The organism is Duganella sp. Root198D2 (assembly GCF_001428585.1).
Taxonomy (GTDB): Bacteria; Pseudomonadota; Gammaproteobacteria; order Burkholderiales; family Burkholderiaceae_D; genus Rugamonas.
Genome location: NZ_LMIC01000050.1, coordinates 223,112 through 279,785, shown reverse-complemented (window position 1 = coordinate 279,785; position 56,674 = coordinate 223,112). Strand labels below are relative to the sequence as shown.

Below are 56,674 nucleotides of genomic sequence, written 5' to 3'. Positions count from 1 at the left end.
TTCGATCGCGTCACCTGGCGCAGGCGCGGCAGCCGGCGGGGCGCCATCACCGCCGCCAGCCAAGGACTTCTTCAACCGGCCGCTGTTTGGCGGGGCTGTCATTTCCCCCAGTGGCAAATACCTTGCCGCCCGCATTGCCCAGGCCGGAGGGCGTACGCAACTGGCCGTCATCGACCTGGCTTCACGCTCGGCCAAGGTAGTCGCCAACTTCAAGGATGCCGATGTGGTGTCGGTGCAATGGGTCAACGACCAGCGCCTGGTGTTCGAGTCATTCAATCTTGGCAGCGTGGCTTCCGGCGGCAAGTTCGCGGCTTCCATGTTCGCCATCGACCGCGACGGCGGCCGGCCGCTGCTGCTGGCAAGCGATGCCCCCAACAAACAACTGAGCGGCGCCGCCTCCCCTTACCTGATGCTCGCCAGCCGCATCACGCTGATCGACTACGATGGCGAGCGGGATTCCGACCTGGTATATGCCATCGAGCCGCGCCAGGACGGGCCAAAAGAGAACGCCTACGCGAACTTGTGGCGCGTGAATACCATCGACGGCAGCCACGAGCGCTTGAAAGGGCCGGCGCAAGCCACGGGCTGGGTGCTCGACCGGCACGGCGAGCCGCGCCTGGCCACCACCTTCGAACAAGGCAAGACAGTCTTTCATCTGCTCGGCAACGACAAGCAATGGCGCAAGCTGTCCAGCGTAGCCCAGCAAATCGGGCCTGGCTACACCATCGCGCCGCTCGGCTTTGGAGAAGGCAATACCCTCTACGTCACGAGCAACGGCGGTGCCGACAAATCAGCGGTGTACCGCTATGACATGGCCGGCAATACCCTGGATGCCGCTCCGTTGCTGGCCCTGGATGGCTACGACTTCAAAGGCAGGCTGGTGATCCGCAACGGCAAGCTGCTCGGTGTGCAATACCAGCGCGATGGCGAGGGCGTGCAATGGTTCGATCCGGCGTTGCAGCAGATGCAGGACGCTATCGACAAGCTGTTGACCGGCACCGTCAACGTGGTCCAGTTGCCGCAGGAGGAGACTGCGCCATACGTCCTGGTGCGCTCGTATTCCGATGTCCAGCCGGAGCGCTACTACAGCTATGAGCGCGCAACGGGCAAGCTGGCGCGCGTGGGTGAATCGCACCCCGAGATCAAGCCCGGGCAGATGGGCATGCAGGAAGAGGTGCGCTATGCAGCGCGCGATGGCCTGGAGATTCCGGCCATGCTGACCCTGCCTGCCGGCAAGCGCAAGAACCTGCCTATGGTGGTACTGGTGCATGGCGGTCCCTGGGTGCGTGGCAGCGCCTGGGGCTGGCGTGCGGACGTGCAGTTCCTCGCCTCGCGCGGCTACGCGGTGCTGCAGCCGGAGTTCCGCGGCAGTACCGGCTTTGGCCGCAAGCATTACCTGCTGGGGTGGAAACAATGGGGACTGAAGATGCAGGACGATGTGGCCGACGGCATGAAATGGGCGGTGGCCCAGGGCATCGCCGACCCGGCCCGGGTCTGCATCGCCGGCGCCAGCTACGGTGGCTACGCGACCCTGATGGGACTGGTCAAAGACCACGACCTGTACCAATGCGGCATCGAATGGGTCGGCGTCACCGACATCGACCTGCTGTTCAGCCCGGCGTGGAGCTATCCCGACGATATTTCCGCTGACCACAAGCGCTACACCATGCCGGATACGATCGGCGACCCGGTCAAGGATGCAGCGCAGTTCAAGGCTACTTCGCCGTTGGCGCAGGCGCACCGCATCAAGCGCCCGCTGCTGCTGGCCTATGGCGGCAAGGACCAGCGTGTTCCGATCGTCCATGGCACGCGCCTGCGCGACGCCGTGCGCGATTCGAACCCGGATGTGGAATGGATCGAATACCCCAACGAAGGCCACGGCTGGTACGAGCCGCGCAACAACATCGATTTCTGGACGCGCGTGGAGCGCTTCCTCGATCGCCATATCGGGGCCGGACGATAAATCCACACTGAAGCACGCATGCTCACCATGAAGAAAACCCAGCACCTGATCCACTCTGCCCTGCTCGGCCTGGCCATTACGGCGGCCTGGCTTCCTGCGCGCGCGGCCGGCTCCGTCCCGCCTGCCGAGTCTTTTTTCAACTACCCGGCCTTTACCGGTGCCACCCTTTCGCCGACCGGGCGCTACCTCGCGGTGCGCGTGCCGCATGAGCAGAACGGCCGCTATATGCTGGCTGTTTATGATTCGGTCCAGCACAAGATCAACGTCGTGGCCAAGTTCGGCACGCGCGACGTCGCCGATATCCAGTGGGTCAACGACGAGCGCATCCTGTTCAACACCGCCGACAAGCAGGTCGGCCAGGGAGAAACCGTCAACGGCCCGGGCCTGTGGGCAGTGAACGCGGACGGCAGCGGCATGCGCCAGCTGGTGACCACGAATTCGCTGGACAGCTCCGGGCCGCGCATGCTGGCATGGAATTATTTCATGGGGCCGGTTGGCGCCCAGGATTCCGAGTGGGTATACGTGCTGAGTGGCGTCTCGAACGACCTGCAAGGCAAGCTCGACTACGTGAACATGCTCAGGCTGAACACCCTGACCGGTCGTACCGAGGGCATCAAGCGGCCGGCCAACGCGCAGGCCTACACGCTGGACGACGCTGGCAAGCCACGACTGGTTTCCGCCCACACCGACGGCTCGCGCACCGTTTCCTTCCATATCCGCGAAGGCGACAGCGAAGAGTGGCGCCTGCTGACCACCTTTGATGCCTACAAGCCCAATTCGGGCTCCTTCATGCCGCTGTCCTATGCACGCGACGGTACGCTATATGTCAGCAGCAACAAGGATGGCGACAAGACTGCCTTGTACACCTATGACTTCAAGGCCAATAAGTTGGCCGAGAAGCCGCTGGTGCAACTGGAAAATCATGACTTCCGCGGCGACCTGCTGCTGCGCGAGGGCAAGCTGCTCGGCATCCACTATGAAGCCGACGCGGAAGGCACGCTGTGGTTCGATCCTGAATACAAGGCTCTGCAGGACGAAATCGACCAGCAGCTGCCGTCCACCATCAACAACCTGCGCATACCGCGCCGCACCGGCACGCCGAACGTGCTGGTGACGTCCTATCCCGACGTGCAGCCGGTGATTTACTTCCTGTACGACCGCAGTACCAGGAAGCTGCAGCCCGTCGGGCAGACCCGTCCACAGATCAAGCCTGGGCAGATGGGCACCCAGGACGTGGTACGCATCGCTGCGCGCGATGGCAGGCAGGTCCCGGTCCAGTTGACACTGCCGCCAGGCGGTGCCGGCAAGAAGTATCCGATGGTCGTCATGGTGCATGGCGGCCCTTACGTGCGCGGCGTGCATTACGGCTGGAACCGTGAAACCCAGTTCCTGGCTTCGCGCGGCTACGCGGTGCTGGAGCCGGAATTCCGCGGCAGTACCGGCTATGGCTACAAGCATTTCAAGGCCGGCTTGAAGCAATGGGGCCTGAAGATGCAGGACGATATCGCCGATGCCACCAGGTGGGCCATCGCCCAGGGTTATGCCGACCCTCAACGCATTTGCATTGCCGGCGCCAGCTATGGCGGCTATGCCACCCTGATGGGCCTGGTCAATGATCCCGAACTGTACCAATGCGGTATCGACTGGGTGGGTGTCACCGATATCAACCTGATGTACAACGGGCACTGGCGCTTCAGCGACGATATGAGCGAAAGCTGGAAGAAGTATGGCATGCCTGAAATGGTCGGCGACCAGGCCAAGGATGCCGCGCAGTTGAAAGCCACTTCGCCGCTGGAGCAGGCGGCGCGCATCAAGCGGCCGGTGCTGCTGGCTTATGGCGCGGACGACCGGCGCGTACCGCTGATCCACGGCCTGGCTTTCCGCGATGCGCTGGTGCAGACCAACAAGCAGGTCGAGTGGATCCAGTACGACGAGGAAGGCCATGGTTGGCAACTGCCGAAGAACAATATCGACTTCTGGACCCGGGTCGAGAAATTCCTCGGCAAGCATATCGGCGCAGGAGCAAAAACGGAGTAAGCTGGCGGCTCGTCCGTCACTCACTTCGAAGGAGGCAGCGCGATGCCGTCTGGCAAGATCCTGGTCGCACAAGGGGGCGGTCCCACCGCCGTGATCAACCAGTCGCTGGTCGGCGTCGTGCTCGAGGCACGGCGCTTCCGCAATGTGACACGCATCTACGGTGCCATGCACGGCGTGCGCGGCATCGTCAACGAGGACTTCGTCGACCTGACGCAGGAAACCAGCCATAACCTGGAACTGGTGGCCGCCACACCCTCCTCCGCCCTCGGCTCGACGCGCGACAAGCCGGACCTGAAGTACTGCGAAGAGATCTTCAAGGTGCTGAAGGCGCATGAGATCGAGCACTTCTTCTACATCGGCGGCAACGATTCATCGGACACGGTGCGCATCGTGGCCGAACAGGCGCAGGCTGCGGGCTATCCGCTGCGTGCCATCCACATTCCCAAGACCATCGACAACGACCTGGTGGGCAACGACCACACACCGGGCTTTCCTTCGGCGGCGCGCTTTGTCGCGCAAGCCTTTGCCGGCGCCAACCTGGATAACGCTTCGCTGCCGGGCGTATACGTGGGCGTGGTGATGGGACGCCATGCCGGCTTCCTGACTGCCGCATCGGCATTGGGCAAGAAATTCCCGGACGACGGACCGCACCTGATCTACCTGCCGGAACGCGTGTTTTCGATCGAACAGTTCCTGGCCGATGTGAAGGACACGTACGCGCGCTATGGGCGGTGCGTGGTGGCGGTGTCGGAAGGCATCCACGATGCATCCGGCGAGCCGATCGCCACCTTGCTGGCGAAGGAAGTGGAACGCGATGCGCACGGCAATGTGCAGCTGTCCGGCACCGGTGCGCTGGCCGACCTGCTGTGTGACGAGATCAAGGACAAGCTGGGGATCAAGCGCGTGCGCGGCGATACCTTCGGCTACCTGCAGCGCTCCTTCATCGGCTGCGTGTCGGACGTGGACCAGCGCGAGGCGCGCGAAGTAGGCGAGAAGGCCGTGCAGTTCGCCATGTGGGGCGAGCGCAATGGCTCGGTGGCGATCAAGCGCACCGGCTTCTATTCGGTCGACTATGAGCTGCTGCCGCTGGATGCCGTGGCAGGCAAGACGCGCACCATGGAAGATGAATTCATCGACGAGAAGGGTACCGGCGTGACCGATGCCTTCCGCATGTACCTGCGCCCCTTGCTCGGTTCCGGCATGCCGGACGCTTACCGCCTGCGCCCGGCGCCGGTGCCGAAGATCCTCAAGCGCTAGAACAGCGCCGGCAATTCCGCCGCCAGGAAGTCGGACAGGGCGCGCACCTTGGTCTGCAGGTGGCGGTTGCCGGGGTAGACGATGTAGGCGACACGCGGTTGCATCTGCCATGCCGGCAGCACGCGCTCCAGCGTGCCCTGCGCCAGCATGGGCCGCGCGATGAAGGAGGGCAGCGAGCCGATGCCCTGCCCGGCTGCCAGCATCTGTCCCAGCATCAGGCTGTTGTCCAGCCACATACGCACCGGCGGTTCGATTTCAGCCGTGCCGCCCTCCCCTTCCAGCCGCCACAGGCCGGGCGCCTCGGCCAGGCGGAAGGCCAGCGCGCGATGCGCCAGCAAGTCATGCGGCACCCGCGGTGCGCCGCGCTGGCGCAGGTAAGCCGGCGCGGCGCACAGCCACTGCTCCACCTTGCCGGCAGCGCGCACCACCAGCGATGAATCGGGCAGCGTGGTGCGTACGCGCAGCGACAGGTCGAAGCCTTCCGCCACGACGTCGAGCAAGCGGTCCGCCATGGTCAGCTCGACGTCGATCTCGGGGTATTGGTCCATGAAGCGCGTCAGCAGCTGCGGCAGCACCACCAGGCTTAACGACATCGGAGCGTTGATGCGCACGCGCCCTTTCATTGCAGCCTGCTCACCGCTGGTGCTGCGTTCAAGCTCCTCCAGTTCGTCGAGCAGGCGGCAGCACTCCTGGAAGTAGGCGCGGCCGGTATCGGTCAGGCTCATGGTGCGCGTAGTGCGCAGCAGCAGTGCCGCGTTCAGGCCCTGCTCCAGCGAGCGCACCTGCTTGCCGATGCCGGCCGGCGACAGGCCCAGCTCCTCTGCCGCCTTGCTGAAGCTGCCGCGCTCGACTACGCGGCGAAAGGCTTGCATGGCCGCCAGCTTGTCCATTCGATCCCCTGGGTAAAAAGTCTTTATCAAAATCGCCCGATTATCTTAGCAGCAGAATCAAATATGCTGGCTTCACTGATTTTCTTACAAAGGAGCCAAGATGAAACTCGCAACTACCCTCGCCGCCCTGCTGCTGTCCGCCAATGCCATGGCTGCCGAACCGGGCACCAGCCCGTGGGGGCCGCAGGATGAAATCGGCCGCCTGAACCTGGTGACCCAGGCGTCCAGCGCGGCCATCCTGGCGCGCCTCAGCGGCGGCCGCGCTTATGACCTGTCGGTGGATTATTTCGTCGGCATGCCAAGCTGGCAGGCGGCCGGCGATCCGCCTTACCTGATGTGGATGACACATACGCCGCATGGCAACGTATTGTCCGACCCGATGGAAACGGGCAAGGCGATGAACCAGCACGTCAGCTACACGGGCAGCGCGATTTCGATGTATGCGCATATGGGGACCCATATCGATGCGTTGAACCACTTCGGCCTGGACGGCAAGATCTGGAACGGCTTCAAGGCTTCCGAGCACCTGGGCGACCGCGGCTGGAAAGTGGCCGGTGCCGAGAAGCTGCCACCGATCGTGGCGCGCGGTGTGCTGATCGACGTGGCCGCGGCCAAGGGCGTCCCTATGCTGCCGGATAACTACCGCGTGACCGGCAAGGACCTGGCCGAGGCATTGGCCAAACAGAAGGTGGCGCTGCAGAAGGGCGACGTGGTGCTGATCCGCACCGGCCGCATGCAGCAGTTCGAGAAGGCGCAAGCCTTCATGCAGAATCCGCCGGGCATGGGCCTGGATGCGGCACGCTTCCTGGTGGAGCAGAACGGCGCGATGGTGGTGGGCGCGGACAACCTGAGCTTCGAATCCTTCCCTTCCGAAGCCAAGGACAACTACATTCCGGTCCACACCTACCTGCTGGCCGAACACGGCGTGCCGATCATGGAACTGGTCAACCTGGAAGAACTGGCGCGCGACAAGGTATACGAATTCGCCTTTATCGGCGCCTCGCTCAAGTTGCGCGGTGCGGATGCGGCGCCGATGCGGCCGATCGCCCTGCCGCTGCGTTAGGCCTTAATGTGCGGCGGCTGCCTGCCGCTTCCTGATCTCGGCCTGTGCAGCTTGCAGGGCGTCGGCGGCGGGCACCGCGATATCGGGCGCGATGCCCACGCCTTCCCAGTTGGTGCGGGTGACCGGGCTGATGCTGGTTTCCTGTGGAATCAGGATGGCGAAATTGCGGTCCAGCCAGAACAACTTGGCAGGGCTGGCGCCGCCCTTTGTGGTCTCGCCGATGATGACGGCACGCTTCAGGTTCTTGAGGGCGTAGATGAAATCTTCCGCCGCCGAATAAGTACCTTGGCTGGCCAGGATGTAGACCGGTTTGGTGCCGCCGAAGCGCTTGCCTGCGACTTCCTTGCTGGTCCAGTTTTCAATGGTCTTGTTGCCTTCGCGCGCGAACAGGTCATTCAGGCGCGCTGGCTTATCGAACAGATAGCTGGCCAGCAGCGGCACCGCATCGCGGGAGCCGCCGCCATTGTCGCGCAAGTCGATGATCAGGGCCTCGGTATCAGCCAGGCTGGTCATGGCCTTGGCGACTGCCGGCGCCGATGGCGTGCCCGGTGCAAACGATTTGGTCTTGAAGTAGCCGACGTTGCCTGGCAGGCGTTCAACGCGTTCGATGCCGTAACCGCTGGCGGCGACCTGCGCGTACATCTGGGCGCGTTCCTGGTCGCTCAAGGGACGTTCTTCGCGATCCATGCCGGGAAAGCCATCGGCGTCATGCATGATGCCAAGGTGGCGGTTCCGGACCAGCTCCCGCAGGCGCTCGGTCAGCGCGTCGGCAAACGCTTCTTCCGTCGTGGCCGTGTTGAAGTCTGTCGCTCGCAGTTTTTCGCCAACGCCCTGCAATTGCGCCGGGTAGACATAATGCGCGTCAAGTTCCTTGACGACTTTGTCAATCAAAGCGGTGCGCTGCTGATGGTTGATGTCTTGCGCCATAGCGGCGGTTGACGCGACAAGCAGGGCCAGGATGGCGGGACGGATCAGGCGCATGAGGTCTCCTCGATTTTGGAGAGTCTATTCTCGTGCCGCATTATCGTTTTGGCAAGCGCCTAAGGCCCTTGATGAACATCGCGGTAGGCCAGCATGTCCACCAGCTTTTCCTCCTTGGCAGGATCGAAGCCGCAACTGGCTTCAAACTTCTCCGGGTTTTCGTAGGTCCCGAACAGCATGTCCCACCACACGATGTCGCCGTAGTTGTTCTTGTGGCGGCCGTACTGGTGGTGGATGCGGTGCATCTCGGGGCGCTGGAAGAACCAGCCGATCCAGCGCGGCGTGGTGACGCTGGTGTGGTAGAAGAATTCTCCGAGCGCGGTGCACAGGGTGTAGGCCGCACCCGCCTCCGGCGACAGGCCGAGGAAGGCATATACCAGCAGGCTGCCGATGATCGAGTTGACGACCATTTCGCCGGGGTGCTTGTAGAAGGAGGTGATGACTTCGATGCGCTGCGGGCTATGGTGGATCTGGTGGAACAGGCGCCACAGCAGGTCCGATTCATGGCGTACGCGATGCCACCAATAGAAGACGAAGGTGGCGATGAAGTAGGCCAGCAGGCCTCCAGTCACGGGACCGACGTGATCGGAGAGGTGCAGCAGCGAGGCTTGCGAGGTCCAGCGTTCCCACGTTACGCCGGCCAGCAGGACCACGCCAAGCTGCACGGCATTGATCGCCAGCACGCGCAGCGGCCAGGTGCGGACGTGGGGCAGCTTCCATCCGGGCCGCAGGCGCTCCAGTACAAAGCAGGCGGCGAATACGATGAAGATGGTGGTGAGCATGGCGTGTCCTTTCGTTCGGCAAGGACGAATGATCGCGCCGGGGCCGGGTCCGGGCCTAAGAAAATCCTTTTTGGTATCGGAATTAGATACGCACGGCATATAGGGCGGGTTCTCGCCTGTTGGCCGCCTAGCATGGTGGCTCTTTCACACAGGAGACAACCATGAAGAAACTGATTGGGGCGCTGACCCTGGCGGCAAGCAGCGCGGCGGGAGCTGCGGGCGGAGCGCCATCAGCGGCCGACCTTGAGCGCGCGCGGCACGGCTTCGACTTCCTGCACGGCGACTGGACGGTGCAGAACCGGCGCCAATCCGATTATGCCAATCCGGACAGCCCATGGGAGAACTTCAGCGCCAGCAACCTGGTGCACGCGCTGCCGGCCGGCATCGGCAACTATGACGAATACCGGCCGCTCGGCAACTGGCGTCCCGGCTTCGTGGCGATGACGCTGCGCGTGTTCGATCCCGCCACCGGGCGCTGGAGCATCTACTGGCTGACCAACCGCGACGGCGGACTCGATCCCGCCACGGGCACTTTGCTGCCGCCCGTGGTGGGCCGTTTCGATGCCGACGGCGTGGGCCGCTTTGAAGGCGAGGAAGTCTACAAAGGCCGCACCGCCCGCGTGCGTTTTACCTGGACCCGCAGCAGCGAGCGCCAGGCACGCTGGGAGCAAGCCTATTCCTGGGACGATGGCACCAGCTGGCAGACCAACTGGATCATGGATTTCACGCGGAAATAGTCCACCATGGGGTCAGGAACGAAAGTGGACAAAAAAAACGGAGCCTGGCGAGGCTCCGTTCATGGACTTGGAAAATGGGGTACGTCCCCATTTTTTTAGACGACGATGGTCTGGTGTTCGCCTTCCGCGCGGGCGCGGATCTTGCCGATGCGGGACACGGTTTCGCCGGCTGCGGTCAGCTGGGCGACTGCTGCGTCGGCGTTTTCAGCGGACACGATCACGGTCATGCCGATGCCGCAGTTGAACACGCGGTGCATTTCCGCGTCGGCGACGCCGCCGTGCTGCTGCAGCCACTTGAACAGCGGTGGCATGGTCCAGGAGGAGCCATCCAGTTCCGCGGTCAGGTTGTCCGCCAGCACGCGCGGGATGTTTTCCACCAGGCCGCCACCGGTGATGTGCACCAGGCCTTTGACTTCCATCGATTCCATCAGCGCCAGCAGCGGCTTGACGTAGATGCGGGTTGGTTCCATCAGCACGTCGGCCAGCTTGCGGCCGTGGAAGTCGGCTTCCAGGTCCGGCTTGGCCACTTCAATGATCTTGCGCACCAGGGAATAACCGTTGGAGTGGGCGCCGGAGGAGGCCAGGCCCAGCACCACGTCGCCCGGCTTGATCTTGGAACCGTCGATCAGCTTGGATTTTTCAACCGCGCCGACTGCGAAACCGGCCAGGTCGTACTCGCCGTCCGGGTACATGGATGGCATTTCAGCGGTTTCGCCGCCGATCAGTGCGCAGCCGGAGTATTCGCAACCCTTGGCGATGCCCTTGATCACGTCGGTCGCGGTCGCCACGTTCAGCTTGCCGCAGGCGAAGTAGTCGAGGAAGAACAGCGGCTCGGCGCCCTGCACCAGGATGTCGTTCACGCTCATGGCCACCAGGTCGATGCCCACGGTGTCGTGGCGGTTCAGCTCGAACGCCAGTTTGAGCTTGGTGCCGACGCCGTCGGTACCGGAAACCAGCACCGGCTCCTTGTATTTCTTGCTGATCTCGAACAGCGCGCCGAAGCCGCCGATGCCGCCCATCACGCCTTCGCGCATGGTGCGCTTGGCGAATGGCTTGATCGCTTCAACTAGGGCGTCGCCGGCGTCAATATCGACACCTGCGTCACGGTAGGACAGGGAAACATTCGAAGGTTGGCTCATGGTGTTGTCGCAACTGAGGCGGAAGAATGGAAAAGCGGTGGCCGAATACGGCAAGTCCGCTATTTTAGCATTTTTACCCCCCGAACCTTCGATTTTCAGCCCCCGGAGCGGCAAACTTCCCCAAACCTGGAGCGGGCACCGAGCTTCAGCAGGCGAGCGGCCAGTTCTTCATTCTTCTTTTCCAGCGCCACGTCGTAGGGCGTCAGGCACTCGTTGTCAGGGTTGGCTTTGCCATTCGGGTCGGCGCCCTGTTCGATGGCGAAGCTGACGCGCGTCGTGACCGCGGAAACGCATTTCTGCCATTCCGCGTCGAAGCGGTCGGATGGCACCAGGTTGCGCGTCATGTCCTTGTCGCATTCGCTGACCAGGCGTACCAGCATGCTGCGCTTGCCCCAGGTGCTGCCGTTTGGATCGGCGCCAAGGGCGACCAGGCGCCTGGCGGCGTCGAACTGGTCCTTGCGGATGAAGCGGTTGAGCAGGGCCGAGTAGGTCGTCGACTGCACGTTCGGGTTGGCGCCGGCCTGGATCAGCAGCGCAAGGAATTCGTTGTCGGTCTCACAATGGTCGCAAGTGGACAGGTTGATGCCCCTGGCGCTGGCGCCGCGCTCGACCAGCAGGTGGGCCAGCGCCAGGCGGCGCGGCCAGCTTTCCTGCGGGGCATTGCGGGCGAAATAGGCCTGGTTCACGGTTTCCTGCAGCAGTACGGTGCCCAGCTCGCCGGCGATGTCGGACTTGTCGACCAGGTATTCAAGGACGGCGAAACGCTTGGCGTCCTTGGCCGGATCGGGCTTGGTCAGGTAGGTGTTGACCGCCACGCCCAGCATGTTTTCCGGGGCGAAGCTGGGATCCTTCCTGGGATCGAAGCGCTTGATGCGGGCCAGGTCGCCCTCATCCGTCGCGTCGACGACCTTGCTGGATGGCTTCTTGAAGTTCACCGCTTCGGCGACGCTGGCTGCGGCGTCGGCCACGCTGGCTGCGGCGGCAAGGGGCATGCACAGCAGGCGGTTGAAGCCTTCGCATTTTTCACCATCGTCCGCTGCCATGGCAGGGGTATGCGCGGCAAAGGCCAGGGACAGGGCCGCCAGGGCGGCTTGGGTACGGACAGACAGCATGACATCAGATCGGAGTTGACTTATAGAAATATTAAACTACTGATAGGCTTGGCGCATGGTGTTTTTAACAGCCGAGGCGTTAGAATAGCCCTTCCTTCGTCCCTACCACGCCCCAGAAGATGCCCCTTCCCCTCTCGGCAGAACAAAAACAAACGCTATTCTGGGTGTCTGTCTGGGCCGCCTTCTTTTTCCTCCTGTGGATCCTGGGTCCGGTGCTGACGCCCTTCCTGGCGGCTGCCATTTTCGCTTATGCGCTGAATCCCGCTGTCGACAAGCTGTGCCGCCTGCGCATGTTCCGGCGCTGGAAAATGCCGCGTGCGCTGGCCGTATCCGTCGTTATCACCCTGTTTGGCGCCGCCGTGCTGGCGCTGCTGCTGATTGTGGTGCCGGTGCTGCAAAAGGAGATCCCGCTGCTGCAGGCGGCGATTCCCGCATCGCTGGCCAAGCTGAATGACACGCTGGGCCCGCGCCTGCAGCAGCTGGGCGTGGAGTTCACCCTCGATGGCGCCAGTATCAAGGCCCTGGTGGCGGAAAAGATGGCCGAAAGCGGCAACCAGATCTGGACTGCGGTACTGAATTCCGCGCGCACCGGCGGCAGCGCCGTGCTGGGCTGGCTGGCGACGCTGGTGCTGATCCCGGTCGTGCTGTTCTACCTGTTGCTGGACTGGCACCAACTGCTGGCCCGCATCGCCGCTGCCGTGCCGCGCCGCTATATCGGCGCCACCATGGACATGGCGCGCGAGTCGGATGTCCTGCTGGCCCAGTACCTGCGCGGCCAGTTGATGGTGATGCTGGTGTTGTCGGTTTATTACTCCACGGCCCTGGCGGTGGCCGGTTTCGACGTCGCGCTGCCGGTCGGCATCCTGTCGGGCGTGCTGGTATTCATTCCCTATCTCGGCTTTGGTCTGGGCCTGCTGCTGGCGCTGATGGCGGCGGTGCTGCAATTTACCGACTGGAGCGGGCTGGTGGCCGTGGCCATCATCTATGGCCTGGGCCAGGTGATCGAGGGTTTCATCCTGACGCCGCGCCTGGTAGGCGAGCGTATCGGCCTCGATCCGCTGGCTGTGATTTTTGCCCTGTTGGCCTTCGGCCAGCTGTTCGGATTCGTCGGCGTATTGCTCGCTTTACCGGCTTCCGCCCTCTTAATGGTCGGTTTTAGGCACCTGCGCCGCCACTACATGCGCAGCAGCTTTTATAATGCGTAGTGTGAAGATCGATTACGTTAGCAAAAAATCCACGATGCCGGGACAAGTCCAATGAAACAGCTGGTGCTTGACCTGGGTGCGGAGCCGGTGTGCACCCTCGAGTCGTTCGAGGTGGGCCGCAATGCCGAGGTGGCGGCGCTGATGCGCCAGTTCGCCGAACGCAGCTCCCGCGAGCATTTCGCCTACCTGTGGGGGGAAACCGGCGCAGGCAAGTCGCACCTGCTGAAGGCGCTCGCCTCGAGCGAACGCGCGCGCTATATTTCGCCGTTTTCGATTGAAACCGAGTTCCTGTATTCGCCGGAGGTGGACCTGTACCTGCTGGACGACTGCGAAAAGCTGTCGCCGGTGGCCCAGATCGATGCCTTTGCCCTGTTCAACGAGATTCGCGCCAATAATGCCTTCATGGTGAGCGCGGGCTCGGTCGCCCCGGCCGTGCTGCCGGTGCGCGAGGACTTGCGCACGCGCATGGGCTGGGGCCTGGTGTACCAGATCCATGGCCTGACCGACGAGGAAAAGCTTGCAACGCTGACACAAATGGCGGAAGCGCGCGGCTTGATCCTCTCACCCGGTGTGCTACCTTACCTGCTGTCGCACTTCCAGCGCGACATGGTATCGCTGTCCTCGATGCTCGACTCGCTCGACCAGTATTCACTGGAAACCAAACGCCCGATCACCCTGCCCCTGCTGCGCGAATGGCTGCAGGAGGAAGCGAAAGAATGATGAAACTCGCCCTGTTCGACCTTGACCATACCCTGCTGCCGATCGATTCCGATTTCGAGTGGGGCCAGTTCCTGTGCCGCGTGGGCGCTGTCGATGCCGCTGAATTCAAGCGCCGCAACGAGGAATTCTTCGCGCAATACCAGGCGGGCACCCTGGACCCCGTGGAATACCTGGAATTTTCGCTCGGAACCCTGGCCACCTTTGAGCCCGGGCAATTGGCCGAACTGCAGCAGCAGTACATGACCGAAGTGGTGATGCCGAATATCCTGCCTTCCGCCCGCGCGCTGCTGCAAAAGCACCTCGACGCTGGCGACCTGGTGGCAATCGTGACGGCGACCAACCACTTTGTCGTCGCGCCGATTGCCAAGGCCTTCGGCGTGGAGCACCTGATTGCCGCGATGCCGGAGCGCGATGCCGCCGGCCGCATCACCGGCAAACTGGTCGGCACGCCAACCCAGGGCGAAGGCAAGATCGTGCACACCAAGGCATGGCTCGAAAAGATGGGGCATACGCTGGACAGCTTCGAAAGCGTCCACTTCTACAGCGATTCCCATAACGACCTGCCGCTGCTGTCGATCGTCAGCCATCCGATCGCGACCAACCCGAACGCCAAGCTGTCCGAGCACGCGAGCGCGCAAGGCTGGCCACTAATTCACCTGTTCAATGATTAAGAAATTCATCCGCAAGATCCTCGGCGTCAAGAGCGCGAGACCCAGCAACGAGCCTGTCGTACTAGGCGCCAAGGACCATGGCATCGACCCGCGCATGGTGTCGAACAACGCCATCCGCGTCACCAGTACGCTGCAGGAAGCCGGCTTTGAAGCCTTCGTGGTCGGCGGCGCCGTGCGCGACCTGCTGCTTGGCGTAAAGCCGAAAGACTTCGACGTCGCCACCAACGCCACGCCGGAGCAGGTCAAGCGCCTGTTCCGCCGCGCTTTCATCATCGGCCGCCGTTTCCAGATCGTGCACGTGATGTTCGGCCAGGACCTGCTGGAGGTGACCACCTTCCGCGGCACCGCCACCGACAATGCGCCGAAGGACGAGCATGGCCGCGTGCTGCGCGATAACACCTTCGGCTCTCAGGCGGAAGATGCGGAACGCCGCGACTTCACCATCAACGCCATGTACTACAACCCTGCCACGCAGGAAGTGCTGGACTACCACGGCGGTATCGAAGATATCCGCGCCAAGACGCTGCGCATCATCGGCCAGCCGGAGGCGCGCTACCGCGAAGACCCGGTGCGCATGCTGCGCGTGGTGCGCTTTGCCGCCAAGCTGAAATTCTCCATCGAGCGCTCGACCGCCGAACCGATCGGCGTGATGGCGCCGCTGATCGACAACGTGCCGGCGGCGCGCGTGTTCGACGAGATGCTCAAGCTGCTCACTTCCGGCCAGGCCCTGGCCTGCCTGCAGCAGCTGCGCAAGGAAGGCCTGCACCATGGCCTGCTGCCGATGCTGGACGTGGTGCTGGAACAGCCGATGGGCACCAAGTTCGTGACCCTGGCGCTGGATTCCACCGACAAGCGCGTGATGGCCGGCAAGACCGTGTCGCCGGGCTTCCTGTTCGCTTCCCTGCTGTGGCACCAGGTGCTGGAGAAGTGGCAGGCCTACCAGGCTGCGGGCGAGCTCCCGATTCCTGCGCTGCACCTGGCGGCGGACGAAGTGCTGGATTCGCAGACCGAGAAGCTGGCCATTCAGCGCAAGATCGGTTCCGACATGCGCGATATCTGGGCCATGCAGCCGCGCTTTGAGCGCCGCAATGGCAAGAACCCTTACAAGCTGCTGGAGCACCTGCGCTTCCGCGCCGGCTACGATTTCCTGCTGCTGCGCTGCGCGTCCGGCGAGATCGACCGCGAGCTGGGCGACTGGTGGACTGCCTTCTACGAGGCCGACGAGACCGTGCGCGCCGAGCTGGTGTCGGTTGCTTCGTCCGGCGGCAAGAAAAAGAAAGCAGCGCCGCGCCGCGGCAGCCGTGCGGCCGCGCAGGATGATGTTCCTGCCGACGCGCCAACTGATGCCGATGAAGGCGACGAGTCGGATGACGACGAATTCCTGAACCCTCCAGCCGAAGGCGAGGCGCCCGCCCGCAAGCGCCGCCGCCGTCCACGCCGCGGCCGTCGTAGTGGTGGCGGCAACGCCCCCGCCGGCGACGCTTGATGCCTGTTACTGCCTTCATCGGCATCGGCGCCAATCTCGGCGATGCCCGGGCCAATGTGCTGGATGCAGTGGAGCGCCTGGGCAAGCTGCCAGGCGCTACGCTGGAGGCGGTGTCTTCGCTGTACCGTACCGCGCCGATTGATTCTTCCGGCGACGACTATATCAATGCTGTTGCGCGTGTCAGCACCGCCCTGCCTGCCCAGGCTTTGCTGGAGGCGCTGTTCGATATCGAGCAGGCGCATGGGCGTGAACGGCCGTACTTCAATGCGCCGCGCACGCTGGACCTGGATCTGCTGCTGTATGGCGAGGAGCAGATTACGACGCCTACGCTGGTTGTGCCGCATCCGCGCATGCATTTGCGGGCGTTTGTCTTGATGCCGCTTCTTGAACTGGCGCCTGGTGTGGTGCTGCCGGGCCTGGGACGCGCGGCTGATTTCGCGCCGTCGGTTTCTGATCAAGGTATTATCCGCCTTTAAAACCGGTAAACCAGGGTCAGACCCTGGTTTACCGGTTCAAAAGCAAAAGTCCCCAACATCTTTTTGACTGTGGCGTGGTACGGACACCTGAAGAACTTCTCTAACAAGTCCTGGCTGGTCGCCGCGATGGGCGCTGTGTACTTTATTCTCCGCAGTTAGAATATCGATTTTCCGATTCTGAGGACATACCATGTCTGGCAACCTGCAAAACCCTTACCCGGCGCCTACCCGTGCCGTGCCGACCAAGGCAGTCACGATCCCCTCGATCAACGCGCTGAAGGCAGCCGGCGAAAAGATCACCATGCTGACCTGCTACGATGCCAGCTTCGCCTCCCTGATGGACGGCTGCGGCGTGGAGGTCCTGCTGATCGGTGATTCCCTGGGCATGGTGTGCAACGGCCACCAGTCCACCCTGCCGGTGACCGTGCAGGAAATCGCCTACCACACTGCCGCGGTAGCCCGCGGCGCGAAGAACGCGCTGATCCTGGCCGACATGCCGTTCGGCTCCTATGCCACGCCGGAGCAGGCGTTCCACAACGCCGTGCAATTGATCCAGGCCGGCGCGCATATGGTGAAGATCGAAGGCGGCGCCTGGGTTGCTGAAACCGTGCGCTTTCTGGTGGAGCGTTCGATCCCGGTTTGCGCGCACCTGGGCCTGACCCCGCAGTCCGTGCACACGCTGGGCGGCTACAAGGTGCAGGGCAAGACCATCGAAAGCGCCGAACTGCTGAAGCAGGATGCGCTCAAGCTGCAGGCTGCCGGTGCCGCCATGGTGGTGCTGGAAGCTATTCCTACCGCGCTGGGCAAGGAAGTGACCGACATGCTGTCGATGCCGACCATCGGCATCGGCGCAGGTCCGGATTGCTCGGGCCAGGTGCTGGTGATGCACGATATGCTGGGCGTATTCCCGGGCCGCAAAGCGCGCTTCGTGAAGAATTTCATGGAAGGCCAGGTGTCGATCCAGGCTGCGGTGACGGCCTACATTGACGCCGTCAAAGGCGGCACCTTCCCGGCAGTCGAACACTGCTTCTGAAACCATGAGCAACCCGCTTAACGACGACGAGTACGACCAACTCGACGACCTGCTGGCCGCAATCGGCCCGCAGAGCATGGACGTGGCCAAGCTGGAAGGCTTCCTGACCGCGCTGGTGATCGGCCCGGCCAACGTGGCGCAAGAAACCTGGCTGTCCGTCGTCTGGGGCGGCGCCGCCGGCAGCGACGAAGCCGCCGCGCTGGTCTTGCGTCATCATGACTACATGCGCGTCTGGATGCAGAAAGATCCGGGCAGCTTCGAGCCGATCTACGAATGCGGCGGCAGCTGGACTGTGGAGGCGTGGTGCGACGGCTTTATGGCGGGAGTCAGCATGGCCCCCGATGCCTGGGCTCCTCTGCGCGCCCAGCAGCCGGCCTTGCTGCTGCCATTCCAGGCGCCGCTGAACGCCGCCAAGCTGCCGCAGGCCGTCATCAAGATCAACGAGTTCTTCCACGCGCCGCAACCTAAGGTGGCCAAGGCGGGCCGCAACGATCCCTGTCCTTGCGGCAGCGGCAAGAAATTCAAGAAGTGCTGCGGCGCTTAAATTTGAATCCAGGTCGTCTTCAGTTCGGTGTACTTGTCGAAGGCATGCAACGACTTGTCGCGTCCATTGCCTGACTGTTTGTAGCCGCCGAACGGCACCGTGATATCGTCGCCATCGTACTGGTTGACGTGCACGGTGCCCGCCTTCAGCGCGCGCGAAGTGCGAATCGCTTTCGAAATATCCGACGTCCACACCGCAGCGTGCAAGCCGTATGGCGTATCGTTCGCCTGCTTCACGGCCTCGTCGAGATCCTTGAACGACAGCACCGACAACACCGGGCCGAAAATCTCTTCCCGCGCGATCTTCATCGTGTTCTGCACGCCGTCGAACAGCGTCGGCTCGACGTAGAAGCCACCGGTCTCCTTGCGTACCGCATTGCCGCCGGCGAGCAGTTTCGCTCCCTCGTCGCGGCCGGCGTCGATAAAGCCCATCACGGTTTTCATCTGGATCGAATCGACAATCGCCCCCATGACCGTCTTTTCGTCGAGCGGATCGCCAGGCGCATAGGACGGCACCAGGGCCAGCGCTTTCTCCAGGAACCTGTCCTTGATCGCTTCCTCCACGAACAGCCGTGAAGGCGCGTTGCAGCTTTCGCCCTGGTTGAAGTAGATCGAGCCGACCGCAGCGGCGACGGCCGCGTCAAGATCGGGGCAATCGGCGCAGACGATATTGGCCGACTTGCCGCCCAGTTCCGTCCACGCCCGCTTGAGGTTCGACTGGCCCGCCATCTGGATGATCTGCTTGCCCGTACGCGTAGAACCGGTGAAACCAATGCAGTCCACATCCATGTGCATCGCCAGCGCCGCGCCGGCCTCGTTGCCGTATCCAGGAAGTACATTGAACACGCCGGGCGGGATGCCCGCCTCCACCGCCAGTTCCGCCAGCCGCAGCGCCGACAGCGGAGACTTCTCTGATGGTTTGAGCACCACGCTGTTGCCGGCCGCCAGCGCAGGCGCAATCTTCCACGCCGCCATCAGCAGCGGATAATTCCACGGCACGATGGCCGCCACCACGCCAACCGGCTCGCGCGTGATCAGGGCCAAAGAGTTGCCCGGTGTCGGTGCAATTTCTCCGTACACCTTGTCGATCGCCTCGCCATACCAGCGGATGCAATTCGCTGCGAGCGAAACATCGACCACCTGGCTGTATTTGATCGGCTTGCCCATGTCCAGCGTTTCGAGCAGCGCCAGTTCGTCCTTGTTCTGCATCATCAGCTCAGCGAACCTGACCAGCACGCGCTTGCGCTGCGCCGGCGCCTGGCTCGCCCAGCGGCCGCTGTCGAAGGCCCGGCGCGCCACTGCGACAGCCTGGTCGACGTCGGCCGCGTCGCATCGCGCGGTCTGCGACAGGTAGCGGCCATCAATGGGAGACAAGTTGTCGAACTTGCGCTCACCGCGCGCCCAGGTGCGTTCACCGTTGATGAAAGCGCGCCCGTCAAGGGTCAGCATCTTGGCACGTTCGTGCCAGTTGATCGCTTCTTTTGCCATGGCTTACATCCATCCTCTCTGCTGCAGGTCCGCATAGGTATCGTCAAGGCAGCGCCGGATCAGGCCCACCATTTCATCGATCTGTTCGCGCGTCATCACCAGTGGCGGCGCGATGATCATGCGGTCGCCCACGGCGCGCATGATCATGCCGTTGTTGAACATATAGCCTCGGCATACCATCCCCACTTCCAGCTTCGGATCGAAGTATTCGTTGCCGTGGATAGTTGGCCCCTTGCGCCGCACGAGATTCAGGCCCGCGACGAAGCCGCAGCTATTGGCATAGCCGACCAGCGGGTGCTCGCCCAGCGTGGCGAAGCGTTGCGCCAGATAGGGGCCGGTGTCTTCCGCCACCCGCTGCACCAGATTTTCTTCTTCGATGATGCGGATCGTCTCCAGCGCCGCCGCGCAGGCGACGGGGTGGCCGGAGTAAGTGAAGCCGTGCGCGAATTCGCCGCCCTGCCCGATCAGCACTTCCGCCACGCGCTCGCCCACCAGCACGCCGCCGAGGGGAATATAGCCCGAGGTGACGCCCTTGGCGAACGTGATCAGGTCCGGCTTGAAATCGAAGTACTCGCAGGCGAACATGCGGCCGGTGCGGCCGAACCCGGTGATTACTTCATCCGCGATCAGGAGAATGCCGTACTTGTCGCAGATGCGCTGGATCTCGGGCCAGTAGGTGCGCGGCGGGATCACCACGCCGCCGGCGCCCTGGATCGGTTCGCCGATGAAGGCCGCGACCTTCTCCGGGCCGACGTCGAGGATCTTCTGCTCCAACCATGAGGCAGCCTCGATGCCGAATTCGTCCTCCGTCATGCCGCGCCCGGACTCGAGATAATTCGGCTGGCGGATATGCACAATGCCCGGAATCGGCAAGCCGCCCTGCGCGTGCATGCCCTCCATGCCGCCCAGTGAAGCTCCCGCCATGGTGCTGCCATGATAGGCATTGAAGCGGCTGATGATGGTGTGCCGGTGCGGCTGGCCCTTCAAGTCCCAATAGCGGCGCACCATGCGCACATTGGTGTCGTTTGCCTCCGAGCCGGAACCGGTGAAGAACACATGCTTGAACCCCGGCGGCGCGATTTCCGCCAGCTTGGAGGCCAGCTTCACGGCCGGCACATTGGTCGTGTTGAAAAAGCTGTTATAGAAGGGCAGCGTCTCCATCTGGTCGAACACCGCCTTTGAAATGCTGTGCCGGCCGTAGCCGACATTCACGCACCACAGGCCCGACATGCCGTCCAAAATCTTCTTGCCGTCCGAATCCCAAAGATAGATACCTTCGCCACGCACCATCACGCGCACGCCGCGCTCGCCGAGCGCCTTGTGGTCGGTGAAAGGATGCATGTAATGCGCATGGTCGCGCGCCTGGATAGACTTGGTATCGTCCATGATCGCCTCCTCAGACATGCAGCAGCAGGTGCTCGCGCTCCCACGGGCTGATGACGGTCATGAACTCCTGGTGTTCCAGGTCCTTGATGGCGGCGTACACGTCGATGAAACGCTCGCCGAGCACGAAACGCAGCTTGTCTTCGGCGCGCAGGATGCCCAGGGCCTCCGGCAGCCCTTGCGGCAGCTCGTACTTCATATCGTAGGCACTGCCCATCGTCGGCGCAGTCGGCTCCAGTCCTTCGGTCATGCCCAGGTAGCCGCAAGCCAGCGTGACCGCCAGCGCGAGATAGGGGTTGGCGTCGGCACCAATGATGCGGTTTTCCACGCGGCGGTCCTGCACGCCCGCCTCCGGCACGCGGAAGCCAACGGTGCGGTTGTCCATGCCCCACTGGATATTGATCGGCGCCGCCGTGTGGCGCACCAGCCGGCGGTAGGAATTCACATACGGCGCCACTATGGCCAGGGCGCTCGGCATGTAACGCTGCAGGCCGCCGATATATGCCTTGAACAGTTGCGACGGCGAGCCATCCTGGTTGCTGAAGATGTTCCAGCCGCTGCGTGCATCAATCACGCTCTGGTGGATATGCATCGCCGATCCCGGCTCGCCCGCCATCGGCTTGGCCATGAAGGTTGCGTACATATGGTGCTTCAATGCCGCCTCGCGCAAGGTGCGCTTGAAGAAGAACACCTTGTCCGCCAGGCCAAGCGGCTCGCCGTGCAGGAAGTTGATCTCCATCTGGCCGGCGCCGATTTCATGGATCAGGGTATCGACATCAAGGCCCATCAAGTCGCAGTAATCGTAAATATCCTCGAACAGCGGGTCGAACTCATTCACCGCATCGATGCTGTACACCTGGCGGCTGGTTTCGGCGCGGCCGCTGCGGCCAATGGGCGCCTTCAGCGGCAGGTCGGGATCGGAGTTCTTGTCGGTCAGGTAGAACTCAAGTTCCGGCGCGACCACCGGGTTCCAGCCCTTGTCCTCGAACAGCTTCAGGACACGGCGCAGCACGGAACGCGGCGCGAAATCCACCAGGCGACCGTCGCTAAAATAGCAGTCATGGATCACTTGCGCCGTCGGGTCGACAGCCCACGGCACCATGGTGATGGTAGTAGGATCGGCCTTCAGGATCATGTCGCGGTCGGTGCTGGAAATAGCGCGGTCGTAGGCATCGTCCTCGGTCGGATAATTGCCGGTGACCGTCATGCCAAGTACCGCTTCAGGAATGCGCATGCCGCGTTCCTGGGTGAATTTGCCGCGCGGGAGAATCTTCCCGCGTGCGACGCCGGTCAGGTCGGGGACCAGGCATTCGATCTCGGTGACTCGCTTTTCATTGAGCCACTCGTCCATGTCGGTGTAACTGAAATTTTCGCGGATTGCCATAGCTTCCTCTCAGGTAGTTTAAAAAAACAGCACTACTGAAGGAAGCCACCTAAGGAATACGATCCCTATGCACGCGGCACGCAAGGCCGAATGCGCTGAACATGCGCATGGAGTCGTGGTTCTCCTCGACGCGCCATTCGGGGTGCCATTGCACCGCCAGCGCAAATGAAGGAGAAGCCGCGATGGAATATGCTTCGATCAAGCCATCATCGGAACGGGCTTCGACCTGCAAGCCGGGCGCCAGGCGGTCGATGCCCTGCCCGTGCAGCGAATTTACTTGTATTTCGCTAGCACCATCGAGGATATGCGCCAGCAAACCGCCTTTTTCAAGCGTGACGCGGTGCGCCGCAGCGTACTGCTGCTCCAGTGATTGGGCCTTGTCCTCGCGGTGGTCAAAGTAGCCGGGCACGGTATGCACGGCCTGGTGCAGCGTTCCGCCCAGCGCCACGTTCAATTCCTGGAAGCCGCGGCAAATTGCCAGTATCGGAACGCCGTGCGTCAGCGCGGCGCGAATCAAGGGCAAGGTGGTCGCATCGCGCGCGGGATCCAGCGGCAGCGAGGAATCGAGCGTTTCCTGCCCATACAGGGTGGCCTGTACATTGGAGGCAGCGCCGGTCAGCATGACGCCATTGGCGATGCCGAGCAGGCTTTCAATATCCGTGTTGTCGCCCAATGGAGGGATCAACAACGGCTGGCAGCGCGCTCCCACAGCCACCGCATCAACGTATTTGTTTTGAGCGGCGTAGCTGGGATGGGAGCCTTTATTCTGGCTGCAGGCGGGGACCAGTACGATGGGGCGGCGCATGTTTAGTTCTTCGGTAACTATCAGTGTGCAGCTTGATCTTATTCCCAATTTTGGAATGTGGCAACCGTACAGTGTGATAGCCGGTATACTGGATTTTTACTTCGGAGGTGAATCATGCTGAACCTGAAAGATCCCAGCCTTCTGCGCCAACAGTGTTATATCGCTGGCCAATGGTGCGATGCCGACGGGGGAGCAACGATCAGCGTCACCAATCCAGCGACTGGGGAAACGCTTGGCAGCGTGCCGAAAATGGGCGCTGCCGAAACGCGCCGCGCCATCGAAGCCGCGAATGCCGCATGGCCTGAATGGCGCAAGAAACCGGCAAAGGCGCGCGCCGCCATCCTGCGCAAGTGGAGTGACCTGATTCTCGCCAATGCCGACGACCTGGCTGCGCTGATGACAGCGGAACAGGGCAAGCCGCTGGCCGAATCCAAAGGCGAAATCGCGTACGCCGCCTCCTTTATCGAATGGTTCGGCGAAGAGGCCAAGCGAATTGCCGGCGAAACCCTGGCATCGCCATGGGCAGACAAGCGTGTGGTGGTCACGCGCGAGCCGATTGGCGTCAGCGCAGCAATCACCCCATGGAACTTCCCTGCAGCGATGATTACGCGTAAGGCCGGCCCTGCGTTGGCGGCAGGCTGCCCGATGGTAGTCAAGCCGGCGGAGCTCACGCCCTTCTCCGCACTGGCCTTAGCCGTGCTGGCAGAGCGCGCCGGCGTTCCAGCGGGCGTGTTCAGCGTGATTACAGGGGCCTCGCGCGAAATCGGCGGCGAAATGACCTCTAACCCGATCGTGCGCAAATTGAGTTTCACCGGTTCGACTGCCGTCGGCCGGCTGCTGATGGAACAGTGCGCCCCGACGATCAAAAAACTGTCCCTTGAATTGGGCGGCAATGCGCCCTTCATCGTGTTCGACGATGCGGACCTGGACGCGGCAGTGGAAGGCGCTATCGCATCCAAATACCGCAATGCCGGCCAGACTTGCGTGTGCGCGAACCGCATCTATGTGCAGGACGGCGTGTACGACTCGTTCGCGTCGAAACTGGTCGAAGCGGTACGCAAACTCAAAGTCGGCAATGGCGCCGATGACGGCGTGACGCAAGGCCCGCTGATCGAAGACAAGGCCGTCGTCAAGGTAGAAGAGCATATCGCCGACGCGCTCGGCAAGGGCGCGCGCTTGCTGCTAGGCGGCAAGCGGCACGAGCTTGGCCACAGCTTCTTCCAGCCTACAGTGCTGGCGGACGTGAAGCCCGACATGCTGGTGGCGCACGAAGAAACCTTCGGCCCATTGGCGCCGCTGTTCCGCTTCAAAACCGATGAAGAAGCGCTGGCGCTGGCGAACGATACTGAGTTCGGCCTGGCAGCCTACTTCTACTCGCGCGATATCGGTCGCATCTGGCGCGTGGCGGAAGGCCTGGAGAGCGGCATGGTAGGCGTGAACACCGGCTTGATCTCGACCGAGGTTGCCCCATTCGGCGGCGTCAAACAATCAGGCCTGGGCCGCGAGGGTTCGACGCACGGCATGGACGATTACCTGGTCATCAAATACATCTGCATGGGGGGCATTTAGCCCCAGTGCGCTCAATGGAAATTGAGCTCGACGCCAGCATCTTTCACGAGACGAATAAACGATGAAAATGAACCGGCGGACCGTTGCTGAACGTCCGTATACCACCGCGAAGTAAGTTCAGAGGCCAGTTCCCATCGGGAAGGGCGGTCATCAGGAATTGAATGTTTGATCTTCAAAAAATATACTCATTCCATTCCAGAACGCGCTCGCGCGCGCACTCGAGCGACCTCAGACCAAGCATCTTCATTTCCAAAATAGGCTCTCATCGTACATGTGCGCAGCGGCACAAATTTCAAACGCCTCATTCCATGCGGCTTCAGTTCACGTCAGCCCTACAGCCGTTACGGACGGTGTAAGTGGCGAGTAGCCCAGGAGTCCCAATATGCACGGCTGGCGGCCGAAAGTTCATCGAGCGTTACCTCTTCGCCAGTATCAAGATGGATTGAAGCGGCGTCATACGAAATCGTGAGACAACCCATGACACAGTTCACAACTACGCGATCCGAATCGTTTTCCACGCTTACGATTTCTGGATCCAGCCCTGCGATAGCACCAAAATCAGTCACCGGCGCTGAATCATATTCACAGTATGCAAACTCACGGCAATTGACCAGGTTAATCCTGAACCCCGTGCCTTCACCTGGAAATTGCTGGCGTAGATATCGAATAGAGACTTCCACCGAAACCGCCCCTGGAACCTCGCCATTTATCGCATCAATCCCGCCATCATGCAGCAGTCCCCAAAACGATTCGTTTTTCATAATCTGGATTCAGGTTGACCATGCTACGCATTGAAGGAGTTCCAGCACGGCTGCTTCCGCTGCGTCCGCCTGTTCCGCAAGTGAAGTGCTGCGCACCTTGAACGTCCCCTTTTCCAAGAACACCAGCAGCAATTGAGAGCTAAGCGGCTGCCGAGATCCATCAACGGTATCAGAGAATTCAAATGTGATTACCGCCGCGTCGTAAGTCTTACCTTTTGCTTCGAGCTTGATCTGGCGTCGACTCACGAGGTACGCGTCTTCATACGCATTCAGTACCGCAGAGACTTCTTTTTGTAGCTGAGCGGAAGAATCGCTTGGGCGTGGATAGAAGAACAGTGTGACGGCATTTTTTAGCGTGCTGCCGAAACTATGGTATGTGACCGAGTAGTTGGAAAACTCTGGCGCATAGGCCCTGACAGTACTGCGGCGATATCCAGCACACTCCGCTGGGAATTTTTGCCACTTCTGGAAATCGGCAATTTCAATGGGATACTGGGTGGATTCCTGGCCGGCTGCGGTCAGTGAAACGGTGGCCAAGCCGAAACAAACCAATAGGGGAAAGAGATGTTTACGCATATGGAACGATCGAGCACAGGGTGGCGAGCGCCACGGCCGCTATGCCACACGGAGCTTCACAGCCAATCCCATACTGGGAAAATTGGCAATATATCATGGGTGTGTGGGGCTAGGGTCGCCAAACCATTTGGAAGCAGTAACGGTAGCGCCTGACTTATTGCCTGCGGCATCACTGGCCCAGGCAACGATTCCGTCAGGGCGTATCAACAATGCGCTCAGACCTAGCCGATCCTTCGCATCGCTTGCGACGTACTGAATGCGGCCATCCCAGCAAGCGGTAAGTGCCTTTAGCGATTCGCTTGCGTCGAGGTCGAGCAATACTCCGCGTCCGGTTCGCAGGCGTTGGTGAAGCCTCGTCCCATCGATTAGGTCGAAGTCAGGTGCGCTGCGGCCCAGCAGTGGATGGGCATCGCCAAGATCATAACGGGACGCGACACCCCACACGCGACCAGCGAAATACGTGGCGCAGTCAGGCGTCTTAAGCAGGTCGCGAATGATCGATTCAAGCGCGCGCGAACTCGGGCTGGGGCGCATCAGTGCCACTTGCGCGCGAGACCAGTCGAGAATCCGTGCGCCTTCCGGATGCCGTTCGCGATGGTAGCTATCCAGCAGCTCGACTGCGGCATGTCCGCGTATCGTTGCTGCGAGCTTCCAACCGAGGTTCATGGCATCGCCAAGCCCAAGGTTCAGCCCTTGGCCACCAAGCGGCGAGTGGACGTGTGCGGCGTCGCCGGCCAACAGCACGCGTCCTTTCTTGTACTGGGTCGCCTGATAGGCGCGGTCGGTCCAGGTCGTGGCGAGTTCGAGTTCCGCTAACCTGACTTCAGTGCCGGAGATTTTGCGTAGCACCGCCTCGACGTGCTCGCGTGTGATTGGATTGGTACGATGGTACGCGCCGCCATCAAAATCAACCATCCCGATTGTGCCGGGTGGCGCAAAGGTGTACATTCCCGTTGGCGTGTAATTGCGACCGGGCCTGAGCAGGTCCGCCTCGGCGATCTTGACCTGCACGGAATAACCGGTGAACTCAGGATCGGTGCCGGTGAAGCCGATGCGGGCCATCTTGCGAACGGTGCTGCGTCCCCCGTCGCAGCCGACGAGCCACTGTCCCCGGAATTCTCGTCTTCCTGCGAATACAGTGACGCCGCTCTCCGATTGCTCCAGATCCTCGACGCCGCAGCCACGCAAAATCTCTACGCCCAAGACCTCTGCGCGCTCAGCGAGAACGGCCTCGATACTTACCATGTCGGCTGCCACACTGCTGACCGGCCTTTGAACGCGATGGGACCACTGTGTGCTGTCGATCTGGTCGTTGAAGAACTGAATTCCGGCGAAGTGGCCTGCGGGGCGACGAGTTTGCTGCATCCAGTGTGCGGCTGCCGGAGCGTTGTGGGCGACAGCTCTCTCCTCGATATGGCGCAGCAGGTCGCGACGGTCAAAGGTCTCAATGGTCGGCACCGAGAGGCCTCGCAGGCCGAACGGAAGTTCTTTAAGCGGAGTATGAGGATCCAGCGCTTGTTCGAGGATAAGCACTGAGCAGCCTGCGAGCCGCAATTCGCAAGCGAGGAACAACCCTACAGGGCCGGCGCCGGCGATCAAAACGTCATGGAAATTGGTATGGGGGATATGCATGTCATGGCTCCTTAGTCGATGTTCGACCGGAGCGTTCCCAAGCCTGGATTCCGCGCGGACGAACAATTGAACGCCAAATCGCGTCAACTATTCGTCGTGGGGATCTACCGCAAGGGCCAAAGACCAGAGCTTTCGTTACCGAAAGGACTTGGGCTTACCAAACCAAGTCTGCCTTTTCCGACAGGCCGACTATAGCATCGCCGCAAAAATGCAGTCAAGCAGCTCAAAGCGCCTCAACGCGTCCATGCCCGACGATGTGGGCGAGGCTATTCAGGCCACAGGACATTCAATCAGGGGTGGCCGCAAGGTGCAGGCGGGTCCGGCGATCAAGGCCCAATGCCTTGATGTCGGCACCGAATGCTTCGTCGATCAGGCGGGCCTTGAGTCCTGAAGCTTCGGCATCCCTCAAAGCGCGCTCGATGATTGGCCGGTACCTGGCGGACGATGCCGCCAGATAGAAGGCAAAGTCGGCCCGATAGTCGACTACCAGGTTCTGCTCCACCGCTAATTCGGGATGCAAGCGCGCCTCCTCTATTACCTCAATGACGCCGCGCGGCAGGTAGTCGACGTGGCGGTTTCCCGCAGCCACCATCGCATAAATTGTGCCCCAAGGCCCTGTGTGCTCGTATAAGGGAAGGCCCGTCTTCCGCCATACCTTCGCATCGCCCCAGCCAGCACCAAAGCCTGCGATCATTTTGGTACGCTTCAAATCGCCTACCGAATGGACCCGTGCAAAGGGTTCCGTATCGGCCTGCCGGATCAAAAACACACGCTGGCCGATCAAGCCATTGGTCAACGCGTTACGCACCCTGACTATCTGTTCGTTGCTGTCTTTTTCTTTCGATTGCATGCCGTAGAAGAGATTGATGTCTCCTTTATTCAGCATCCACCACATGCGACGTGCGGGAACGTCCTTTACGTAGTGGAGACGATATGGCTGATGAATCGACTTCAATGACTCTTCAAGCAACCGGACGAAGTAGGCTGCATGTCCGTCTGAGGACACCGCGACGCGCAGTTCAAGCGGTTCAACAGCAGGTGCAGGCAGGATCTTTTCCGTACCTGCGACCGCAGCGGAGGACACACACAAAATACAGACGGACAAGCGGATAAACCGCAGCAAAAGAGTCATTTGCGACTCCGGCGAGAAGTTGTGTCTTGAACCTTACCACAGGTTCAGCCGGGTCGACACCGTAGTCCAGGCAGGACGCTAGGGTTCAAGAATATATCGCAGGTGATTGGAGAGTTCGGCACCCTTAGCCGACGAAGGTGCGCATGCGATCGCATGTCTGGCAAATGAGCCAATGAGCCGGATTTGCGTCGATCGCTGCGACGAGTGCCGCCACGGCTTTATCTTCCGTCGGTCGCTACATCTCGCCATGCAGCTTTTTCGTGTTCGTCGCGCCGATTTTAGTTCAGTACGCGTCGCACTGTAAGGTCTGCGGTGCGGGGCGCCGAAAACTCCACCGCGGGCAGGTTTTACGCAGTTTCCTCCACCCGGATCTCGCTCAGCAGCTTCTTCAGCTCGGGAACACAGGAGCCGCAGTTGCCGCCGGCTTTCACGCAAGCTGTGATTTGCGCCGGCGTGGTCAGGTTCTGCTCGCGGATGACTTTGCAGATGGTGTTGCGGCCGACGCCGAAGCAGGAGCAGACGGTCGGACCGGCGTCGGCGCCTGCGCTGATCGGACGGCCTGCCAGCAGCGCGGCACGGTCGGCCATTTCCAGTTGCGGTTTGTCGAACAAGCTGGCCAGCCATTGGCGGGCCGGCAGGTCGGGCCGTGCCGAAATGAAGAGGCATTGCGCGATGCGGTCGTCGACCAGGTGCACGGCACGGAATACACCGGAGGTGCGGTCGGCGTATTCGAGCCAGTCGGCGTCCTCGTCGCTGATGCCGAGCAGTTGACGCGCCCAGGCACCAAAGTCTTCGATGGCGTTGCGGCCGGCCAGTTCGTAGCGCTGGAAATCTTTGCCCTGCACCTTGGTCCAGTAGGCCAGCGCGTCAAGTTGCAGCGCATCTCGGCTCAGGATGAAGCCGTGCCATTTGACCGGGAAACGGTCGATCATCACTGGAGTGTGTTTGAATTCCGGTTCACCCGAGACCGGGTCGACCACGGGGTTCACCACGGCGCCGACGCGGGCATCGGAAGAGGTCTGGCTGTTCCAGTGAATAGGCACGAAGGCGCTGCCGCGCGCGATGCCGCCGCCATGCTGGACGCGCGCGATCATGCTGCCCCACTGGCTGGTGACACGCGCCAGTTCGCCTTCTTTCACGCCACACAGCAGGGCGTCCTGCGGGTGCATGTCAATGAAGGATTCGGGAATGTGGTCGGCCAGCTTTGGTGCGCGGCCGGTACGGGTCATGGTGTGCCAGTGGTCGCGCACGCGGCCGGTGTTGAGGGAGATCGGGAATTCCCCGTCGGGCAGGTTGGCCGGGGCGCGCGGTACGGTAGCGACGAAACGCGCGCGGCCGTCGGCGTGCGAAAAGCGGCCGTCGGCGAACGGACGTTCCGCTGGCGGGACATCGGCGGCGGCGACTGCAGGCCATTGCGTCGGCTGGAGGGCGTCGTAAGCGGACTCGCCCAGCGTGGCCAGCGCGCCGATGTTGAAGGCGCGCGGCAGCTCTTCGGCGCTGTTGCGCCAGGCGCTCAGGCGGGCGTGTTCGGTGAAGATCTCGGCGGCGCTGGCGTAGCCGAAGCCGTCATAGCCCATGCGCAGCGCGAACTGCGACAGGATCAGCCAATCCGCCCTCGCCTCGCCCGGTGCGGGCAGGAAGGCGCGCTGGCGGGAAATGCGGCGTTCGGAGTTGGTGACCGTGCCATCCTTCTCGCCCCATGCCAGCGCGGGCAGGAGGACGTCGGCGTAGGCATTGGTGTCGGTGTCGCGCACCACGTCGGATACCACCACCAGTTCGCAGCGTTCGAGCGCGCGGCGCACCTGGTCGGCGTTCGGCAGGCTAACTACCGGATTGGTGGCGATCACCCATACCGCCTTGACGCGGCCGGCTTCGATGGCTTCAAACAGGTCAACCGCTTTCAAGCCAGGATGCGAGGCGATGCGCGGCGATTCCCAGAATGTTTGCACGGCATCGCGGTGCGCGGCGTTGTCCAGATCCATGTGCGCTGCCAGCATATTCGCCAGGCCGCCTACTTCGCGGCCGCCCATGGCGTTCGGCTGGCCGGTGATCGAGAACGGGCCCATGCCCTGCTTGCCGATACGGCCGCCGATCAGGTGGCAGTTGATGATGCTGTTCACCTTGTCGGTGCCGGCGCCGGACTGGTTCACGCCCATTGAGAAGCCGGTAATTACCTTGGCGGTGGCGGCGAAGGATTCGTAGAACTCCATCAAGTCCTGCAGGTTCAGGCGGCAGGCACGCGCCACTTCCTCCGGTGTCAGAGTGGCGGCCGCCAGCGCGCCTTCCAGGCCGCTGGTATGCGCGGCGACAAACGCAGGATCAACCGCACCGATGCGCGACAAGTAGCCGAGCAGGCCATTGAACAGCCAGACGTCGGTGCCGGGCTTGATTGGCAGGTGCAGGTCGGCCAATTCGCAGGTGGCGGTACGGCGCGGGTCTACCACCACGATCTTCATGTGGGGACGCGCTTCCTTGGCGCGCGTCAGGCGCTGGAACAGGATCGGATGGCACCAGGCCAGGTTGGAGCCGACCAGCACCACCATATCGGCGTGGTCGATATCGTCATAATTGACCGGCACCACGTCCTCGCCAAAGGCACGCTTATGGCCGGCCACGGCGGACGACATGCACAGGCGCGAGTTGGTGTCGATATTGGCGCTGCCGATATAGCCTTTCACCAGCTTGTTGGCGACGTAGTAGTCTTCGGTCAGCAACTGGCCTGAGACGTAGAACGCCACGGCGTCCGGGCCATGCTCATCGATGATGGCGCGCCACTTGTCGGCGACGTGGTCGAGCGCCTCGCCCCAAGCTACGCGCTGCAGCGAGCTGTCGCTTTTCCGGTCGCGCATCATCGGATACAGCAGGCGGCCTCCCAGGCCAATCGTTTCGCCCAGCGCGGAACCTTTTACGCAAAGGCGCCCCTGGTTGGCGGGATGCGCAGCATCGCCGGCAATATCGAAGCCGCCACCTTCACGCGGCGTCGCCGTGACACCACAACCAACACCACAATAGGCGCACGTCGTCTTAATCATGAATTCACGCAGCCTGCGCGCAAAGCGCCTGCCCAAACAAGAGATGGTTGCGCATCGACGAAATGTCGGTGCGGTTCTGGATCAGGTCGAAGTACCACGGGCCGTCCTGCACATCGCCATACAGCACGGCGCCGGTGACGCGGCCGCCGTCCAGCACCAGGCGTTTGTAGACGCCGCGGCGCGGATCGCGCAGCACCAGGTCTTCGCTGCCTTCGCCGCCGATGAAATCGCCGACCGAATACAGATCGACACCGGTCACCTTGAGGCGGGTCGGCGTAACCTGCTGCACGTAGCGGCGGTGGCCGTTGCCCGCCAGGTGGGCGGCGCAGACGCGCGCCTGCTCCCAGATCGGCGCCACCAGGCCGAAGGTGGCGCGGCGGTGCTGTACGCATTCACCCACCGCATAGATGCGCGGGTCGAAGCTTTGCAGGGTGTCATCCACCACAATGGCGCGTTCGCAATGCAGGCCGCTGCGGCGGGCCAGTTCGATATTCGGGCGCACGCCGGCCGTCATCACCACCAGATCGGCCGGGATCTCGCTGCCGTCGGCAAAGCGCACGGCGGTGACGCGCTCGGTGCCGACGATTTCGCTGGTCTGGGCTTCCATGCGGAAGACCAGGCCTTTCGCTTCCAGCGCTTTTTGCAGGAGCTGCGCGGCCGGCTTGTCGAGCTGCTGGTTCATCAGGGCATCGGTCACGTGCACCACGGTGACATGCATGCCCTGGCGCTGCAGGCCATTGGCAGCTTCCAGGCCGAGCAGGCCGCCGCCGATCACCACGGCGTGGCGATGATTGCGCGCCGCTTCCAGCATCGATTCCACGTCCTGGATGTCGCGGAAAGCCAGCACGCCCGGCAGTTCGTGACCAGGCACCGGAATGATGAATGGGCGTGAACCGGTCGCCAGCAGCAGGCGGTCGTAACGCACTTCCAGGCCGGAACGGGCGCGCACCAGGCGGCGCTTGCGGTCGATGAACTCGACCGGGTCGCCGGCGTGCAGGGTGATGCGATTCTGCTGGTACCACTCGCGCGTGTTCAGCATGATGTCGTCGACCGTCTTCTCGCCCGCCAGCACCGGCGACAGCAGGATACGGTTGTAGTTGCCATGCGGCTCGGCGCCGAAAACGGTGATGTCGTACATGTCCGGCGCGAGCTTGAGCAGCTCCTCGACCGTGCGCATGCCGGCCATGCCGTTGCCGACAACGACCAGGGCGGGCTTCATGCGCCGACCCAGACCTTCCCGCCTTCGATGCGTGCTGGCCAGGTCGGCACCGAATGCTCCGGCGCTTCCAGGCATTCGCCGGTCTGCAGGTCGAAGTGGTGCTTGTAAATCGGCGAGGCGACCACCAGGCGTTCGCCCAGGTTGCCGACCAGGCCGCGCGACAGCACGGACGCTTCGGCATTCGGGTCGTAATTGCCAATGGCGAAAACGCGGCTGTCGGCGCCGTCGTTCATGCGGAAGACGGCAACTTGCTGGCCTTGCAGCAGCGCGCAGACGCCGGTGTTGGGGACGATTTCTTCCACGCCGCAAACGGCGGTCCAGGCGGATGCTTGGGTATCACGGTGCATGGTTTTCTCCTCAGGCGATGGCTTTGATCGGGATCAGCTTGCGTTCTTCCAGGGTGGCCGGGCGGATCTGGCCGCGTTCCTCCATGAAGACCACATTGCTATCGGCTTCCGGGCTGTTGACGAAGTGGCGGAAACGGGCGCGCGTTTCAGGATTGTTGACGGCTTCTTTCCACTCGCAGGCGTAGGTATCGACCACGCGCTGCATGTCTTCTTCCATTTCGGCGTTGATGCCCAGTTTGTCCTTGATGATCACGTCTTTCAGGTAATCCAGGCCGCCTTCCAGGTTTTCACGCCAGGTGCTGGTACGCTGCAGGCGGTCGGCGGTGCGGCTGTAGAACATCAGGAAGCGGTCGATGTAGGCCACCAGGGTTGCCTTGTCCAGGTCGGACGCCAGCAGCTCGGCGTGGCGCGGCTTCATGCCGCCGTTGCCGCACACGTACAGGTTCCAGCCTTTTTCGGTGGCGATGATGCCGACGTCCTTGCCCTGCGCTTCCGCGCATTCGCGGGTGCAGCCGGACACGCCGAACTTGATCTTGTGCGGAGTGCGCAACCCCTTGTAGCGGTTTTCCAGTTCGATCGCCAGGCCGACGGAGTCGTCCACGCCGTAACGGCACCAGGTGGAGCCGACGCAGGATTTCACGGTGCGCAGCGACTTGCCGTAGGCATGGCCGGTCTCGAAGCCGGCGGCAATCAGTTCTTCCCAGATCGCCGGAAGCTGTTCGACGCGGGCGCCAAACAGGTCGACGCGCTGGCCGCCGGTGATCTTGGTGTACAGGCCGTATTTCCTGGCGACCTGGCCGACGGCGATCAAGCCTTCCGGCGTCACTTCGCCGCCCGGCATGCGCGGCACCACTGAGTAGGTGCCGTCTTTCTGGATGTTGCCCAGGAAGTAGTCGTTCGAATCCTGCAGGCTGGCATGCTCCTTCTTCAGTACGAAGTCGTTCCAGCAGGTGGCGAAGATGCTCGCCGCCAGCGGCTTGCAGATGTCGCAGCCCAGGCCCTTGCCGTGGCGTTCCAGCAGGTCTTCGAAGGACTTGACCTGGCCCACGCGGATCAGGTGGAACAGTTCCTGGCGCGAATGCGGGAAGTGTTCGCAAACATGGTTGTTCACGTCCATGCCCAGCTTCTTCATCTCCGCTTTCATGATCTGCGTTACCAGCGGCACGCAGCCGCCGCAGGAGGTGCCTGCGCCGCAGCACTTCTTGATGGCGCCGATGCTGGTGGCACCGCCGGCGACCGCCTCGCAGATGGCGCCTTTCGACACGTCGTTGCAGGAGCAGATCTGGGCGCCGGTCGGCAGGGCGTCAACACCCAGGCCTGGTTTGGCCGCACCATCGGATTGCGGCAGGATCAGGAATTCCGGCGCTTCCGGCAGTTCGATCTTGTTCAGCATCATCTGCAGCAGGGTGCCGTATTCGCCGGCATCGCCCACCATCACGCCGCCCAGCAGGAATTTGCCGCAGTCGGACACTACGATCTTCTTGTACACCTGCTTGCGTTCATCGGTGAACTGGTAGCTGCGCGCGCCTTCAGCCTTGGCGTGCGGGTCGCCGATGCTGGCCACGTCCACGCCCATCAGCTTCAGTTTCGTGCTCATGTCGGCGCCGGTGAATTCGGCGGCGGTGTCGCCGCAGATATGGCGCGCAGTGACGCGGGCCATGTCGTAGCCTGGCGCCACCAGGCCGAAGACCTGGCCGTTCCACAATGCGCATTCGCCGATCGCATATACGTCCGGGTCGCTGGTCTGGCATTGGTTGTTGATCGCGATGCCGCCGCGCGGGCCAACTTCCAGGCCGCATTCGCGCGCCAGGTAGTCGCGCGGGCGGATGCCGGCAGAGAACACGATCATGTCGGCGTCGAGCGAAGTGCCGTCGGCGAACTGCATGCGATGGGTGCCGCTTTCACCGGCCACGATGGCGGTGGTGTTCTTGCCGGTGTGGACGGTCACGCCCAGGTCTTCGATCTTCTGGCGCAGCACGCGGCCGCCGCCATCGTCGACCTGCACCGCCATCAGGCGCGGTGCGAATTCGACGACGTGGGTTTCCAGGCCCAGGTCTTTCAGCGCCTTGGCGCACTCCAGGCCGAGCAGGCCGCCGCCGATCACCACGCCGGTCCTGGAGCGTGCACCGCATTCCCGCATGCCTTCCAGGTCTTCGATGGTGCGGTAGACGAAGCAATCCTTGCGGTCCTTGCCCTCGATCTGCGGCACGAAGGGGAAGGAGCCGGTGGCGATCACCAGCTTGTCATAAGGGAGTACTTCTCCGCTGTTGGTGGTGACGGTGTGCGCAGCGCGGTCGATGGCAATGGCGCGGCCATTCAGCTTCAGCACCAGATCGTCGCGGTCGAAGAAGCCCTCCTCCACCAGCGACAGTTCTTGCGCGCTCTTGCCGCTGAAGAATTCCGACAGGTGCACGCGGTCGTAGGCGGGGCGTGGTTCTTCGCACATGATAGTGACCTGGGCGCTACCCGCAGGCAGGGATTTCAGGAACTGGTGGCCAACCATGCCGTGGCCGATGACGACGATCTTCTTCATGCTACTGCTCCTGCAATGGCGTTTTCTTTGACGGTAGACTCGCTGAAACGTGCGGCCAGTGCGCACAGGGCGGAGACGGCGACGAACATGCCCAGGATCCACAGGGTTTGCTGGGTATTGCCGATGCCTTTCAGCAGGAAGCCGGCCGCCACCGCACCGACATTGCCGCCGGCGCCGATGATGCCGGCCACGCCGCCCAGGGCGCGCTTGTCGACGAATGGCACCAGCGCATAGGTCGCGCCGCAGGCCATGTGGGTGAACAGGCCGAATACCAGCATGGCGATCACGGCGAGTGTCACGCTGTCGGCCTTGGCGAAGAACATCAGGCCGATACCCTCGCCGATCATCATGGCGAACAGCAGGGTGACGCGGCTATTCAGGCTGCCGCGTGCAGCGGCCTTGTCGGAAACATAACCGCCCAGCGCACGGGCAAACAGCGCCAGCAGGCCGAAGCTGCCTGCTGCCAGGCCGGCTTGCGGCAGCGTGAGCTTGAAAGTATCGACGTAGTAAATGGCAGCGATGTTGTGGATGAAGATCTCCACGCCGAAGCAGGCACCGTAGGTCACGAACAGCAGCCACACGCGGTAGTTGACAGCGGCCAGCTTGAAGCTCGACCAGCCGCCTTTCTTGCCGCCTTCCAGCTCGACGCCGGCAGCGCGCAGGTCGGCATAGTTACCGTCCGGGCAATCCTGGGTGAAGCGGTAGTAGACGAAGGCCATGACCAGCATCAGCACGCCCGGCACCACCAGGGCGGCGCGCCAGCCCATGGTTTCGTTCACCCCCAGCATGACCATGGCGGCCATGATCATCGGCATGGTGGACTGCACCACGCCGCCGCCCGCATTGCCCCAGCCCGCGGCGGCCGCGTTGGCGGTGCCGACCACGTTCGGTGCGAACATGACCGAGGTGTGGTACTGGGTGATGACGAAGCTGGCGCCGACTGCGCCGATCAAGAGGCGGAAGAACAGGAAGCTTTCATAGGTCTGCGCTGCGGCTACGCCCAGGACAGGGATGGCACCCAGGAGCAGCAGGCCGGTGTAAGCCTTGCGCGGGCCGTAGCGGTCGCACAGCGGGCCGATCACCAGGCGCACGATGATGGTGATCGCCACGGCGGCGATATTGATGTTGGCGATCTGCGCCGGGGTCAGGCCGAATTCGCCTTTAATGACGGGCATCAGCGGTGCGCAGGCGAACCACGCAAAAAAGCAGACGAAGAAGGCCATCCAGGTGAGATGGAAGGCACGCATCTGCGGCGTGGAGAACGAAAACAGGTTGATGCTGGTCGCTTTGCTTGCCATGGTGTGGTCCCTGAAAACAAAAAGGCGTCCGTGCAGCGCCCGCCATCGGTGGCAGTGCTGCACGGACGCCGTTGTCCGGTTAGCCGATCCTCCGTTAGACCAGCGCTTTACCTATCCTTTGCAAGACCTGTGCCAGCCGTTTTGCAGGGGAAAACGAGGGTTAGCGGCGGATTTTCGCCATCTGGCGGTGCACCGCGCCCAACTATGGTGCACCGCAATAGGGCGCGCTACAGGTGGATGCCGAACGAGGCAGCGTAGCGCTCGGGATCGCGGCCGTCCCAGGTGACGCCGTCCATCAGCACGGAACTGCGCAGGGCGCTGGCGGGGACGGCGGTCTCGGTGAGTTCGGCCGCCTCTTTATAAAGGGCGACCTGCTGCACCTTGAGCGCCACGCCGAGGTAATCGGGCGAAGCCTTGAGCAAGCCCCAGCGTTTTTGCTGGGTCATGAACCACATGCCGTCCGACAGGTAGGGGAAGTTGGCTGCGCCTTCCTGGTGGAAGCGCATGCTGTGTGCATCTTCCCAGCTGCGCCCCATGCCGTCTTCATAGTGGCCGAGGATGCGCTGCCAGATCACGTCCTTGCCGGTGTTGACGTATTGAACGGCGGAGATGATCTCGGCCATCGCCATGCGGTTGGCCGAGCTGGCATCAATCCAGCGGCTGGCCTCCAGCACGGCAGCGACCAGGGCGCGCGCGGTATTGGGATTGCGCCGCACGAAGTCGCCGGTAGTGGCCAGAACTTTTTCCGGATGGTCGGGCCAGATCTGCTGGCTGGTGGCGATGGTCACTCCCACGCCATCCATCACGGCGCGGTGGTTCCACGGCTCGCCGGCGCAAAAGCCGTCCATATGGCCGGCCGCCAGGTTGCTCGCCATTTGCGATGGCGGCACCGTGATCACGCGCGCTTCGCGCAGCGGATGCACGCCGTGCGCCGCCAGCCAGTAATACAGCCACATGGCGTGGGTGCCGGTTGGGAAAGTCTGCGCCCAGCGCAGTTCGCGCTCATGCGATACGGCAGCTACGGCGGCGCCATCGCGCACGCCCTCTTCCACCAGGCGGCGCGACAGGGTGATGGCCTGGCCGTTGCGGTTCAAATTCATCAAGATCGCCATGTCGCGCCGCGCCGAACCCACGCCAAGATGGGTTGCATAGACAAGCCCATACAGCGCGTGGGCGGCATCGAGTTCACCGGTCAGCAGCTTGTCGCGCACGCCGGCCCATGACGTCTCCTTGCTCAATACGATGCGGATGCCATGCTTGCGGTCCAGCCCGAGCACCGACGCCATCACCAGCGACGCGCAATCGGTCAGCGGGTTGAAGCCAATCCTGACGATGTCTTTTTCAATCTGCATACTTCACTCCTGCCGGTAACGCACCATGACGGTGCATCAACCGAGCAAATCCTCCGCGTCCAGGATGCGCTGCGCCAATTCGGCCAGCTTCAGGTTCTTGTTCATGGCCATGCCGCGCAGCTTCTGGAAAGCCTGCTCTTCGGTCAGGCCCTGGCGCGCCATCAGGATGCCTTTGGCGCGGTCCAGCAGCTTGCGCTCGGCCAGCTTGAGGCGGGTGCCTGCCAGCTCGTCCAGCAGCTTCTGTTCGCGCTTGAAGCGCACCAGCGCCACGTCCAGCACGGGCTTGATGCGTTCGGGCTGCAAACCCGCCACCACATAGGCGGAAACCCCCGCCGCCATTGCCGCTTCCATGGAATCGGCCTGGTCGTCTTCGGTGAACATGACGATGGGGCGGCGCTCGTCGCGGGTGGCAATGACGATATGTTCGAGCACGTCGCGCGCGTCCGATTCGGCGTCGACAATGATCATGTCGGGCTGCAGGCGGGCGATGTGTTCGGGCAGGTGGAAGTCGGCCGGCAGCGAGGCGACCAGGTCGTATCCGGCCTCCGCCAGCCCGGAATGCAGGGCTTGTGCGCGTGCCTCACTTTCGTGCGGCGGGTGGATCAAAACGATGCGTAGATTGCGGCTCATGCCTCCTATGTTGCAAGAACCGCGCCAGCTTCACGTCGGCAATACCGGCATCAGGCTATATTGATCCCAGAATAACAAGTCGCCCGGTAACCATACATGCTGGTACAGGTGCTGGGGGCGCGTGGCATGGGCCAGCAGTTCCTGCAGCAATTCCGCGCTTTCCGCAGCGCTGGCGCCGACCACGCGTGTGGTTGCGGGATCGGTCACCAGGATGGCGCGGCGTCCGGTTTCGGGATGCTGGCGAACCAGGGGCTGGGCGCCGCTGGTCCCTTCCTGTGCGGCGCGAGCATTGTGGACCAGGCGCCGCAAGCCGAGCGGCAAGGTGTCGTAAGCCATTTGCAGGTTGGCGAACAAAACCTCCTCGCCGCTGGACGCCAGGAATTGTGCAGCGAGCCGCTTGCCGGCCTCGCGCTGAAGTCGCGGGGCGATACGCTGCCCGCGAAAGACCAGCAGGTGGTGGTCGCGCAGGGCCGATTGCAGGCGGACGGTGTTATTGTCGTCCTGCTCATGCCCGAGGTTATAGCCGATGACTTCTGCGCCAAGCGGCGCGTCAAGGATGCGGATGTCGAAATGCTGCCAGTTCATCCGAGCAGTCTATGCGCCGCAGTTTGCGTTGGAAACGAATGGTTTTTGATATTAATATGCGTTTTTCGCAAGGCACAGGATTAGCATGAACACGACTACCTCCAGATTCCATCTCGCCCTGGCAGCCATGGTATTGGCCGTGCTGGCATGGTCCGGCATCGCACCCTATGACCGCACTACCTGGTGGATGGAGGTGGCCCCGGCGCTGATCGCCTTGCCGCTGATGGCCGCGACTTACCGCAGCTACCGCCTGACGGACCTGCTGTACGTGCTGATCGCGGTGCATTGCGTGATCCTGATGGTGGGCGGCGCTTACACCTACGCACGCGTGCCTTTCGGCTTCGACCTGCAGCACTGGTTCGGCCTGTCGCGCAACCCGTATGACAAGATCGGGCATTTTGCGCAGGGCTTCGTGCCGGTCATGGTGGCGCGCGAAATCCTGCTGCGCGGCCGCTACCTCCCGTCCGGCAAGATGCTGGCCTTTATCGTGCTTTCGATTGTGCTGGCAATCAGCGCGACCTACGAACTGATCGAATGGGGTGCGGCGGTGGCGCTGGGCCAGGGCGCCGACGAATTCCTCGGCACCCAGGGCGACCCGTGGGATACCCAGTCCGACATGTTCATGGCCCTGATCGGCGGCGTCGCTGCGCTGCTGACGCTGACCCGCCTGCACGACCGCCAGTTGGGCGCCCGCTAGGATGCTTGCTTCGATCATCCCCGTTTTCCTGCTGATCATGCTGGGCGTGGCGATCCGCCAGTCGCGCTGGATGCCGGACGACTTTTTCCCGTCGGTAGAGAAGTTCTCGTACTTCATTGCCTTCCCTGCCCTGCTGTTCACCGGCATCGCGCGGCTCGACTTCCAGGGTCGCATGGTGGGTGAACTGGCGCTGGCGACGCTGCTGCCGACCTTCACCGTGGTCAGCCTGGCCCTGCTGGTGCTGCTGTTCTGGCGCGGGCTGCCCGACCCTAGCCGCTCCTCCGTGGTGCAGGGCGCCATGCGGCCGAACAGCTATTTCGGGATTGCTGTGTCGGCGCTGTTCTTCCAGCCGCAGGCGGCGGCGCTGGTGATGCTGGCGCTGGCCCTGTGCCTGCCGGTGGTGAACGTGGTATCGATCCTGGCCCTGTCGTGGTGGAGCGGCAGCAAGGCGAACCTGGGCACGGTGGCCAGGACGCTGGCGACCAATCCCATCATCCTGGCGACGCTGGCCGGCATGATTTTCAGCCTGGGCGGGCTGGCTTTGCCGGCGCCGCTGATGAACACCCTGGACATCATCGGCAAATCGGCGCTGGCCCTCGGCTTGATCAGCGTTGGCAGCGGCCTGGTGTTCTCGCTGGAAGGCTTGCGGCCGGCTGCGCTGGCCTTTACCTCGCTGCTCAAGCTGCTCGTGCTGCCGTTTGTGGCTTTCCACGTGTGCGCGATGTTCGGCGTGTCCGAGCCGGTGACGCTGGCCGCCTGCTTCTACTGCGCACTGCCGACGGCACCGAACGCCTACATCATGGCGCGCCAGCTCGGCGGCGACGCGCGCCTTATGGCGTCCCTGATTACGCTGCAAACGCTGCTGGCGGCAGTCACGATTCCGCTGAGCCGGATGCTCTCGTCCTAGGTCAGAGCAGGCGCTTTGCCTCAAGCAGCGCGTCAAGGATGGCCTGGCGGGCGGCGGCGCGCGCCTCGCTGCCCGGCACGCGCAGGGCGTAGGCGGGATGGTAGGTGGCGATGATCCAGCGGCCATCGCGTTCGACCGGCTGGCCCATATAGTCTTTCAGGGCTACGCTGCCGCTTTGCAGGACTGATTTCAGCGCGGTCGCGCCGAGGGCGACGATGACGTCGGGTGCCACGCTTTCCAACTCCGCTTCAAGCCAGTAATGGCAGGCTGCGACTTCCTTCTGCGCAGGCGTCTTGTGCATGCGGCGCTTGCCGCGCGGTTCCCATTTGAAGTGCTTCACCGCGTTGGTGATATAGACCTGGCGGCGGTCGATGCCGGCAGCTTCCAGCGCATCGTCGAGCAACTCGCCGGCGGGGCCGACAAAGGGCTTTCCGGCCAGGTCTTCCTGATCGCCCGGCTGTTCACCGACCAGCATCAGCCTGGCATGGCGCGCGCCCTGCCCGCCGACAGGCTGCGTGGCATTGCGCCACAGATCGCAGCGGCGGCACTCATCCAGTGTGGATGGCTGTTGCTCGTCAGGCTTGGCTTTCATCAACCCATTGTACGAATCGTCAGGACAAACGGCGCACAATGTAATTGTCGATATCGAAGCGCCGCGTGATGTGGTGGTAGTGGAAAGTGAAGCCAGGCCATATCACCAGGTTGCGGCCACGAGAATCGAGGTACCAGCTCTTGCAGCCGGTGTGCCATACGGTGCCCTTGAGCTTCTGTTGCAGCTTGCGGTTGTATGCGCCCTGAACTTCCGCTTGTACATCGACCGAGTGCAGGCCGTCGCGCAGCAGCCGGCATACACCGTCCACAGCGTAGCGCACGCCTGATTCGATCATGTAGACCATCGAATTGTGGCCCAGCAGGGTGTTGGGTCCGGTGATCATGAAGAAGTTGGGGAAGCCGGCGACGGTGGCACCCTTGTATGCGCCTGCACCTTGTTCCAGCGCCTGGGCGAAACTGCATCCGCCACGGCCTCGCAATTCAATCGGACCGTAGGCGTGTTCAACGTCGAATCCGGTAGCGTAGATGATCACATCGACCGGGCGCTCCTCGCCGCTGCCGGTGACGATGCAGTGTTCGCGCACCTCGCGGATGCCCTCTTTGAGCACCGTGACGTTGGGCTGCGACAGCGCAGGGTAGTAATCGTTGGTCAGCAGCACGCGCTTGCAGCCGAGCGTATAGTCCGGCACCAGCTTGGTGCGCAGTTGCGGGTCGGTGACTTGCCGCTTCAGGTGGCGCATGGCTTGCCATTGCATGACTTTTGCCAGCACGGGCAGGAAGATGAACAGCACCACCCGCGATTCAAACTGCACGTAGTGCATGGCGCGGTACAGCAGTTGCAGCGGGCGCACGCGATCCAGCAGCCATTTCTCGACCCGCGTCACCGCCCGGTCCGGACGCGGCAAGACCCAGTGCGCCGTGCGCTGGTAGTGGTCGAGCTGTTGCACCTGCGGCTGGATTTCCGGCACGAACTGCACGGCGCTGGCCCCGCTGCCGATTACCGCCACACGCTTGCCGCGCAGGTCGACGCTGTGGTCCCACTGCGCAGAATGGAAGCTCTGGCCACGAAAGCGCTCTGCGCCGGGAAAACCCGGCACGCTTGGCCGGCCCAGCAGGCCGATAGCGAAGATCACTGTGCGTGCCGTCATTTCGCCCTTGCTGGTGGCGAGAAGCCATCTGCCTGTCGCCTCGTCGAACTGCGCTGAACGCAGCGCCGTGCCGAGACGAAGATGCCGCTCCAGGCCGGATTCGCGCACTACACGCTGGGTATATTCAAGCAGTTCGTCCTGGCGCGGGAACAGGCGGCTCCAGTGCGCGTTCTGCGCGAAAGAGAACGAATAGAGGTGGCTTGGAATATCGCAGGCTGCGCCGGGGTAGGTGTTGACGCGCCAGGTGCCGCCGAACACTTCATCCTTTTCCAGCATGACGAAATTATCGATGCCGGCCTCCTTCAGCTTGATTGCGCTGCATATGCCGCCAAAACCGCTGCCCACGATCACCACGTCGTAATCCATTGCCGCCCCCAGGATGGTTTGGCAGACTATAATTTTGCATTAATAACAAGTCAATATGGAGGCGGGGATGTTCTTCCTTTACGTGTTGGGCGGCGCGGCACTGGCGCTTGCGGCGGCGGATCGCCTATTGCCAGGCCCGGTGGCACGCGCCTCGCTGGCGCTGGAGCGCAAGCGTTCCGGACTCACGCTACGGCATGGCTCCCTGCCCTACCTGGAAGGCGGTTCGGGCAGCGAAGTCCTGCTGCTGGTGCACGGCTTTGCCGGGGACAAGGACAACTTCACCCGCATTGCACGCTTCCTGACGCCGCACTACCGCGTGATCATTCCCGACCTGCCGGGCTTCGGCGATGCAAGGCGCGATCCATCCGCCAGGCACGATATGGCGGCACAGGTCGAAAACCTGCGCGCCTTCATGGCGGAACTGGACGTGCAGCGCTTTCACATGGGCGGCAATTCGATGGGCGGCTTCATCGCCGCCGAATATGCGGCGCGCTATCCTGAACAGGTGGCGAGCCTTTGGCTGCTGGCACCTGCAGGCACCGACGAGGCGCACGCATCGCAGGCAATCCAGCATTACCTGTCTGGCGGCGGCATGCCCCTGCTGGTGCGCGAGCCGCGCGACTTCGACACGATGATGGCGGCCTGCATGGTGAGGCCGCCATTCTTTCCCTATTCCTTGAAGCATGTACTGGCGCGACGCGCGGTAGCGGATTATCCGCTGCATTGCTCAATCATGCGTGAATTGGTCGAATCTCCCAAACTGAACGGACCGATCAACACGCCCGCACTCATCGTATGGGGTACCGAAGACCGTATCCTCAGCCCCAAAGGCGCCGCTGCCAGCAAGGCATTGATACCGAATGCGCGCTCGGTCATGATGGAGGGTATCGGCCACTTGCCAATGCTGGAAGCCACGCGCAACACCACACGCGACTTTCTGGAATTCCAGCGCTCCCTTAGATCAGGCTAAACAGCTGGCCTGCGCGAGCCATTGTTGTACCCGTGCCCAGCCGGGATCTTCAGGGTTAATTAATTCGTGGAGTTGCATCGATTCGACGGTGTCAAGCAGGGCGGCCGGTCAGGGCAAAAGCGCGGGTTCGCTTGAGGAATTCGTTGAACCGGGAGGCGTGTTCGGGGAAGCGCTCCTGGCCTTCGATGAAGATGGCCTCGGCCTCGTCGAGATGGCCCAGCTTGAGCAGGCATTCGCCTTTGGAGAAAAAGGCCGGCATGCCATCGGGGTTGAGGTAGAGGGACTCGTCCAGGTCGCGCAGCGCCTTTTCATGCAGGCCCAGTTCCATGAAGGCGAAGGCGCGCTTGTCCAGCGCATCGGTGTAGGCGGGATAGAGTTCGATGGCCTTGCCATACTCGTTGATGGCGTCGATGCGGCGGCCTTCGGCGGCATGCAAGCCCGCGCGCTCGAAATGCCCGGAGGCGCTGCGCATGATGGTGCCAGCATCCTGCCCCGTCAGGCGGACATAGAGATCGAAGTCCATGTACTTCAAGCCTTGCAGCTCGCGCGCAGTGGCAGGCTGGTTGCCGGCCAGTTCCCAACCCTCGGCCAGCGATGCTGCAGCACGCGGTGAGTGGGCCATGCGAACGGTCGCCTGTGCCAGCGATTCCGGCGCAGGCTTGGCGGCGCAAGCGTCATAGGTAATGCAATGCGCGGTGGCGCCATCGACAGCAAACACTTTAAGCGCGTTCCAGCCCTGGCCATCCGGCAGCGGCTGGACGAGCACGTCCCCCGCCCTCACGACGAGTTGCTGGCTTGGCTGGAAATTTCCCGCCGCCCTGGCGCGCGGGGCGCCGAGGGCAGCGAAGAAGGAAGTGATGGTTTTAAGCATGCACAGGAGTGTACATGCTTTTTTGGCAGGATTACTGCTGGGCGTAGGCCGCCAGGCGGGCGTCGGTACAGGGCTGCAGGTCGGCCGGGGAGCTGATGTTCATGCCCAGGTCGTTCAGCAGGCCGTCCTTCAGGCCGTAGACGAAACCGTGCACGGTCAGTTCCTGGCCGCGCTCCCACGCGTCCTGCACGATGGTGGTCGAGCAGACGTTGGTCACCTGCTCCACCACATTCAGCTCGCACAGGCGCTCGCTCTGCTTGCCGACATCGGCCAGCGCGGCGCCGAGGTAGCGCTCGTGCTTCTGCGCGACGTCCTGCACATGGCGCAGCCAGTTGTCGACCAGGCCGACGCGGCCGCCGGTCAGTGCGGTGTGCACGCCCTTGCAGCCGTAGTGGCCCACGATGATGACGTGCTTCACCTTCAGCACTTCGATGGCGAACTGCAGCACCGACAGGGAATTCAAATCCGAATGGACCACCACGTTGGCGATATTACGGTGCACGAACACTTTGCCAGGCGGCAGGCCAAGCAGTTCGTTTGCCGGTACGCGCGAATCGGAGCAGCCGATCCACAGGTATTCCGGCGCCACCATCGACAGGTCGCGGAAGTAGTCAGGGTCTTGGGTGACCTTTTTCTCCGCCCATTGGCGGTTGTTTTCCAGCAGGTGCTTCAGTACGTCGTCGCTCATATACTCACTCGAAGAAGTCTTTGACCTTGTCCATGAAGGATTTGGTCTGTGGGCTATGCTTCGCACCACCTTCGTTGGTGGAACGCTCGAATTCGCGCAGCAGGTCTTTCTGCTTGTCGGTCAGCTTGACCGGGGTCTCAACGGCGACATGGCAGAACAGGTCGCCCGGATAACCGGAACGCACGCCCTTGATGCCCTTGCCCTTGAGGCGGAAGGTCTTGCCGGACTGGGTACCGTCCGGAATGGTGAACGATACTTTGCCATCCAGCGTCGGCACTTCGATTTCACCGCCCAGCGCCGCCTTGGCGAAGCTGATCGGCATTTCGCAATGCAGGTCGTCGCCTTCGCGCTGGAACACCGCGTGCGGCTTGATGTGGATCTCCACATACAGGTCGCCCGGCGGGCCGCCGTTGGTGCCCGGCTCGCCGTTGCCGGTGGAGCGGATGCGCATGCCGTTGTCGATGCCGACCGGGATCTTCACTTCCAGCGTCTTGTTGCGCTTGATGCGCCCCGCGCCGGAGCACGATGGGCATGGTTCGGGAATGATCTTGCCGGTGCCGTGGCACTTGGGGCAGGTCTGCTGGATGCTGAAGAAGCCCTGCTGCATGCGCACCTGGCCGTGGCCGCCGCAAGTGCCGCAGGTGACCGGCTGGGTACCCGGCTTGGCGCCGGAACCGTGGCAGGTATCGCACTTGTCCCAGCTCGGCACGCGGATCGTGGTGTCGAAGCCGTGGGCGGCCTGCTCCAGGGTGATCTCCAGGTTGTAGCGCAGGTCGGCGCCGCGGTAAACCTGCGGGCCGGACGAGCGGCCGCGGCCACCGCCGCCGAAAATATCGCCGAAGATGTCGCCGAAGGCGTCGCCAAAGCCGCCGAAGCCGCCACCGCCGCCCGCCCCCATATTCGGGTCAACGCCGGCGTGACCGTAACGGTCGTACGCTTCGCGCTTTTCCGGGTTGGTCAGCATCTCGTAGGCCTCTTTGACCTCCTTGAACTTCTCTTCGGCCTCTTTGTTATCCGGATTGCGGTCCGGATGATATTTCATCGCGAGTTTGCGATAGGCCTTCTTGATTTCGTCGTCGGACGAATTCTTAGCGACCCCGAGGATCTCGTAAAAATCACGCTTTGCCATGGTGTACCAATTTATGCGAAAAAGCCGAGCGAGCCCCTGTTGGATGCTCGGCTCGGCAGGTCATAGAGTTGACCGGATTTGCAGCTTACTTGCTGTCTTTGACTTCCTTGAAGTCAGCGTCGACTACGTCGTCCTGGGCTGGCTTGGATTCAGCCTGTGCACCGGCACCGGCACCAGCGCCTTCGGCACCGGCTGCGCCTTGCTGCGCCTGCATGTCAGCGTACATCTTCTCGCCCAGCTTCTGCGAAGCTTCGGACAGTGCTGCCACTTTGGCGTCGATCGCTGCCTTGTCGCCATCCTTGATGCTGGCTTCCAGGGCGGTGATCGCAGCTTCGATCTTCTCTTTCTCGCCGGCGTCCAGCTTGTCGCCGTACTCGGTCAGGGACTTCTTGGTCGAGTGCACCAGCGCGTCGGCCTGGTTGCGGGACTCAGCCAGTTCCTTCAGCTTCTTGTCTTCTTCCGCGTTCAGCTCGGCGTCCTTCACCATCTTCTGGATTTCCTCTTCGGACAGGCCGGAGTTCGCCTTGATGGTGATCTTGTTTTCCTTGCCGGTGGCCTTGTCTTTCGCGCCCACGTGCAGGATGCCGTTAGCGTCGATGTCGAAGGTCACTTCGATCTGCGGGGTGCCGCGTGCCGCTGGCGGGATGCCTTCCAGGTTGAATTCGCCCAGGCCCTTGTTGCCGGCTGCGATTTCGCGTTCGCCCTGGTACACCTTGATGGTCACGGCCGGCTGGTTGTCGTCGGCGGTCGAGAACACTTGCGAGAACTTGGTCGGAATCGTGGTGTTCTTGTGGATCATCTTGGTCATCACACCGCCCAGGGTTTCGATACCCAGGGACAGCGGGGTCACGTCCAGCAGCAGCAGGTCTTTGCGGTCGCCCGACAGCACTGCACCCTGGATCGCGGCGCCGACGGCCACTGCTTCGTCAGGATTCACGTCCTTGCGTGGATCCTTGCCGAAGAACTCTTTCACTTTTTCCTGCACCTTAGGCATACGGGTCATGCCGCCGACCAGGATGATGTCGTCGATGTCGGACACTTTCACGCCGGCGTCCTTGATCGCGGTGCGGCAAGGCTCGATGGTGGCGGTGATCAGTTCCTCAACCAGGGACTCCAGCTTGGCGCGGGTCATCTTCAGGTTCAGGTGGACTGGAGCGCCGTTCGCCATGGCGATGTAAGGCTCGTTGATTTCGGTCTGCTGCGAGGACGACAGTTCGATCTTGGCGCGCTCGGCCGATGCCTTGATACGCTGCAGGGCGATTGGATCCTTCTTCAGGTCCAGGCCGTTGATCTTCTTGAATTCTTCGATGATGTAGTCGATCACGCGCTGGTCGAAGTCTTCGCCGCCCAGGAAGGTGTCGCCGTTGGTCGACAGCACTTCGAACTGCTTCTCGCCGTCCACGTCAGCGATTTCGATGATCGAGACGTCGAAGGTGCCGCCGCCCAGGTCATACACGGCGATCTTGCGGTCGCCCTTGTCGGTCTTGTCCAGGCCGAATGCCAGTGCGGCCGCGGTAGGTTCGTTGATGATGCGCTTGACTTCCAGGCCGGCGATACGGCCGGCGTCCTTGGTTGCCTGGCGCTGCGAGTCGTTGAAGTACGCCGGCACGGTGATGACCGCTTCGGTCACTTCTTCGCCCAGGTAGTCTTCAGCGGTCTTCTTCATCTTGCGCAGCACTTCCGCGGAGATCTGCGGCGGAGCCAGCTTCTTGTCGCGCACGCCGATCCAGGCGTCGCCGTTGTCGGCCTTCATGATCTCGTAAGGCATCAGGGAGATGTCCTTCTGGACTTCCTTCTCCTGGAATTTACGGCCGATCAGGCGCTTCACCGCGAACAGGGTGTTCTTCGGGTTGGTGACGGCCTGGCGTTTGGCAGGTGCGCCAACCAGGATTTCGCCGTCTTCTTGGTAGGCGATGATGGAAGGGGTGGTACGCGCGCCTTCCGCATTCTCGATGACCTTCGGCGCGCCATTTTCCATGATGGCGACGCAGGAGTTGGTGGTGCCCAGGTCAATACCGATGATTTTGCCCATGATTTGTTCTTCCTTGTGTACTAAGTTTAATTACTTCTTATATGTGGAATTTTTGTTTCTTTTCAAGTGCTTACTTTGGCTGGGCAGCCGTCACGATGGCGGGACGCAGCAGGCGGTCCGCAATCATGTAACCCTTTTGCAGCACGGTGACAACAGTGTTCGCTTCCTGCTCGGCCGGCACCATGGCCACGGCCTGGTGCTTGTTCGGGTCGAGCTTTTCGCCGACCGCCGGCATCACTTCGATCAGGCGGTTGCGCTCGAAGGCGGAATTGAGCTGTTTCAGGGTCATTTCGACGCCTTCCTTCAGCGATTCCAGGGTCGGGGTGTCGACTTTGAGCGCCATTTCCAGGCTGTCTTTCACCGGCACCATGGCTTCGGCGAAGCTTTCGACAGCAAACTTGTGGGCCTTGGCCACGTCTTCCTGGGCACGGCGGCGGATGTTTTCGCCTTCCGCCTTGGCGCGCATGAACGCGTCATGCATCTCGGCCAGTTTTGCCTCGGTCGCGGAGAGCTGCGTCTCCAGGTCGGACATCGCAGGAGCTTCAACTGGAGTCGTTTGCTCTTCTGCCTGCTCCACTTCCGGGTTCTGGCTTGGCTGGTTTTCCTGGTCTTGCATCTAAAAGACTCCTACAAAATCATGTTTATCTGACATCTGCTGCTTCATGCACGAGCAAGAAATGGGGCTTGCCCCGATCTTTTCAAGGGGTATTCTGCCCCTCGGTGCAAAGGCCCGGCGCACGCCGGAGGGAGTGTTGTTGTAACTGTAGAGTTACAAATTTTACAAAGCTCTGAGATACGTAAACCGGGGTTTTGACTAAGATGAATCTATGCGGTGCCTGGACACCGCGTCCCTCGGAGCGCATCATGAAGTTGCCATTTATTACAGCATCGATCATCGCGTGGAGCTTCCTTGCTACAGCGGTGATCGTCTTCAGCGAACTGTTCCCCTAACCAGTTATTTTAGCAGGTTAGCACTCACCACCCGCAAGTGCTAACAACTGCTACCGGCGCAGCTTGCGCATCGACGACATGGTCGGCCAGCCGATCATGTGTTGCTCGGCAACCTCGGTCAGGGCGGCAATCCAGGCTGGATGGCTGTTCAGGCAAGGGATGTAGTTGAATTCCTTGCCGCCGTTGGACAGGAAGTCGTGCCGCACTTCCATTGCTATTTCTTCCAGGGTTTCCAGGCAATCGCTGGTGAAGCCGGGGCAGATCACATCCAGCTTGCGTACCCCGTCTTTTGCCAATTGCGCCACGGTCGGCGCGGTGTAGGGCTGCAGCCATTCGGCCTTGCCAAAGCGGGACTGGAAGGTGACCAGGTAGTCGTTCTCGTTCAGGCGCAGCTTGTGCGCCAGCAGGCGGGCGGTTTCCATGCATTCGCGCTGGTAGGTGTCGCCCAGGTCGATGGTGCGCTTCGGTACGCCATGGAAGCTCATCACCAGCTTTTGGCCACGGCCGTTGCTTTCCCAGTGGGCCAGCACGGTTTTTTTCAGCGCGTCGATATAGCCGTCGTGGTCATGGTAATCGCGCACGAAGCGCAGCTCGGGGATGTTGCGCACCTTCTTATAGTGGTCGAACACGGCATCGCTGACCGAGGCGGTGGTGGTGCCGGAATATTGCGGGTAGGCCGGCAGGACCAGGATGCGATCGTGGCCGTCGTCTTTCAGCTTGCCCAGCACGTCGGGCAGCGATGGGGAGCCGTAGCGCATCGCCATCGCCACCGTCACGTCATTGTGGCCGCGCTCACCGAGCAGGCCGCGCAGCAATTTGGCTTGCGCTTGCGTGTGGAACTTCAGCGGCGAACCGTCGCTGGTCCAGATCGAGGCGTACTTCTGAGCCGACTGCTTGGAGCGGAACGGCAGGATGATGCCATTCAGGATGAACCACCAGACCGCCTTCGGGATTTCGACCACGCGCGGGTCGGACAGGAATTCCTTCAGGTAGCGGCGCACGGCGCCAGGCGTCGGTTCGTCAGGAGTGCCGAGATTGACTAGTACCACGGCGGTTCTGGAGACGGAGCCAGGCTGGAGGGCGGGTTCTTTGGCGAACGGCATCTTGGGTACTTTTTGTTATTCGTGGGCGGGCCATTATAAACTCTCCCCCGAAGCACTGATCTCATGATTTGGCCAGCGCCGCCATCACGGCAGTCCGTACGGCATTTTCGCTGCGCATGTCGACTCGCCGCGAACGCGGTTCCGCCAAACTTTCATCGGCATGAAAAGCAGGTTTCCGCTTGAGAGGGTCACTGGAACCTGCTCCAGGTACAAGGTGTCAGAGGAAGTTGCTTGCTCCAGCTGAATGGCCCCTAGGATCAAGCGCACCGAATCTACAAGATCAAGGCATGCGCTAGGCTTGGCACAGACGCTTTCCAATCGCGCTGTCCCCGCCTGGATTCCCGCGCGTGTCGCAGTCAAATCCTTCAACATCGCGTCCAGTGACTTGGCTTGCTCGGAATATTCGCCAGAGCGTACCAAATACAGGCAGACACGAAATGCGCGCTTTATCATCCGAGCAGCGTATTTGCGTTTCAGTCAGGCCGTATGGCTTTAAAGGTCGGCGTTAGCTATTCGCGCATTGAATGCGCCAGCTGCCATTTGGTTTCACCTGGCAGGAGAAGCCAAATGTGTTTCCATGCATTGCGCTTTGTCGAGGCAAGTTGATTGACCAGACATGCTGGCGAAATCGCTTGACCGTTGAAAATGATTTGGTCTCCGACCACCGAGGCATGGAATGTCTTGCGCTTGACGACGATGCGCAGTTTGGTTCCCTCTGGCAGGAATACATGCTTCCATTGATATCCTCCGAGCAGGGCCTGACGGCTCTTCCGGCAGTGGCAAACTTTGCTGCTCGATCCAGGCGGTGATCGCCTTGCTTGCCACCTCCGCGACTTCTTCGCTTACGGTCGAACCGTCGAGAAATTTACAAAGGTTCTCGAACACCGTGAAAGTGACGGGGATGCTGATGGTCGGCTCCATTTTTCCCTCCTTCTTCGCTTCGTTGCGCAATGCTGCGCGATCGTGCGCAAAGTGGCTCTTTTGTGCTCTTTCGCTGCTCCTTTGTGCTCTTTCAGTGCTCCTTTGTGCTCCTTTGGTGCGCTTTTTTGCTCCTTTGCTGCTCTTTTCTGCTCCCGAGGCCAGGAGCAAAAAAGAGCAGTGAAAGAGCACAAAAGAGCAGAAGAAGAGCACAAAGGAGCACTGAAAGAGCAAAAAAGAGCAGCAAAGGAGCAAGAAAGAGCAGCAAAGAGCAGCTTTGCGTGGGCTATGCGAGCAAAACTTAAGGACTCGGAATTCGGAAGGACACCCCAGAATCCTCCGACTGTTCGCAACTGCTTAGAGCCGTGCGCGTGGCATCTTCTGTCGTCATAAATATCTTATCGTTCAGGAATCAAGCCGCGCTCCGGCATGCTTACTGGCAGTTCGATCCACGCCTTCTGATCAGGGTGGGTTGTTCGGCTAACGGTAGTAGTTCTCGATGCACTCGCCACAAATGACTGCTGCGTTACCCTCGACGCAGCCACGCTCGAACTCAAATGGCCGCCGACCACAAAAGGAACAACTCCGACTTCCCATCATGGAATCGTAATATTCCAGTGCCGCTTCGACACTGGTGTTTAGGCTAATCCATCGAGATGCGACTCCTGGGTAATCTTCCTCGGCCCTGGCTTTAGTGTCTTCGATAGTAGTCCCGGATGCGCCAAGAACATTCCAATCTGAATCGCAGTGCAAGAGCATTGCGCCCAGGTCCTGTCCCCGCGTAATAATCTCCAGCATACGGGTCACCGCCCGATAAATTGACTGCTGCAGATTGCTTGATCGCTTCCTCAAGCATATACGAGGTTGAATCAGGAGCCTGGCAATATGCCGGATATTCGGAGTGTTCGTGGAACCTTTGCCGAGAGTACGGAGGGCACAACGGAGCAGGAAACAGGGACAAGTACTTGGCTGGCGCAGCGTAATCGTTCTCGAGCAAATTCCCATACATATCCGCCGCCGGCACGTAGCGCGCGTAGAACTCGGACGGCGTCATTGAGCCTGCGAGAAGCGACAGCCATGCAGGAATAACGTCTCCCCAAAGCAGGCGCCAATCCATTGGCATCACGCAGCTATAGGAGGACATGGCGCAATCAAGAGGCCAGCAGCTCGCGGGCGTGCTTGCGGGTGGTAGCGGTGATTTCAAGCCCCCCCAGCATGCGCGCTACTTCTTCGATACGCGCTTTCTGGTCCAGTACTTCGATGCGCGAGGCGGTGCGGCCGTTGTCCGATGGGCCTTTAGCAACCTGGAAGTGCTGGTTGCCCTGGCTGGCGACTTGCGGCAAGTGCGTTACGCACAGGACCTGGCGTTCCTGCCCGAGGCGCTTAAGCAGGCGGCCTACTACTTCAGCGACGCCGCCGCCGATGCCGCTATCGACTTCGTCGAAGATCAGTGTCGGCACCGTCGTCGCGTGCGAAGTGATCACAGAGATCGCCAGCGAGATACGCGCCAGTTCACCGCCCGACGCCACTTTCGCCAGCGGGCGCGGCGCCACGCCGGCATGACCGGCAACCAGGAATTCCACCTGCTCCACGCCGTACGCTGTCGGCTCGCACGGACGCAGCGCGATCTCGAAGCGGCCACCGGACATGCTCAACTCCTGCATGCCCTGCGTAACGGCCAGACCCAGCGATTGTGCGGCCTTCGCTCGCGTCGCCGACAGGTCCGCAGCCAAAACGAGGTAGGAAGCCTTCAGCTTTTCCTCCTGCTTGCGCAAGCCTTCCAGGTCCGCTGCATCTGCCAACTGCGCCAACTTTTCCGACAAGCGCTCATGCTCGTCCGGCAAATCATCAGCCAGCACGCGGAATTTGCGCGAAGCCGAATGCAGCGCCTCCATGCGAGCATCAACCTGGCGCAAGCGCGCAGGGTCCAGCTCCACGCGGTCCATGTAGGTATTCAGCGCATAAACGGATTCCTGCAACTGGATGCGCGCCGACTCGAGCAGGTCGACCACCGGCTGCAATTCGGCATCGACTGACACCAGCTTGCCGAGCCGAGTCGCAATCGTGGTGACTTGCGACAGCACCGGATGATCTTCCGCTTCCGACAGCACGCCCAGCGCTTCCTGCGCGCCTTCCAGCAGGCTGGCCGCGTGCGACAGGCGCGAATGTTCGTTGCCGATTTCCGCCCACTCGCCTTTTTTCGGCGCCAGCTTGTCCAGCTCCGTTACCTGCCACTCCAGGCGTTCGCGTTCGAACTGCAGGTTGGCCGCGTTGGCTTCGTATTCTTCCAACTGCTTCGACAAAGCGCGCCAGGCGCGGTATGCGGCGGTCACTTCCCGCACATTGGACCCGCCCTGGTTATCCAGCAGCTCGCGCTGCGAGTCGGTTTTCAGCAGCGACTGGTGCGCGTGCTGGCCGTGGATATCCACCAGCATATCGCCCAGCTCACGCAATTGGCCAGCCGTCGCGGCCACGCCGTTGATGAACGCTTTCGAACGGCCTGCGTTGTCGATCACACGGCGCAGCAGCGCGCCGCCCTCCTCCACCGCAAACTCGTTCGCCGCCAGCCAGGCCTGCGCCTGTTCGGTCAGCGCGAAATCGGCGGTAATGTCGGCCTTGGCCGCGCCCTCGCGCACCATGCTGCCATCGCCCCGGCCGCCCAGCGCCAGCGTCAGTGCATCAATCAGGATGGATTTACCGGCACCGGTTTCGCCGGTGAAGACTGTGAAGCCAGGGGAAAATTCAAGCTCAATCGAATCGACAATAACGAAATCGCGGATGGACAGGGTTCGAAGCATCAGATTTTGCCGTCAGTAGAGGGGTATTCGTTCCAGTGCAGCTTTTCGCGCAAGGTGTTGTAGTAGCTCCAGCCTTCCGGATGCAGGAAGGTGATGGTGTGCGGCGACAGGCGGATATGGATCCGGTCACCGTTCGCCAGGCTGGCAAAGGTCTGCATGTCAAAGTTCACGGTAGTGTCTTTGCCGCGCTTGATCTCGATCATGATCTCGCTGGAGTCGGGCAGCACGATCGGGCGGTTGGACAGCGCGTGCGGTGCGATCGGCACCATCACAATGCCGCCCAGCGTTGGGTGCAGCAGCGGGCCGCCGGCCGACAGCGCATACGCCGTGGAGCCGGTGGGGGTCGAAATGATCAAGCCGTCCGAACGCTGGTTGTACATGAACTGGTGGTCGACGTCGACGCTCAGCTCCACCATGCCGGCGCCGGCGCCGCGCGATACCACCACGTCGTTGACGGCGGTGCCGAAGAAGATCGCCTTCCCTTCGCGCATGACGCGCCCTTCCAGCAGGGTGCGGCGCTCGGCCTTGTGGGTGCCGCCGAGGATGCGGCCCAGCACGGGCAACATGTCTTCCTGGCGGATGTCGGTCATGAAGCCCAGGCGGCCCTGGTTGATGCCGATCAGCGGCGTGTCGTAGGAGGCCAGCTGGCGCGCGATGCCCAGCATGGTGCCGTCGCCGCCCATCACCACCACGGCGTCGGCGCGCTCGCCGATGCCCTGCACGCTCATCGAGGGAATATCCGTGATGGCGAGGTGCTCGGCCGTGTCAGCCTCCAGCACCACGCTGTAACCGCCCTGCTTCAGGAAGTCCAACACATCGCGCACCGGCTCTTCGATGCCGGTGGTATTCGGGCGGACAACCAGGGCAATCGTGTTGTACATCGGATGCGTAGCGGACATATCAATCTCGGTCAAAATATGGGGGTGGCAACACGCAGCAGAGTAACCCATAATGCTTGCTCATGCCATGCATTGCGACGCTGGCCGATACGCCGATAAACACTGTATATTTGCACAGTATATAACAAGGGAGACTGGAATGGCAAAAGCATTGGGCATTGGCGGGATTTTCTTCAAGTCCAAGGACCCGGTGGCGCTGATGGCCTGGTACCAGGCCTGCCTCGGTCTGCCGGACGAGGCCAAGGAATATGCCTCCTTCGCTCCCGCCACCATGCCGGCGAATGGCGCCACGCTGTTCAGTCCTTTCAAGAGCACGACTTCCTACTTCGCCCCGTCCAAGCGCGAGTTCATGATCAATTTCATCGTGGATGACCTGGATGGCGCGCTGAAACAGGTGGCCGATGGCGGCGGCACGCTGGTGGGCGATGTCCAGTCCTTCGACTATGGCCGCTTTGGCTGGTTTACCGATCCGGACGGGAATAAGGTCGAACTGTGGCAGCCGACTGCTGCCGAGTGAGAACCGGCTCGGCTAGCTGATCCATCTCAAAGGCAGGCCAGCAGCGGCTTTCCAGGCGGCAAGGTTGAGGTAGAATTCAAGCTGTTGAGAGATTCACTCCCCTTCTTGCCCGCCATGGATTCCGTATCAGAAGCCCAGTTTGAACTTGAGCAGTTGCGCCTGCAAGCCAAGCGGCAATTGCTTGGGACGGTGGCGCTGGGCGTCATGGCTGGTCTGCTGGCATTTGTCGGCCAGAGCGCCCTGGGGCAGGCGCGCCCCCTGCTGGAAGGCTCGTTCGGGTCTTGGCAATCTTTCTACACTTTCGTGC

General features: G+C 62.0%; 51 protein-coding genes (2 of these 51 cut by a window edge). 19 read left to right on the top strand and 32 right to left on the bottom strand.

The window, feature by feature from the left end; genetic code table 11:
- The 3 genes in view from ASE26_RS28175 to ASE26_RS28165 are tightly spaced (at most 42 nt apart) and all read left to right on the top strand, a layout consistent with a single transcriptional unit that may run on beyond the window.
- Window positions 1-1,963, top strand: the 3' portion of a protein-coding gene (locus ASE26_RS28175; RefSeq protein ID WP_057247340.1) for a S9 family peptidase. It extends 50 nt beyond the left edge of the window; the window shows 1,963 of its 2,013 coding nt (coding positions 51-2,013); the start codon falls outside the window, past its left edge; the stop codon is at window positions 1,961-1,963.
- Window positions 1,964-1,990: 27 nt separating this feature from the next.
- Window positions 1,991-4,000, top strand: coding sequence for a S9 family peptidase (locus tag ASE26_RS28170; RefSeq protein WP_057247350.1), 2,010 nt, complete (start codon window positions 1,991-1,993; stop codon window positions 3,998-4,000).
- Between the two features lie 42 nt (window positions 4,001-4,042).
- Window positions 4,043-5,257, top strand: coding sequence for a 6-phosphofructokinase (locus tag ASE26_RS28165; RefSeq protein WP_057247339.1), 1,215 nt, complete (start codon window positions 4,043-4,045; stop codon window positions 5,255-5,257).
- On the opposite strand, the gene ASE26_RS28160 is transcribed toward ASE26_RS28165, so the two are convergent.
- Window positions 5,254-6,147, bottom strand: coding sequence for a LysR family transcriptional regulator (locus tag ASE26_RS28160; RefSeq protein WP_055933971.1), 894 nt, complete (start codon window positions 6,145-6,147; stop codon window positions 5,254-5,256). The genes ASE26_RS28165 and ASE26_RS28160 overlap by 4 nt on opposite strands.
- A gap of 148 nt (window positions 6,148-6,295) precedes the next feature.
- Here ASE26_RS28160 and ASE26_RS28155 point away from each other — a divergent pair, with 148 nt between their 5' ends.
- Window positions 6,296-7,210 carry a cyclase family protein gene (locus ASE26_RS28155; RefSeq protein ID WP_229207225.1) on the top strand — a complete coding sequence of 305 codons (915 nt, stop codon included), beginning with the start codon at window positions 6,296-6,298 and terminating at the stop codon, window positions 7,208-7,210.
- A 3-nt stretch (window positions 7,211-7,213) separates the two neighbouring features.
- Here ASE26_RS28155 and ASE26_RS28150 read toward each other — a convergent pair whose 3' ends face one another.
- Both ASE26_RS28150 and ASE26_RS28145 read right to left on the bottom strand, forming a co-directional pair.
- The gene (locus ASE26_RS28150) at window positions 7,214-8,191 is read right to left on the bottom strand and encodes a S41 family peptidase (protein ID WP_055933976.1); all 978 of its coding nucleotides are present in this window, start codon (window positions 8,189-8,191) and stop codon (window positions 7,214-7,216) included.
- Between the two features lie 59 nt (window positions 8,192-8,250).
- Window positions 8,251-8,973, bottom strand: a complete 723-nt coding sequence (locus ASE26_RS28145) for a sterol desaturase family protein (protein ID WP_055933978.1) — start codon at window positions 8,971-8,973, stop codon at window positions 8,251-8,253.
- Between the two features lie 161 nt (window positions 8,974-9,134).
- Between ASE26_RS28145 and ASE26_RS28140 the strand changes: the two genes are divergently transcribed.
- Window positions 9,135-9,710, top strand: coding sequence for a hypothetical protein (locus ASE26_RS28140; protein WP_229207216.1), 576 nt, complete (start codon window positions 9,135-9,137; stop codon window positions 9,708-9,710).
- 95 nt (window positions 9,711-9,805) lie between these two features.
- Here the strand turns inward: ASE26_RS28140 and purM are convergent, their stop codons facing one another.
- Window positions 9,806-10,849 (bottom strand): phosphoribosylformylglycinamidine cyclo-ligase, encoded by a 1,044-nt coding sequence (gene purM, locus ASE26_RS28135; protein ID WP_055933980.1) that lies wholly within the window; start codon window positions 10,847-10,849, stop codon window positions 9,806-9,808.
- A 95-nt stretch (window positions 10,850-10,944) separates the two neighbouring features.
- Entirely contained in the window at window positions 10,945-11,961 is a 1,017-nt protein-coding gene (locus ASE26_RS28130; RefSeq protein ID WP_055933982.1) for an ankyrin repeat domain-containing protein, read from the bottom strand.
- A 119-nt stretch (window positions 11,962-12,080) separates the two neighbouring features.
- Here ASE26_RS28130 and ASE26_RS28125 point away from each other — a divergent pair, with 119 nt between their 5' ends.
- The 8 genes from ASE26_RS28125 to ASE26_RS28095 are packed head-to-tail and all read left to right on the top strand — an operon-like array spanning window position 12,081 to window position 18,096.
- Complete coding sequence (locus ASE26_RS28125; RefSeq protein WP_055933984.1) at window positions 12,081-13,166, top strand: AI-2E family transporter; 1,086 nt, start codon at window positions 12,081-12,083, stop codon at window positions 13,164-13,166.
- Between the two features lie 51 nt (window positions 13,167-13,217).
- A complete protein-coding gene (gene hda / locus ASE26_RS28120) occupies window positions 13,218-13,886 on the top strand; it encodes a DnaA regulatory inactivator Hda (protein ID WP_055933985.1) in 669 nt (222 codons plus the stop codon).
- On the top strand, window positions 13,886-14,557 hold the full coding sequence (locus ASE26_RS28115) for an HAD family phosphatase (protein ID WP_055934477.1): 672 nt from the start codon (window positions 13,886-13,888) through the stop codon (window positions 14,555-14,557). The genes hda and ASE26_RS28115 overlap by 1 nt, the downstream gene beginning before the upstream one ends.
- A complete protein-coding gene (pcnB, locus tag ASE26_RS28110) occupies window positions 14,550-16,043 on the top strand; it encodes a polynucleotide adenylyltransferase PcnB (RefSeq protein WP_055933987.1) in 1,494 nt (497 codons plus the stop codon). The genes ASE26_RS28115 and pcnB overlap by 8 nt, the downstream gene beginning before the upstream one ends.
- Window positions 16,043-16,519: a 2-amino-4-hydroxy-6-hydroxymethyldihydropteridine diphosphokinase gene (gene folK, locus ASE26_RS28105; RefSeq protein ID WP_055933989.1), complete on the top strand. Its 477-nt coding sequence runs from the start codon at window positions 16,043-16,045 to the stop codon at window positions 16,517-16,519. The genes pcnB and folK overlap by 1 nt, the downstream gene beginning before the upstream one ends.
- A 57-nt stretch (window positions 16,520-16,576) precedes the next feature.
- Window positions 16,577-16,678 carry a hypothetical protein gene (locus ASE26_RS32225; protein ID WP_156398108.1) on the top strand — a complete coding sequence of 34 codons (102 nt, stop codon included), beginning with the start codon at window positions 16,577-16,579 and terminating at the stop codon, window positions 16,676-16,678.
- 31 nt (window positions 16,679-16,709) lie between these two features.
- The gene (gene panB, locus ASE26_RS28100) at window positions 16,710-17,552 is read left to right on the top strand and encodes a 3-methyl-2-oxobutanoate hydroxymethyltransferase (RefSeq protein ID WP_055933992.1); all 843 of its coding nucleotides are present in this window, start codon (window positions 16,710-16,712) and stop codon (window positions 17,550-17,552) included.
- A 4-nt stretch (window positions 17,553-17,556) separates the two neighbouring features.
- Window positions 17,557-18,096 (top strand): UPF0149 family protein, encoded by a 540-nt coding sequence (locus ASE26_RS28095; RefSeq protein WP_055933994.1) that lies wholly within the window; start codon window positions 17,557-17,559, stop codon window positions 18,094-18,096.
- On the opposite strand, the gene ASE26_RS28090 is transcribed toward ASE26_RS28095, so the two are convergent.
- The 4 genes from ASE26_RS28090 to ASE26_RS28075 are packed head-to-tail and all read right to left on the bottom strand — an operon-like array spanning window position 18,093 to window position 23,155.
- Window positions 18,093-19,583, bottom strand: a complete 1,491-nt coding sequence (locus ASE26_RS28090; protein WP_055933996.1) for an aldehyde dehydrogenase — start codon at window positions 19,581-19,583, stop codon at window positions 18,093-18,095. The two genes, ASE26_RS28095 and ASE26_RS28090, sit on opposite strands and share 4 nt — an antisense overlap.
- A 3-nt stretch (window positions 19,584-19,586) precedes the next feature.
- Window positions 19,587-20,969: an aspartate aminotransferase family protein gene (locus ASE26_RS28085; protein ID WP_229207217.1), complete on the bottom strand. Its 1,383-nt coding sequence runs from the start codon at window positions 20,967-20,969 to the stop codon at window positions 19,587-19,589.
- 10 nt (window positions 20,970-20,979) lie between these two features.
- Entirely contained in the window at window positions 20,980-22,350 is a 1,371-nt protein-coding gene (locus ASE26_RS28080; RefSeq protein WP_055934000.1) for a glutamine synthetase family protein, read from the bottom strand.
- A gap of 49 nt (window positions 22,351-22,399) precedes the next feature.
- A complete protein-coding gene (locus tag ASE26_RS28075; RefSeq protein WP_055934002.1) occupies window positions 22,400-23,155 on the bottom strand; it encodes a gamma-glutamyl-gamma-aminobutyrate hydrolase family protein in 756 nt (251 codons plus the stop codon).
- A 114-nt stretch (window positions 23,156-23,269) separates the two neighbouring features.
- Between ASE26_RS28075 and gabD the strand changes: the two genes are divergently transcribed.
- Window positions 23,270-24,724, top strand: a complete 1,455-nt coding sequence (gabD, locus tag ASE26_RS28070) for an NADP-dependent succinate-semialdehyde dehydrogenase (protein ID WP_057247338.1) — start codon at window positions 23,270-23,272, stop codon at window positions 24,722-24,724.
- 341 nt (window positions 24,725-25,065) lie between these two features.
- On the opposite strand, the gene ASE26_RS30980 is transcribed toward gabD, so the two are convergent.
- From ASE26_RS30980 to ASE26_RS28015, 12 genes are all read right to left on the bottom strand, one after another.
- Window positions 25,066-25,485: a hypothetical protein gene (locus tag ASE26_RS30980; RefSeq protein WP_156398097.1), complete on the bottom strand. Its 420-nt coding sequence runs from the start codon at window positions 25,483-25,485 to the stop codon at window positions 25,066-25,068.
- Window positions 25,486-25,494: 9 nt separating this feature from the next.
- Window positions 25,495-26,061 carry a hypothetical protein gene (locus ASE26_RS28065; protein WP_055934003.1) on the bottom strand — a complete coding sequence of 189 codons (567 nt, stop codon included), beginning with the start codon at window positions 26,059-26,061 and terminating at the stop codon, window positions 25,495-25,497.
- Between the two features lie 93 nt (window positions 26,062-26,154).
- Window positions 26,155-27,693 carry an FAD-dependent monooxygenase gene (locus tag ASE26_RS28060; RefSeq protein WP_055934005.1) on the bottom strand — a complete coding sequence of 513 codons (1,539 nt, stop codon included), beginning with the start codon at window positions 27,691-27,693 and terminating at the stop codon, window positions 26,155-26,157.
- A gap of 286 nt (window positions 27,694-27,979) precedes the next feature.
- On the bottom strand, window positions 27,980-28,825 hold the full coding sequence (locus ASE26_RS28055) for a hypothetical protein (RefSeq protein WP_055934006.1): 846 nt from the start codon (window positions 28,823-28,825) through the stop codon (window positions 27,980-27,982).
- Window positions 28,826-29,172: 347 nt separating this feature from the next.
- Window positions 29,173-31,857, bottom strand: a complete 2,685-nt coding sequence (locus ASE26_RS28050) for a nitrate reductase (RefSeq protein ID WP_057247349.1) — start codon at window positions 31,855-31,857, stop codon at window positions 29,173-29,175.
- A 4-nt stretch (window positions 31,858-31,861) separates the two neighbouring features.
- Window positions 31,862-33,076 (bottom strand): NAD(P)/FAD-dependent oxidoreductase, encoded by a 1,215-nt coding sequence (locus tag ASE26_RS28045; RefSeq protein WP_055934009.1) that lies wholly within the window; start codon window positions 33,074-33,076, stop codon window positions 31,862-31,864.
- Complete coding sequence (nirD, locus tag ASE26_RS28040) at window positions 33,073-33,423, bottom strand: nitrite reductase small subunit NirD (RefSeq protein WP_055934012.1); 351 nt, start codon at window positions 33,421-33,423, stop codon at window positions 33,073-33,075. The genes ASE26_RS28045 and nirD overlap by 4 nt, the downstream gene beginning before the upstream one ends.
- A gap of 10 nt (window positions 33,424-33,433) precedes the next feature.
- Window positions 33,434-35,956, bottom strand: a complete 2,523-nt coding sequence (nirB, locus tag ASE26_RS28035; protein ID WP_057247337.1) for a nitrite reductase large subunit NirB — start codon at window positions 35,954-35,956, stop codon at window positions 33,434-33,436.
- Window positions 35,953-37,254 (bottom strand): MFS transporter, encoded by a 1,302-nt coding sequence (locus ASE26_RS28030; RefSeq protein ID WP_055934017.1) that lies wholly within the window; start codon window positions 37,252-37,254, stop codon window positions 35,953-35,955. Before ASE26_RS28030 ends, nirB begins: the two co-directional genes overlap by 4 nt.
- 227 nt (window positions 37,255-37,481) lie before the next feature.
- On the bottom strand, window positions 37,482-38,606 hold the full coding sequence (locus ASE26_RS28025; RefSeq protein ID WP_055934019.1) for a CmpA/NrtA family ABC transporter substrate-binding protein: 1,125 nt from the start codon (window positions 38,604-38,606) through the stop codon (window positions 37,482-37,484).
- Window positions 38,607-38,642: 36 nt separating this feature from the next.
- Window positions 38,643-39,236, bottom strand: a complete 594-nt coding sequence (locus ASE26_RS28020; protein ID WP_055934021.1) for an ANTAR domain-containing response regulator — start codon at window positions 39,234-39,236, stop codon at window positions 38,643-38,645.
- Between the two features lie 30 nt (window positions 39,237-39,266).
- Window positions 39,267-39,821 carry a TauD/TfdA family dioxygenase gene (locus ASE26_RS28015; protein WP_057247336.1) on the bottom strand — a complete coding sequence of 185 codons (555 nt, stop codon included), beginning with the start codon at window positions 39,819-39,821 and terminating at the stop codon, window positions 39,267-39,269.
- An 85-nt stretch (window positions 39,822-39,906) separates the two neighbouring features.
- Here ASE26_RS28015 and ASE26_RS28010 point away from each other — a divergent pair, with 85 nt between their 5' ends.
- Window positions 39,907-40,518: a DUF2238 domain-containing protein gene (locus ASE26_RS28010; RefSeq protein ID WP_055934025.1), complete on the top strand. Its 612-nt coding sequence runs from the start codon at window positions 39,907-39,909 to the stop codon at window positions 40,516-40,518.
- A gap of 1 nt (window position 40,519) precedes the next feature.
- Window positions 40,520-41,425 (top strand): AEC family transporter, encoded by a 906-nt coding sequence (locus ASE26_RS28005; protein ID WP_055934027.1) that lies wholly within the window; start codon window positions 40,520-40,522, stop codon window positions 41,423-41,425.
- 1 nt (window position 41,426) lies between these two features.
- Here the strand turns inward: ASE26_RS28005 and ASE26_RS28000 are convergent, their stop codons facing one another.
- A complete protein-coding gene (locus ASE26_RS28000; RefSeq protein ID WP_055934029.1) occupies window positions 41,427-42,017 on the bottom strand; it encodes a UdgX family uracil-DNA binding protein in 591 nt (196 codons plus the stop codon).
- A gap of 19 nt (window positions 42,018-42,036) precedes the next feature.
- The gene (locus ASE26_RS27995; RefSeq protein ID WP_055934032.1) at window positions 42,037-43,491 is read right to left on the bottom strand and encodes an NAD(P)/FAD-dependent oxidoreductase; all 1,455 of its coding nucleotides are present in this window, start codon (window positions 43,489-43,491) and stop codon (window positions 42,037-42,039) included.
- Between the two features lie 67 nt (window positions 43,492-43,558).
- Between ASE26_RS27995 and ASE26_RS27990 the strand changes: the two genes are divergently transcribed.
- A complete protein-coding gene (locus ASE26_RS27990; RefSeq protein WP_055934034.1) occupies window positions 43,559-44,461 on the top strand; it encodes an alpha/beta fold hydrolase in 903 nt (300 codons plus the stop codon).
- Window positions 44,462-44,552: 91 nt separating this feature from the next.
- On the opposite strand, the gene ASE26_RS27985 is transcribed toward ASE26_RS27990, so the two are convergent.
- The 9 genes from ASE26_RS27985 to ASE26_RS27945 all read right to left on the bottom strand — a co-directional run bounded on the left by ASE26_RS27985 (window position 44,553) and on the right by ASE26_RS27945 (window position 55,850).
- The gene (locus ASE26_RS27985; RefSeq protein ID WP_055934035.1) at window positions 44,553-45,332 is read right to left on the bottom strand and encodes a tetratricopeptide repeat protein; all 780 of its coding nucleotides are present in this window, start codon (window positions 45,330-45,332) and stop codon (window positions 44,553-44,555) included.
- 31 nt (window positions 45,333-45,363) lie between these two features.
- Window positions 45,364-46,020, bottom strand: a complete 657-nt coding sequence (locus ASE26_RS27980) for a carbonic anhydrase (RefSeq protein WP_055934037.1) — start codon at window positions 46,018-46,020, stop codon at window positions 45,364-45,366.
- 4 nt (window positions 46,021-46,024) lie between these two features.
- Window positions 46,025-47,149 carry a molecular chaperone DnaJ gene (gene dnaJ / locus ASE26_RS27975; RefSeq protein WP_055934039.1) on the bottom strand — a complete coding sequence of 375 codons (1,125 nt, stop codon included), beginning with the start codon at window positions 47,147-47,149 and terminating at the stop codon, window positions 46,025-46,027.
- Between the two features lie 85 nt (window positions 47,150-47,234).
- On the bottom strand, window positions 47,235-49,181 hold the full coding sequence (gene dnaK, locus ASE26_RS27970; protein ID WP_055934041.1) for a molecular chaperone DnaK: 1,947 nt from the start codon (window positions 49,179-49,181) through the stop codon (window positions 47,235-47,237).
- A gap of 70 nt (window positions 49,182-49,251) precedes the next feature.
- Window positions 49,252-49,797, bottom strand: coding sequence for a nucleotide exchange factor GrpE (grpE, locus tag ASE26_RS27965; RefSeq protein WP_055934043.1), 546 nt, complete (start codon window positions 49,795-49,797; stop codon window positions 49,252-49,254).
- Between the two features lie 385 nt (window positions 49,798-50,182).
- A complete protein-coding gene (hemH, locus tag ASE26_RS27960; RefSeq protein WP_055934044.1) occupies window positions 50,183-51,235 on the bottom strand; it encodes a ferrochelatase in 1,053 nt (350 codons plus the stop codon).
- 546 nt (window positions 51,236-51,781) lie between these two features.
- On the bottom strand, window positions 51,782-52,156 hold the full coding sequence (locus ASE26_RS30975; RefSeq protein ID WP_156398098.1) for a hypothetical protein: 375 nt from the start codon (window positions 52,154-52,156) through the stop codon (window positions 51,782-51,784).
- Between the two features lie 1,148 nt (window positions 52,157-53,304).
- The gene (gene recN / locus ASE26_RS27950) at window positions 53,305-54,951 is read right to left on the bottom strand and encodes a DNA repair protein RecN (protein ID WP_055934047.1); all 1,647 of its coding nucleotides are present in this window, start codon (window positions 54,949-54,951) and stop codon (window positions 53,305-53,307) included.
- Window positions 54,951-55,850 (bottom strand): NAD kinase, encoded by a 900-nt coding sequence (locus tag ASE26_RS27945; protein ID WP_055934481.1) that lies wholly within the window; start codon window positions 55,848-55,850, stop codon window positions 54,951-54,953. Before ASE26_RS27945 ends, recN begins: the two co-directional genes overlap by 1 nt.
- 139 nt (window positions 55,851-55,989) lie before the next feature.
- Between ASE26_RS27945 and ASE26_RS27940 the strand changes: the two genes are divergently transcribed.
- Together ASE26_RS27940 and ASE26_RS27935 are read left to right on the top strand one after the other, a co-directional pair.
- Window positions 55,990-56,367, top strand: a complete 378-nt coding sequence (locus ASE26_RS27940) for a VOC family protein (protein ID WP_055934050.1) — start codon at window positions 55,990-55,992, stop codon at window positions 56,365-56,367.
- Between the two features lie 114 nt (window positions 56,368-56,481).
- Window positions 56,482-56,674, top strand: partial view of a hypothetical protein gene (locus ASE26_RS27935; RefSeq protein ID WP_055934052.1) — the 5' end (the start) only. 242 nt of this gene lie beyond the right edge of the window; only the first 193 of its 435 coding nucleotides appear in the window; the start codon lies at window positions 56,482-56,484; its stop codon lies beyond the right edge, outside the window.

Excerpts from the sequence above, each read along its gene's own strand:
- ASE26_RS28060 (WP_055934005.1), bottom strand. The coding sequence starts at position 27,693 with ATGCATATCCCCCATACCAATTTCCATGACGTTTTGATCGCCGGCGCC.
- ASE26_RS28140 (WP_229207216.1), top strand. The coding sequence starts at position 9,135 with ATGAAGAAACTGATTGGGGCGCTGACCCTGGCGGCAAGCAGCGCGGCG.
- ASE26_RS28055 (WP_055934006.1), bottom strand. The coding sequence starts at position 28,825 with ATGACTCTTTTGCTGCGGTTTATCCGCTTGTCCGTCTGTATTTTGTGT.
- panB (WP_055933992.1), top strand. The coding sequence starts at position 16,710 with ATGTCTGGCAACCTGCAAAACCCTTACCCGGCGCCTACCCGTGCCGTG.
- ASE26_RS27995 (WP_055934032.1), bottom strand. The coding sequence starts at position 43,491 with ATGGATTACGACGTGGTGATCGTGGGCAGCGGTTTTGGCGGCATATGC.
- ASE26_RS27945 (WP_055934481.1), bottom strand. The coding sequence starts at position 55,850 with ATGTCCGCTACGCATCCGATGTACAACACGATTGCCCTGGTTGTCCGC.
- pcnB (WP_055933987.1), top strand. The coding sequence starts at position 14,550 with ATGATTAAGAAATTCATCCGCAAGATCCTCGGCGTCAAGAGCGCGAGA.
- ASE26_RS28010 (WP_055934025.1), top strand. The coding sequence starts at position 39,907 with ATGAACACGACTACCTCCAGATTCCATCTCGCCCTGGCAGCCATGGTA.
- ASE26_RS28130 (WP_055933982.1), bottom strand. The coding sequence starts at position 11,961 with ATGCTGTCTGTCCGTACCCAAGCCGCCCTGGCGGCCCTGTCCCTGGCC.
- purM (WP_055933980.1), bottom strand. The coding sequence starts at position 10,849 with ATGAGCCAACCTTCGAATGTTTCCCTGTCCTACCGTGACGCAGGTGTC.
- ASE26_RS28075 (WP_055934002.1), bottom strand. The coding sequence starts at position 23,155 with ATGCGCCGCCCCATCGTACTGGTCCCCGCCTGCAGCCAGAATAAAGGC.
- ASE26_RS28165 (WP_057247339.1), top strand. The coding sequence starts at position 4,043 with ATGCCGTCTGGCAAGATCCTGGTCGCACAAGGGGGCGGTCCCACCGCC.
- dnaJ (WP_055934039.1), bottom strand. The coding sequence starts at position 47,149 with ATGGCAAAGCGTGATTTTTACGAGATCCTCGGGGTCGCTAAGAATTCG.
- ASE26_RS28050 (WP_057247349.1), bottom strand. The coding sequence starts at position 31,857 with ATGATTAAGACGACGTGCGCCTATTGTGGTGTTGGTTGTGGTGTCACG.
- ASE26_RS28125 (WP_055933984.1), top strand. The coding sequence starts at position 12,081 with ATGCCCCTTCCCCTCTCGGCAGAACAAAAACAAACGCTATTCTGGGTG.
- ASE26_RS28090 (WP_055933996.1), bottom strand. The coding sequence starts at position 19,583 with ATGGCAAAAGAAGCGATCAACTGGCACGAACGTGCCAAGATGCTGACC.
- hda (WP_055933985.1), top strand. The coding sequence starts at position 13,218 with ATGAAACAGCTGGTGCTTGACCTGGGTGCGGAGCCGGTGTGCACCCTC.
- ASE26_RS28005 (WP_055934027.1), top strand. The coding sequence starts at position 40,520 with ATGCTTGCTTCGATCATCCCCGTTTTCCTGCTGATCATGCTGGGCGTG.
- nirD (WP_055934012.1), bottom strand. The coding sequence starts at position 33,423 with ATGCACCGTGATACCCAAGCATCCGCCTGGACCGCCGTTTGCGGCGTG.
- ASE26_RS30980 (WP_156398097.1), bottom strand. The coding sequence starts at position 25,485 with ATGAAAAACGAATCGTTTTGGGGACTGCTGCATGATGGCGGGATTGAT.
- ASE26_RS28045 (WP_055934009.1), bottom strand. The coding sequence starts at position 33,076 with ATGAAGCCCGCCCTGGTCGTTGTCGGCAACGGCATGGCCGGCATGCGC.
- ASE26_RS28145 (WP_055933978.1), bottom strand. The coding sequence starts at position 8,973 with ATGCTCACCACCATCTTCATCGTATTCGCCGCCTGCTTTGTACTGGAG.
- ASE26_RS28015 (WP_057247336.1), bottom strand. The coding sequence starts at position 39,821 with ATGAACTGGCAGCATTTCGACATCCGCATCCTTGACGCGCCGCTTGGC.
- ASE26_RS27985 (WP_055934035.1), bottom strand. The coding sequence starts at position 45,332 with ATGCTTAAAACCATCACTTCCTTCTTCGCTGCCCTCGGCGCCCCGCGC.
- nirB (WP_057247337.1), bottom strand. The coding sequence starts at position 35,956 with ATGAAGAAGATCGTCGTCATCGGCCACGGCATGGTTGGCCACCAGTTC.
- ASE26_RS28085 (WP_229207217.1), bottom strand. The coding sequence starts at position 20,969 with ATGGACGATACCAAGTCTATCCAGGCGCGCGACCATGCGCATTACATG.
- ASE26_RS27940 (WP_055934050.1), top strand. The coding sequence starts at position 55,990 with ATGGCAAAAGCATTGGGCATTGGCGGGATTTTCTTCAAGTCCAAGGAC.
- grpE (WP_055934043.1), bottom strand. The coding sequence starts at position 49,797 with ATGCAAGACCAGGAAAACCAGCCAAGCCAGAACCCGGAAGTGGAGCAG.
- hemH (WP_055934044.1), bottom strand. The coding sequence starts at position 51,235 with ATGCCGTTCGCCAAAGAACCCGCCCTCCAGCCTGGCTCCGTCTCCAGA.
- ASE26_RS28020 (WP_055934021.1), bottom strand. The coding sequence starts at position 39,236 with ATGAGCCGCAATCTACGCATCGTTTTGATCCACCCGCCGCACGAAAGT.
- ASE26_RS28160 (WP_055933971.1), bottom strand. The coding sequence starts at position 6,147 with ATGGACAAGCTGGCGGCCATGCAAGCCTTTCGCCGCGTAGTCGAGCGC.
- ASE26_RS28065 (WP_055934003.1), bottom strand. The coding sequence starts at position 26,061 with ATGCGTAAACATCTCTTTCCCCTATTGGTTTGTTTCGGCTTGGCCACC.
- ASE26_RS28155 (WP_229207225.1), top strand. The coding sequence starts at position 6,296 with ATGGCTGCCGAACCGGGCACCAGCCCGTGGGGGCCGCAGGATGAAATC.
- ASE26_RS28000 (WP_055934029.1), bottom strand. The coding sequence starts at position 42,017 with ATGAAAGCCAAGCCTGACGAGCAACAGCCATCCACACTGGATGAGTGC.
- ASE26_RS28025 (WP_055934019.1), bottom strand. The coding sequence starts at position 38,606 with ATGCAGATTGAAAAAGACATCGTCAGGATTGGCTTCAACCCGCTGACC.
- ASE26_RS27980 (WP_055934037.1), bottom strand. The coding sequence starts at position 46,020 with ATGAGCGACGACGTACTGAAGCACCTGCTGGAAAACAACCGCCAATGG.
- ASE26_RS28150 (WP_055933976.1), bottom strand. The coding sequence starts at position 8,191 with ATGCGCCTGATCCGTCCCGCCATCCTGGCCCTGCTTGTCGCGTCAACC.
- gabD (WP_057247338.1), top strand. The coding sequence starts at position 23,270 with ATGCTGAACCTGAAAGATCCCAGCCTTCTGCGCCAACAGTGTTATATC.
- dnaK (WP_055934041.1), bottom strand. The coding sequence starts at position 49,181 with ATGGGCAAAATCATCGGTATTGACCTGGGCACCACCAACTCCTGCGTC.
- recN (WP_055934047.1), bottom strand. The coding sequence starts at position 54,951 with ATGCTTCGAACCCTGTCCATCCGCGATTTCGTTATTGTCGATTCGATT.
- folK (WP_055933989.1), top strand. The coding sequence starts at position 16,043 with ATGCCTGTTACTGCCTTCATCGGCATCGGCGCCAATCTCGGCGATGCC.
- ASE26_RS28170 (WP_057247350.1), top strand. The coding sequence starts at position 1,991 with ATGAAGAAAACCCAGCACCTGATCCACTCTGCCCTGCTCGGCCTGGCC.
- ASE26_RS28115 (WP_055934477.1), top strand. The coding sequence starts at position 13,886 with ATGAAACTCGCCCTGTTCGACCTTGACCATACCCTGCTGCCGATCGAT.
- ASE26_RS28095 (WP_055933994.1), top strand. The coding sequence starts at position 17,557 with ATGAGCAACCCGCTTAACGACGACGAGTACGACCAACTCGACGACCTG.
- ASE26_RS28080 (WP_055934000.1), bottom strand. The coding sequence starts at position 22,350 with ATGGCAATCCGCGAAAATTTCAGTTACACCGACATGGACGAGTGGCTC.
- ASE26_RS28030 (WP_055934017.1), bottom strand. The coding sequence starts at position 37,254 with ATGGCAAGCAAAGCGACCAGCATCAACCTGTTTTCGTTCTCCACGCCG.
- ASE26_RS27990 (WP_055934034.1), top strand. The coding sequence starts at position 43,559 with ATGTTCTTCCTTTACGTGTTGGGCGGCGCGGCACTGGCGCTTGCGGCG.
- ASE26_RS30975 (WP_156398098.1), bottom strand. The coding sequence starts at position 52,156 with ATGGAGCCGACCATCAGCATCCCCGTCACTTTCACGGTGTTCGAGAAC.